The sequence below is a fragment of the Streptomyces canarius genome (genome assembly GCF_014650735.1).
Lineage (GTDB): Bacteria > Actinomycetota > Actinomycetes > Streptomycetales > Streptomycetaceae > Streptomyces > Streptomyces olivaceoviridis.
This window is the reverse complement of the sequence record NZ_BMVN01000051.1, coordinates 1-51,803: the sequence shown is the minus strand read 5'-3', so window position 1 is coordinate 51,803 and position 51,803 is coordinate 1. Positions and strand designations below refer to the sequence as shown.

At 72.2% G+C, this 51,803-nt stretch carries 38 protein-coding genes and 3 pseudogenes; 30 read left to right on the top strand and 11 right to left on the bottom strand.

All coding sequences use genetic code 11. The features are described 5' to 3' along the window. The coding region (locus IE294_RS39505; RefSeq protein ID WP_189894212.1) for an SDR family oxidoreductase at positions 1 to 241 on the top strand (241 nt) is incomplete at its 5' end. A 148-nt stretch (positions 242 to 389) separates the two neighbouring features. Here the strand turns inward: IE294_RS39505 and IE294_RS39500 are convergent. Then, positions 390 to 1,613, bottom strand: coding sequence for a glycoside hydrolase family 3 N-terminal domain-containing protein (locus IE294_RS39500; protein WP_189894211.1), 1,224 nt, complete (start codon positions 1,611 to 1,613; stop codon positions 390 to 392). A gap of 446 nt (positions 1,614 to 2,059) precedes the next feature. Here IE294_RS39500 and IE294_RS39495 point away from each other — a divergent pair, with 446 nt between their 5' ends. From IE294_RS39495 to IE294_RS39485, 3 genes are all read left to right on the top strand, one after another. Continuing rightward, a complete protein-coding gene (locus IE294_RS39495; RefSeq protein WP_189894218.1) occupies positions 2,060 to 3,430 on the top strand; it encodes a sugar transferase in 1,371 nt (456 codons plus the stop codon). Between the two features lie 149 nt (positions 3,431 to 3,579). Next, positions 3,580 to 4,140, top strand: a complete 561-nt coding sequence (locus IE294_RS39490; RefSeq protein ID WP_189894210.1) for an LbetaH domain-containing protein — start codon at positions 3,580 to 3,582, stop codon at positions 4,138 to 4,140. After that, complete coding sequence (locus IE294_RS39485) at positions 4,137 to 5,348, top strand: glycosyltransferase family 4 protein (RefSeq protein WP_189894209.1); 1,212 nt, start codon at positions 4,137 to 4,139, stop codon at positions 5,346 to 5,348. Before IE294_RS39490 ends, IE294_RS39485 begins: the two co-directional genes overlap by 4 nt. A gap of 708 nt (positions 5,349 to 6,056) precedes the next feature. On the opposite strand, the gene IE294_RS39480 is transcribed toward IE294_RS39485, so the two are convergent. Together IE294_RS39480 and IE294_RS39475 are read right to left on the bottom strand one after the other, a co-directional pair. Continuing rightward, a complete protein-coding gene (locus IE294_RS39480; RefSeq protein WP_189894208.1) occupies positions 6,057 to 7,265 on the bottom strand; it encodes a glycosyltransferase family 4 protein in 1,209 nt (402 codons plus the stop codon). Positions 7,266 to 7,294: 29 nt separating this feature from the next. Continuing rightward, entirely contained in the window at positions 7,295 to 8,275 is a 981-nt protein-coding gene (locus IE294_RS39475) for an NAD-dependent epimerase/dehydratase family protein (RefSeq protein ID WP_189894207.1), read from the bottom strand. Between the two features lie 264 nt (positions 8,276 to 8,539). On the opposite strand from IE294_RS39475, the gene IE294_RS39470 reads away from it, so the two are divergent. From IE294_RS39470 to IE294_RS39450, 5 genes and pseudogenes are all read left to right on the top strand, one after another. Continuing rightward, the gene (locus IE294_RS39470) at positions 8,540 to 10,012 is read left to right on the top strand and encodes a hypothetical protein (protein WP_189894206.1); all 1,473 of its coding nucleotides are present in this window, start codon (positions 8,540 to 8,542) and stop codon (positions 10,010 to 10,012) included. Beyond that, positions 10,009 to 11,595 (top strand): hypothetical protein, encoded by a 1,587-nt coding sequence (locus IE294_RS39465; RefSeq protein WP_189894205.1) that lies wholly within the window; start codon positions 10,009 to 10,011, stop codon positions 11,593 to 11,595. The genes IE294_RS39470 and IE294_RS39465 overlap by 4 nt, the downstream gene beginning before the upstream one ends. Beyond that, a complete protein-coding gene (locus IE294_RS39460) occupies positions 11,592 to 13,124 on the top strand; it encodes an oligosaccharide flippase family protein (RefSeq protein WP_189894204.1) in 1,533 nt (510 codons plus the stop codon). Before IE294_RS39465 ends, IE294_RS39460 begins: the two co-directional genes overlap by 4 nt. 87 nt (positions 13,125 to 13,211) lie before the next feature. Continuing rightward, positions 13,212 to 14,753: a fibronectin type III domain-containing protein gene (locus IE294_RS39455; protein ID WP_189894203.1), complete on the top strand. Its 1,542-nt coding sequence runs from the start codon at positions 13,212 to 13,214 to the stop codon at positions 14,751 to 14,753. Next, positions 14,750 to 15,187, top strand: a pseudogene (locus tag IE294_RS39450) (FAD synthase family protein); the annotation flags it as partial. The gene IE294_RS39455 and the pseudogene IE294_RS39450, both read left to right, overlap by 4 nt. On the opposite strand, the gene IE294_RS39445 reads toward IE294_RS39450, so the two are convergent. Further along, positions 15,188 to 15,889, bottom strand: a complete 702-nt coding sequence (locus tag IE294_RS39445) for a CDP-alcohol phosphatidyltransferase family protein (protein ID WP_189894201.1) — start codon at positions 15,887 to 15,889, stop codon at positions 15,188 to 15,190. 32 nt (positions 15,890 to 15,921) lie between these two features. On the opposite strand from IE294_RS39445, the gene IE294_RS49175 reads away from it, so the two are divergent. From IE294_RS49175 to IE294_RS39405, 8 genes are all read left to right on the top strand, one after another. Next, on the top strand, positions 15,922 to 17,442 hold the full coding sequence (locus IE294_RS49175; protein ID WP_189894200.1) for a glycosyl hydrolase family 28-related protein: 1,521 nt from the start codon (positions 15,922 to 15,924) through the stop codon (positions 17,440 to 17,442). A 394-nt stretch (positions 17,443 to 17,836) separates the two neighbouring features. After that, positions 17,837 to 18,913: a PQQ-dependent sugar dehydrogenase gene (locus IE294_RS39435; protein WP_189894217.1), complete on the top strand. Its 1,077-nt coding sequence runs from the start codon at positions 17,837 to 17,839 to the stop codon at positions 18,911 to 18,913. Between the two features lie 71 nt (positions 18,914 to 18,984). After that, positions 18,985 to 19,122, top strand: coding sequence for a pyrroloquinoline quinone precursor peptide PqqA (gene pqqA, locus IE294_RS39430; protein WP_014669248.1), 138 nt, complete (start codon positions 18,985 to 18,987; stop codon positions 19,120 to 19,122). 8 nt (positions 19,123 to 19,130) lie between these two features. Further along, positions 19,131 to 20,045: a pyrroloquinoline quinone biosynthesis protein PqqB gene (gene pqqB, locus IE294_RS39425; RefSeq protein ID WP_189894199.1), complete on the top strand. Its 915-nt coding sequence runs from the start codon at positions 19,131 to 19,133 to the stop codon at positions 20,043 to 20,045. Beyond that, entirely contained in the window at positions 20,042 to 20,806 is a 765-nt protein-coding gene (gene pqqC, locus IE294_RS39420) for a pyrroloquinoline-quinone synthase PqqC (protein WP_189894198.1), read from the top strand. The genes pqqB and pqqC overlap by 4 nt, the downstream gene beginning before the upstream one ends. Continuing rightward, the gene (pqqD, locus tag IE294_RS39415) at positions 20,806 to 21,075 is read left to right on the top strand and encodes a pyrroloquinoline quinone biosynthesis peptide chaperone PqqD (RefSeq protein ID WP_229917791.1); all 270 of its coding nucleotides are present in this window, start codon (positions 20,806 to 20,808) and stop codon (positions 21,073 to 21,075) included. The genes pqqC and pqqD overlap by 1 nt, the downstream gene beginning before the upstream one ends. Further along, on the top strand, positions 21,072 to 22,232 hold the full coding sequence (gene pqqE, locus IE294_RS39410) for a pyrroloquinoline quinone biosynthesis protein PqqE (RefSeq protein ID WP_189894196.1): 1,161 nt from the start codon (positions 21,072 to 21,074) through the stop codon (positions 22,230 to 22,232). Before pqqD ends, pqqE begins: the two co-directional genes overlap by 4 nt. A 229-nt stretch (positions 22,233 to 22,461) precedes the next feature. Next, entirely contained in the window at positions 22,462 to 23,712 is a 1,251-nt protein-coding gene (locus IE294_RS39405; RefSeq protein WP_189894216.1) for an MFS transporter, read from the top strand. A gap of 183 nt (positions 23,713 to 23,895) precedes the next feature. Here the strand turns inward: IE294_RS39405 and IE294_RS39400 are convergent, their stop codons facing one another. Continuing rightward, positions 23,896 to 24,732, bottom strand: a complete 837-nt coding sequence (locus IE294_RS39400; protein ID WP_189894195.1) for an alpha/beta fold hydrolase — start codon at positions 24,730 to 24,732, stop codon at positions 23,896 to 23,898. Positions 24,733 to 25,027: 295 nt separating this feature from the next. Between IE294_RS39400 and IE294_RS39395 the strand changes: the two genes are divergently transcribed. The 3 genes from IE294_RS39395 to IE294_RS39380 all read left to right on the top strand — a co-directional run bounded on the left by IE294_RS39395 (position 25,028) and on the right by IE294_RS39380 (position 28,093). Continuing rightward, positions 25,028 to 26,035 (top strand): hypothetical protein, encoded by a 1,008-nt coding sequence (locus IE294_RS39395; protein WP_189894194.1) that lies wholly within the window; start codon positions 25,028 to 25,030, stop codon positions 26,033 to 26,035. Between the two features lie 940 nt (positions 26,036 to 26,975). Continuing rightward, a complete protein-coding gene (locus IE294_RS39385) occupies positions 26,976 to 27,719 on the top strand; it encodes an SDR family NAD(P)-dependent oxidoreductase (RefSeq protein WP_229917789.1) in 744 nt (247 codons plus the stop codon). A gap of 104 nt (positions 27,720 to 27,823) precedes the next feature. Beyond that, entirely contained in the window at positions 27,824 to 28,093 is a 270-nt protein-coding gene (locus IE294_RS39380; RefSeq protein ID WP_189894193.1) for a hypothetical protein, read from the top strand. Between the two features lie 339 nt (positions 28,094 to 28,432). On the opposite strand, the gene IE294_RS39375 is transcribed toward IE294_RS39380, so the two are convergent. The 3 genes and pseudogenes from IE294_RS39375 to IE294_RS39365 form a co-directional block, all read right to left on the bottom strand. Beyond that, on the bottom strand, positions 28,433 to 31,183 hold the full coding sequence (locus IE294_RS39375) for a bifunctional YncE/alkaline phosphatase family protein (protein ID WP_189894192.1): 2,751 nt from the start codon (positions 31,181 to 31,183) through the stop codon (positions 28,433 to 28,435). A 53-nt stretch (positions 31,184 to 31,236) separates the two neighbouring features. After that, positions 31,237 to 32,640 carry an ABC transporter permease gene (locus IE294_RS39370; RefSeq protein ID WP_189894191.1) on the bottom strand — a complete coding sequence of 468 codons (1,404 nt, stop codon included), beginning with the start codon at positions 32,638 to 32,640 and terminating at the stop codon, positions 31,237 to 31,239. A 167-nt stretch (positions 32,641 to 32,807) separates the two neighbouring features. Next, positions 32,808 to 33,740, bottom strand: a pseudogene (locus tag IE294_RS39365) (ABC transporter ATP-binding protein); the annotation flags it as partial. A 294-nt stretch (positions 33,741 to 34,034) separates the two neighbouring features. Between IE294_RS39365 and IE294_RS39360 the strand changes: the two are divergent. The 10 genes and pseudogenes from IE294_RS39360 to IE294_RS39315 all read left to right on the top strand — a co-directional run bounded on the left by IE294_RS39360 (position 34,035) and on the right by IE294_RS39315 (position 48,707). Continuing rightward, positions 34,035 to 34,751 (top strand): S1 family peptidase, encoded by a 717-nt coding sequence (locus tag IE294_RS39360; protein ID WP_229917787.1) that lies wholly within the window; start codon positions 34,035 to 34,037, stop codon positions 34,749 to 34,751. A 1,035-nt stretch (positions 34,752 to 35,786) separates the two neighbouring features. After that, a pseudogene (locus IE294_RS39355) lies at positions 35,787 to 36,080 on the top strand (hypothetical protein); the annotation flags it as partial. A 304-nt stretch (positions 36,081 to 36,384) separates the two neighbouring features. Continuing rightward, on the top strand, positions 36,385 to 37,251 hold the full coding sequence (locus tag IE294_RS39350; protein ID WP_268252839.1) for a FadR/GntR family transcriptional regulator: 867 nt from the start codon (positions 36,385 to 36,387) through the stop codon (positions 37,249 to 37,251). A gap of 114 nt (positions 37,252 to 37,365) precedes the next feature. Further along, the gene (locus tag IE294_RS39345) at positions 37,366 to 40,662 is read left to right on the top strand and encodes a discoidin domain-containing protein (protein ID WP_189894188.1); all 3,297 of its coding nucleotides are present in this window, start codon (positions 37,366 to 37,368) and stop codon (positions 40,660 to 40,662) included. A gap of 38 nt (positions 40,663 to 40,700) precedes the next feature. After that, entirely contained in the window at positions 40,701 to 41,798 is a 1,098-nt protein-coding gene (locus IE294_RS39340) for an enolase C-terminal domain-like protein (protein WP_189894187.1), read from the top strand. A gap of 51 nt (positions 41,799 to 41,849) precedes the next feature. Then, positions 41,850 to 43,241, top strand: coding sequence for an ABC transporter substrate-binding protein (locus IE294_RS39335; protein WP_189894186.1), 1,392 nt, complete (start codon positions 41,850 to 41,852; stop codon positions 43,239 to 43,241). Then, complete coding sequence (locus IE294_RS39330; RefSeq protein ID WP_189894185.1) at positions 43,238 to 44,170, top strand: carbohydrate ABC transporter permease; 933 nt, start codon at positions 43,238 to 43,240, stop codon at positions 44,168 to 44,170. Before IE294_RS39335 ends, IE294_RS39330 begins: the two co-directional genes overlap by 4 nt. Further along, positions 44,167 to 45,075, top strand: coding sequence for a carbohydrate ABC transporter permease (locus IE294_RS39325; RefSeq protein ID WP_189894184.1), 909 nt, complete (start codon positions 44,167 to 44,169; stop codon positions 45,073 to 45,075). Before IE294_RS39330 ends, IE294_RS39325 begins: the two co-directional genes overlap by 4 nt. Before the next feature lie 143 nt (positions 45,076 to 45,218). Then, the gene (locus IE294_RS39320; RefSeq protein WP_189894183.1) at positions 45,219 to 48,401 is read left to right on the top strand and encodes an amidohydrolase family protein; all 3,183 of its coding nucleotides are present in this window, start codon (positions 45,219 to 45,221) and stop codon (positions 48,399 to 48,401) included. A gap of 66 nt (positions 48,402 to 48,467) precedes the next feature. Then, a complete protein-coding gene (locus IE294_RS39315) occupies positions 48,468 to 48,707 on the top strand; it encodes a hypothetical protein (protein WP_229917785.1) in 240 nt (79 codons plus the stop codon). Positions 48,708 to 48,782: 75 nt separating this feature from the next. Here IE294_RS39315 and IE294_RS39310 read toward each other — a convergent pair whose 3' ends face one another. From IE294_RS39310 to IE294_RS39300, 3 genes are all read right to left on the bottom strand, one after another. Continuing rightward, entirely contained in the window at positions 48,783 to 49,787 is a 1,005-nt protein-coding gene (locus IE294_RS39310) for a DMT family transporter (protein WP_373315932.1), read from the bottom strand. After that, positions 49,784 to 50,389, bottom strand: coding sequence for a TetR/AcrR family transcriptional regulator (locus tag IE294_RS39305; RefSeq protein WP_189894182.1), 606 nt, complete (start codon positions 50,387 to 50,389; stop codon positions 49,784 to 49,786). The genes IE294_RS39310 and IE294_RS39305 overlap by 4 nt, the downstream gene beginning before the upstream one ends. A gap of 360 nt (positions 50,390 to 50,749) precedes the next feature. Further along, positions 50,750 to 51,709, bottom strand: coding sequence for an NHL repeat-containing protein (locus IE294_RS39300; RefSeq protein ID WP_189894181.1), 960 nt, complete (start codon positions 51,707 to 51,709; stop codon positions 50,750 to 50,752). Positions 51,710 to 51,803: the final 94 nt, after the last annotated feature.

The window sequence follows — 51,803 nt, the reverse complement described above, 5'->3', positions numbered from 1 at the left end:
GGAGCACGGGGTGACGGTCAACGCGGTCGCCCCGGGCCCGGTGGAGACCGCACTCTTCCGCGCACAGCACCCGGTGGGCGGCGCGGAGGAGGCCAGGGTGCTGCGCTCCGTACCCATGGGCCGCTTCGGCCGCCCGCAGGAGGTCGCCGCGGCCATCTCCTTCCTGCTGGGCGAGGACGCCAGCTTCATCACCGGCCAGGTGCTCGGCGTGGACGGCGGGGGGACGCTCCCCGGCCGGTGAGGACCGGGCGGCAACGCCTCGGCAGGTCCTGGTGGGCCGGGGCGGCCCGCGCCAGGAAGCCATGCCCCGAACGACCGGCTCGGTCCCCTTCCGTAACGAGGGACCGAGCCGGTTGCCGTGCGTGCCGGGCGGCATCCGGTGGGGTGGTTCAGCCGCAACTGAGGAGGCCGGCGGCGGACTTCGCGTCGAGGATACGGTGCACGCTGTCGGCGACGTCGGCGCGGAACGCGGCATCGGTCTTCATGCGGGCGCTGACCGCCTGCGCCATCGCCGGTACGGTGGACGCCTTCACGGTGAGGATCATGTTGCCGCCCGCCGACAGGAAGTTGACGGCCCGCTGGCCCGGGGTGAAGGACCGTACCGCGACGGCCTGCCCGAGGTCGTCCGAGATGACGACGCCCTTGAACCCGAGCTGGGTGCGCAGCAGTTTGCGGATGACCGTCGGCGAGAAGGCCGCGATGTGATGGGAGTCGATCTTCGAGTAGGTGGCCGAGGAGATCATCACGAACGGCGCACCGGACTTGATGCCGGACCGGAAGGGGTCGAGGTAGGAACTGGAGGCGGTCGTCACCGAGTCGACGACGTTCGCCGTGGTGTCGGTGTTGCCGATCACCCGGCCGAGACCGGGGAAGTGCTTGAGCGTCGTCATCACATGGGCCTGCTTGAACCCCGCGGAGAAGGCCCCGCTGTGCGAGGTGACGATCGCGGGGGTGTGGCCGAACTCGCGGTTGTAGCGGCCGATGGGCGCGTTGCGCGTGCCGAGGCTGGCCGGCACGACGTCCGCGACGGGAGCGAGGTCGAGGTTCACCCCGGCGGACTTCAACTGCGCCGCCCAGCCCGCGGCCCGGGTGCGCAGCGTCGACGTCGACCAGGTGCCCTGGGTGAGCGCGGCCGGGATGGTGGAGAACCCGGGGCCGCTCAGCACCTGTACCTGGCCGCCCTCCTGGTCCGTGGAGACCATCAGGCCCACCCGCCGGCCGGAGACCGTGTCCGCCTGGCCCCGGAAGCCGTCCACCACCTTGCGTGTCGCCGTGGTGCCGGCGCTGCTGCGCCCGGTCAGCATGACGGAGCCCACGTGATAGTCACGCAGCGTACGCAGATCGGTCGCGCTGGGGCGCGCGGCGGACACCCCGCCCATGAAGAGCTGGCCTATGCGCTGTGCCTGGGTCATACCGGAGTAGACGCGGTCGGCACAGGTGGTGGCGAGGGGCCCCGAGCCCGGGGTGGTGACGGCGCGGACCGGCTGGACGGTATGCGCCTGGGCGGCCGGTTCGCCGCAGGCGACCGCGGCCAGCAGCATGGTGACGAGCGGGATGCCGGTGCGCAGAGCCGCCGAACGGCCCCTTCCTGGCCGGCGGACACGTGCTGTCATGGATGGCGCTCCTGTCTCGGACGATGGGCGGGCAGGGGGATCGAGGGCCCGCTGTTCCTGCACGGCGGGGGCAGACCGCTCCACCGCGCGCCCCCGCTCCCACACGCTACGCCGCACCGTCCGGAGATGCGCGCCCTGCCTGGCAGGAAGCCGCGAACCGGCCCGTGGAGCCACACATCGGCATTGCCATGAACCCGGCTAATGCAGAACAAAGTAAGCAAATCAGACATAAGCGACCATTGCTTGATATAAAGATCACTTGAAGGCGTGGCCGGTCCCGGAGGGGGCGGAGCGGTCGCGCCGGTCGTCTGAGATGGGAGCTCCTAAGGAGAGGCATGCGGCCCTTCAGAATCGCGGCAACCCGACAGGTCCCGGTTTCCGTGCCGCCTCGGCCGGCCCGTCCGGAAGGCACCCAGGCACACTGGTACGCCCCCCTGTCCGTCTGTGTGGATCTGGCCGGCGCGGCACTGCCGGTCACGGCGGCGATCGTGGAGGTCCACGAGCCCCACCCCCTGCGTCTGGCGGCCGTCGCCGCCCTGGTGTGGCCGCTCATCAGAGTGATCGGCAAGCGGTACACCCCCTCCGCCTGGGGTGACGGCGGTGGCCTGGGAGCCGTGCTGCGGGACTGGCTGCTGCTGGTCGGCGCGCTGGCGACACTGCGTGTGCTGTGCGGCCTGGACAGCGTGCCGGCCGAAGCCTTCACGGCGCTGATCCCCGCGCTGGTCCTCACCGCGGCCTGCTACAAGGTGATCCACCGTCATCTCCTGGCCGCCCGCCGCAACGGCCGCCTGCTGCGCCATGTCGTGGTGGTCGGGGAGGGCCCGACGATCGACGCGGTGGTCGGTCAGCTGGCCCAGCGCACCGACCACGAGTACGTGGTCGTCGGCTGCTGCCCGGTCGGGGAGGACGAGGTGCTCTCCGGTGTCCCCGTGCATGCGCGGCTGTCCCGCGAGACCCCCGAGCCCCTCGAGCCCCCCGAGCAGGACGCCACCACGGTGCTCGGGGCGGCCGACGAACTCTCCGCCGACCTGGTATTCGTGGCGCCGGGCCCGCACCTGTCGGGCGAGCGGCTGCGCCGGCTGTCCTGGTCGATGCACGACCGGGGCTGCCCGATCGTCGTACTGCCCGGCATCGTCGAGGTCGCCCGCCGGCGGGTCCGGCTCACCTCGGCGTCCGGGCTCACCCTGCTGCACATCTCGCCGCCGCTGCGCCGTGGCATGCCGGCCCTGCTGAAGGCGGCCGTGGACCGCGTGGGCGCGCTGCTGCTGATCGTGCTGCTCTCGCCGCTGCTGCTCCTGCTGGCGCTGGCCGTGCGGCTCGGCTCCCCCGGTCCCGCCCTCTACCGCCAGATCCGGGCCGGGCAGTACAACACGCGGTTTCCGATGTGGAAGTTCCGCACGATGGTGGTCGACGCGGACCGCCTCAAGGACGAGCTGGAGGCGGCGAACGAGAACGACGGCCACATGTTCAAGATGCGCCGCGACCCCCGGGTCACGCCCGTGGGACGCGTCCTGCGCCGCTACTCGCTGGACGAGCTGCCCCAGCTGTTCAACGTCCTCTTCGGCCACATGTCCCTGGTCGGCCCGCGTCCGCCGGTGCCGGAGGAGGTCGTCAAGTACAACCCGGTGGAGATGCGCCGGCTGCACGTCAAGCCGGGGCTGACCGGGCTGTGGCAGGTGAGCGGACGGTCGGACCTGTCCTGGCACGAGACGGTCTCGCTCGACCTGCGTTACGTCGACAACTGGTCCCCCTCCATGGACATGAACGTGATGGTCCGCACCGTACGCGCGGTGCTGAACGGCCAGGGCGCCTACTGAAGTTCCGCCATCCGGGCAAGCCTGCCCCCAACACGCGCCGATGGCGGCGGGTCCGCCCCCCGGGGCATGAAGGATCACGCGGAGGACCACCGGGCCGAACGCCTCGGACCTCCGGGAGAAACCGGGAAGGAACCGGAAGGAACACCGTCATGGCGCAGACCGCAGCCGCCCCGCACCCGCCCGTCGTCGAGCGATCCCTGCGCGGCTTCACCGGCGCCGGGTACGACAAGGGGCGCCCCCTGCTCGTACAGGCCGCCTGGTTCGCCGTCCTCCACCTGGTCTTCGTCAAATGGTGGTGCCCGGACCGCTGGCGCCCGGCGCTGCTGCGCGCCTTCGGCGCCCGGGTCGGACAGCGGGTGCTGATCCGGCACGGGGTGCGGGTGCACTGGCCGTGGAAGCTGGAGATCGGCGACGACGTGTGGATCGGCGAGGAAGCCTGGATCCTCAACCTCGAACCCGTCACGATCGGCAGCGACTGCTGCGTCTCGCAGAGCGCGTTGCTGTGCGCGGGCAGCCATCGCGCCCGTTCCGCCACGTTCGAGTTCGACAACGGCCCCATCCGGCTGGAGCCGGGCAGCTGGGTCGCGGCCCGTGCCGTCGTCCTGCGCGGTGTCACGGTCGGCCGGGGCGGCGTGGTGGGCGCCGGCGCCGTCGCCCACCGGGACCTCGCGCCCGGCGAGGTCCTGACGACGAAGGGACGTACGGCATGAGACTGCTCCACGTGGTCACGCTCATCAGCGACGACGGTGCCTTCGGCGGTCCGCCGAGCGTCGCGGTCGCCCAGTCGGAAGAACTGGCCGCACGCGGTCACGATGTCGCGCTGATGTCGCTGTGGCGGGGCGGCGGCCGGGCACCGGAGCGCGTCGGCGCCGTCCGGCTGCGCTCCCGTCCCGCCCGTACGCTGCTGCCGGGGCGGGGTTTCATCGGCCTGCTGCACCCCCTCCTCGTACGCGATCTGTGGCGGGCGATGGGCGGCGCCGAGGTCGTGCACGTCCACGCGGGGCGCGACCTGGTCTCCCTCTCCGCACTCGCCGTAGCCGCCCTGCGCCGGGTGCCGTGTGTGGCGCAGACGCACGGCATGGTCGAGCCGCGCACCGCGCTCCCCGTCCGGCTCTTCGACCTGCTGTACCTGCCGCTGCTGCGCCGGGCGCGCGCCTGCTGTGTCCTGACCGAGCAGGAGCGCGGGCTGGTGGCGCGGGTGCTGGGGCCGGACGGTCCGCCGCTGCGCATCCTGCCCAACGGGATCGAGCCGGGGCCGCCCGAACCGGAGCCGCGGCAACCGCGCGAGCCGCATGTGCTGTTCCTGGCCCGGCTGCATCCCCGTAAGCGTCCCGAGGCCTTCGTGGAGATGGCCGCGCTGGTCCACCGGGAGATGCCCGAGGCCCGCTTCACGCTGTACGGCCCGGACGACGGATCGCTGCCCGCCGTGCGCCGGCTCATCGCGGAGGGGCCCGCGGGCGTGGTCCGCTACGGCGGTGCGCTCGACCCCTCCGAAGCGCGCGAGGCCTACCGTACGGCGGCGGTCCATGTGCTGGCGAGCGTGAACGAGCCGTTCGGCATGACGGTCATCGAGGCGCTGGCCGCGGGCACGCCCGTGGTGTGCACCGACACCTGTGGCATCGCCGACGAGTTGGCCCGCCGTGGCGCCGCCCTCGTCACCGACGGCAGTCCCGGGTCCATGGCGGCAGCGGTCCGCCGGCTGCTCGGCGACCCGGAGCTGTGCGCCCGGATGGCGCGGGCCGGCCGCCGCGTGGTCGAGGACGTGTACTCCATCGGCGCCGTGGTGGACCGCCTGGAGGAGATCTACCTGGGCACCCGTCGGAACGAGCCCGCCGGCCCAGGCGGTACGGACGGCGGGGCACGTCCGGCCGCCGGCCACCCCCGACAGGAACCGACCGCACCGACCCCAGCCGGCTGACCACCCGAGCCCGACCGCCGGACGGGCCGGGCGGGGGGGCCGGCAACCGGCGGGCACCCGGCAGACGCTCGGCCGCGCCCCCTTCCGCGTCCGCGTACGCCGGAGTCACCTGAGCCTGCGGGCCCGGACGGACGACCGGTGCGCATCGGGCGGGCATCCGGACCCACTCCCCCACCGCGCGTACGCCAAGTCGACTGAGTCTGCGGGCCCGGACGGGCATCCGGCGGTCAACCCGCCCCCCGTACGCCAAGTCCACTGAACCTGCGGACCCGGACCGGAAACTGGCGACCGACGGGAGACCACCCGGCGTACGCCGTAGCGCCTGATCCTCCGAACGCCGCTCCCGCACCCGGCCCCACAGGAGCCTGCCGCCCGACGCTCGACCGCTTCCCCCTCCCGCGCCCGGCGTGCGTCAGGGGCACCTGAGCCTCCAGGCCGGCCGCACCATCGGCGGCCAGGACCGAACCGCGTGGCAGCTGTGCCGCGCGGGCCGAACCGGTTCCGCGCGCCTCGGGGCCGTACCGGTCCACGGGGCCATGACGGCGCGCGCTTGCGTACGCCCCACGCCTCCCCTCAGCGCCAGTTCCCGCCCGTCCACGACCCCCCTCCGCGCCAGTCCCCCACCGGCCCACGACGCCGTGACCGCGTGCGCGCGCGGGCGCCCCCCGGCGCCGGCCCACGAGCGCGCCGGCGGCGGGAGGCGTTCGTTCAGGGGCGGCGGCGGGTTCCGCCGGCGCTCACGCTGTGGAGGATGTCCTCGAAACGGGAGGCGCAGCCCTCCAGGGCGAACTCCCGCTCGGCCAGGGCGCGGCTCTCCTTGCCGAGCCGCTCGGCGCGGGCCGGGTCGGACAGGACCTCCCGGACCCAGGTGGCCGCACCCTCCAGGGCCGACTCCTCCGGGGGGAAGACCGCCGACCCCGCCTGCCGGAGCAGCCGCGCGGCGAGGTTGTCGGCGGGCATCAGGCCGAGCACGGGCCGCCCGGCGCACAGATAGGACAGCGTCTTGGACGGGACCGAGAACTGCCCCGCCTCCGGGCCCAGCAGGACGACGAGGACGTCGCCCGTGCCCAGCACCTCGGGCAGCCGCTCGTAGGGCTGGAAGGGCAGCAGGGTCAGGTCGACGCCCCGGGCCGCGGCGGCGTCCCTGAGGACGGGTACGGCGGGGCCGTCGTTGACGACGACGAGACGTACCGGACTCCCCTGCTCGCGCAGTCGCTCGGCCAGCCGCACCAGCAGCGCGGGGTTGTGTTTCAGCCCGAGCGTGCCGGAGTACAGCACGGTCCGCACGTCGTGCAGACCGTGCTCCGCCGACCAGCCGTTGGTCCGTGCCACCGGGACGATCTCGTCCAGCGGCGCCCAGTTGGGGATGACGGTGACCTTGCCGGCGGTGCCCCACCGCTCGTGGACCCGTACGAACGAGTCGGCGATCACCACGATGGCCGCGGCCTGCCGCGCCGACCACTTCTCGCCCGCCCCGAACACCTTGGCCGCCAGGCCCATCGACTTGGCGACATCGGCGGCGGCGAAGCTCTTCAGCGCGACCGCGGTCACGTCCTGGTGCCACAGCACCCAGGGGATGCGCAGCCTCTTCAGGACGGCCGCGGTCACGGCCAGGACCGGGATCGGCAGGTTGGACAGCAGCGCCACGTCGGGTTGCTCGCGGCGGACCTGCCGGGCCAGTTCGAGACCCAGCCGGGTCTCCTGGCCGAGCCGCCGGAAGTAGGCCTCCTTGCGCAGCCTGACGCCGTCCCCGATGGTGGCGAAGCGCAGGCCGGCGGCGGGTGCGGCGAGGTCGCCCTTGCCGGAGACGTAGGCCGTGCACGTCGAGTGGACGACCTGGTGACCGCGGCGCGCCAGCTCCCGGCTCAGCTGGGCCTGGAACGGGTGGCCGCTGTAGTCGTGGACGAGGATCCTCATCGTCCCGTGTCCTCGCGGCGGCTCGGGCGTCACTGGTGGGATCGCTTGACCTGGTCGTAGACCCACGCGTAGGTCTGTTCCAGTCCGTCGGCCAGGGAGACCGACGGCTCCCAGTCGTAGATCTCGCGGATCAGGGTGTTGTCGGAGTTGCGCCCGCGCACGCCCTGGGGGGCGTCCAGCCGGTGGCTGCGCTCGCAGCGGATGCCGGCGATCCGCTCGACGATGTCGACGAGCTGGTTGATGGTCACCAGCTCCGAGGAGCCCAGGTTGACCGGTTCGCCGCTGTCCCCCTTCATGATCATCTGGGTGCCGTGGAGGCAGTCGTCGATGTACATGAAGGAGCGGGTCTGGAGGCCGTCGCCCCAGATCTCGATCCGGTGGTCGCCGGAGAGCACCGCCTCGGCCACCTTCCGGCACACCGCGGCGGGGGCCTTCTCCCGGCCGCCGGCCCATGTGCCGTGCGGGCCGTAGACGTTGTGGTAGCGGGCGACGCGGGTGGTGAACCCGTAGTCCTCCGTGTAGTGGCGGCACATGCGCTCGGAGAAGAGCTTCTCCCAGCCGTAACCGTCCTCGGGCTGCGCCGGGTAGGCGTCCTCCTCGCGCAGCGCGGTGACGTTCGGGTCGGTCTGCTTGGCGGCGGCGTAGACGCAGGCGGAGGAGGAGTAGAAGTAGCGCTCCACCCCGGCCTCGTGGGCGGCCTGGAGCATGTGGGTGCTGGTCAGCACCGACATCATGCAGGCGGCCTTGTTGTTCTCGATGAAGCCCATGCCGCCCATGTCGGCGGCCAGCATGTACACGTGCCGTGCGTCCCGGACGCCCGCGCGCGCGTTCTCCAGGAGCGACAGGTCGGCGATCACGTTCTCCGCGGCGTCGTGGACCTGGTACCACTCGTGCCGGGGCTTGATGTCGATGGAGCGGACGGTCAGCCCCTGGGCCAGGAGGGAGCCCACGAGATGGCCTCCGATGAATCCCCCGCCACCGGCAACGACGACGTCGACCTGCTTGCCCATGGGCAACTCCTTTGTCCGTACCTCGGATGACCTGGTGCGATAAAGCAATGCACATTTGTCACGATTTACGGCAAATGGCACGCCGACCGGCCGCCCCGCGTCACCCGATGACGGTGCTGTGCGGGCGACCGCGCGCGGCCCCCAGGATTCGCGCGCGCCTGTACGGCTTCATGAGGTACGGGCGCTATAACCCTGTTGATGAGCTTTCAGGTGAAATTCCCGGCAGGCGAAGACCTCCCGTGGCGGGGAGCTCCCGTCCGCAGCGTGGCCGCGGTCTCCCTGTGGGCCGTGGCGCTGCTGGTCCTGCTGCCGGGGCTGATCCTCCAGTCGGACGGCGCGCGCCTGTCGGTCCCGCTCGCCGCGCAGGGTGTGGTGCTGGCGCACACCGGTGTGGCCCTCATCCGTGTGCTCACCGCGACGACGGTCCGGCTCACCGCCCTCGGTTTCTGGGTCTTCGCCTACGTCTGGCTCGGCCTCGCGCCCCTGGCGCAGCTCGCCACGGACACCTACCCATGGGCCTACCGGACCGGTCAGGGGACCGCCCTCACGGCCGTGGCCGTCGTCGAACTCGGGCTCCTCGCCCACAGTGCGGGAGCCGCCGTCGCCGCCCGCCGGGAGCGCGCCCGTACGGCGGCCGGGACCGTCGTCCGCTCGCCGGGGCCGGTGGAACGGCTGTTGTCCCGCCGCCTCGCGCCCTGGCGCCTGCTGTCGCTGTGCGGGCTCGCCCTCGCCCTGGCGGCGGTGCTCATCCCCAGTCAACCCGGCGGCCTGAGCGCCTACTTCACGAGCCGTCAGGCGCTGCGCGAGGCGGGCTCCGCCGACGGTTCGGACAACGCGTTCCTGTCGGCGCTGCGCAGCTGGTCCCTGTCCGTGCCCGCGTTCTGGGCGCTGCTGGGACTGCTGCACGTACCGCGCGTGCCCGGCGGCGACCGTCTGCTGCGCGGCATCCGCCGGCTCCTGCTGCCGCTGCTGCTCGCCCTGAACGTCGTCGTCAACAACCCCGTCAGCAAACCGCGGTTCTGGTTCGGCACGGTCCTGCTGACCCTGCTGTTCGCCGTGCCCCGGCTGTCCCGGCCCCGCGCCTTCCGCGTCATCGCGGCCACGCTCATGGCGACCGTGCTGCTGCTCTTCCCGTACAGCGACTACTTCCGCTACAGCGACCGGGAGCAGTTCACCGTCGTGTCGCTGTCCGCGCAGTTCACCGCCAACGGCGACTACGACGCCTTCCAGCAGGTGCAGACCGGCATCGACATGGCCCGGGACCAGGGATTCTCACCGCAGGACGTGCTGGGTCCCGTGCTGTTCGCGGTCCCGCGCTCGGTGTGGCCGGACAAGCCGGGGGACACCGGCATCATCCTGGCCCGGTACGCCGGCTACGACTTCCTCAACCTCTCCGCCCCGCTGTGGATCGAGAGTTACCTGTGGGCCGGCCCGCCCGCCGTGGCCGCCGTGTTCTTCCTGCTCGGCGCGGCCGGACGGCGCATGGACGACGTGCGCCACCGGCTCCGCGACCGGGCGGGCACCCTCGCGACGTTCCTGGTCCCGGCGTTCGCCTTCTACCAGATCGTCTTCCTGCGCGGCAGCCTGCTGGGGATCGTCGGCCCGCTGACGCTGCTGGTGACCGTTCCGCTGCTGGTCACCACCCCCGGCGCCCGCGCCGCCCGGCTTGTCCCGTCGGCGCCGCCGACCGCACCCATCCGCCCCGCACAGCTCCCCGGAACAGGAGGGCACCCGTGACCGGCCCCATCCACCTCTACGACCGGTACGACGAGCCGGACCAGCTACGCGACCAACTCCGCCGGCTCCTGTGCCACCGCGTCGTCATCGCCCTCGGGATCGTCCTGGGACTGCTCGGCGGCGCCGCCCTGGCCCTCTCCCGGGCCCACACCTACACCTCCACCAGCGACGTCCTCGTACGCTCCACCGCCGACCCCTTCGGCACGGTCAGCGTGGCCGCCGACAACCAGGTCAGCATGGGCACCGAGCAGCAGATCGCCGCCAGCACCGCGGTCGCCGTCCGCGCGGCACGCCTCATGGGCCAGGCCGATGGCAAGGCAGCCGCGCTGGAGGACGCCCTGCGGATCACCAATCAGGCCAAGTCCCAGGTGCTGCGCTTCGAGTTCACCGCTCGCACCCCGAAGCGCGCGGCGCGCGGCGCCAACGCCTTCGCCGAGGCCTATCTGGCCGACCGCAAGGCGCGCAACCAGGCCGCCGTCCAGCGGGCCACCCGCGGCGTGGAGCAGCAGATCAAGACGGTGGAGGCGGCGCAGAAGAAGGTGACGGAGGACGACGACGCCACCAAGGCCCTGCGAAGCCAGCTGGACACCCTGCGCAAGCGCGTCGTCGACATCAACTCCCGCGACACCGACGGGGGCGACGTCGTCCGCCGCGGCGAGGCGCCCACCCGGCCCTCGGCGCCCGGCTGGCCGACCCTGCTCGCACTCGGGCTGGCGAGCGGACTGGCCCTCGGCATCCTGCTGGCCTGGCTGCGCTCCGCCCTCGACACCCGGGTCCGGTCGGCCGACGAGGCCCGGGCCGCGCTGCGCACCCCGGTGCTCGGCCTGCTGCCCCCCGGGCACGGCGAGGACGACGACCTGCCGGCGGTCGGCCGCCAGGGCGGTGACCGGGCCGAGACCCTGCGCGCCCTCGCCTACCGGCTGCGCGGGACCGCCCTGCCCGCCGGCACCGGCCGGCTGCTCGTCGTCTCCCCCCGGCGCGGTGCCGCCACCGAGGAGGTCGCCGTGAACCTGGCCGCGGCCCTCGCGGAGTGCGGCGACGAGGTGCTGCTGGTGGACGCCGACCCCGGCACGGCCGCCCTCACGGCCCGGCTGCCGCTGCTGCCGGACGACACCCGCACGCCCGGGGACGCCTCCTTGCTGCCCGACGGGAGCCGCCTCGTCGACGCCGGGACCGCCGGGCGGTTCGCCTGCTGCGCCGGCGGCGGCACCGGTTCGCCCGCCCGGACGGGCGGGTCCGCCGCCGTCCACCGGCTGCCGGCCGGGTCCGACTCCCGCACCACGGTCGTCGTCACCCGGCCGCTCCTGGAGCACGCCGACGCCCTGGCCCTCGCCCAGCGTGTCGACGGCGTCCTGCTGGTCGCCGGCCTCGGCAGCACCCGGCGGGACGACCTCAGGCGGGCGCACGAGCTGATCGACTGCTCCGGCGGGACCCTCCTCGGCATCGTGCTCGACGCCGGCCGGCGCGGACGACTCCGTGCCGTCCTGGGCCGCCGCCCCGCGCGCCGTCCGGAGGCGGAGACCGTCCCGCCGGTCGTGGAACTCCCGGCGCAGGACGACACGCTCTCGGTCTCCCGCGGATGACCGCCCCGGAAGCGACCGCCGCCACCCCCGCCGCCGCCAACAGCGTCGCCGCCGCCGCGCGGGGCGGGTGGTGGGGGGTGGCGGGTTCCGCGACGAACGCCGTCTTCGCCTTCGTCTTCGTCGGCCTGATCACCCGCGCCCTCGGAGCCCAGGGCGCGGGCGCGGTCTTCACGGGCGTGGCCCTGTTCACCATCCTCGGCAACACCTGCAAGCTCGGCGCCGACAGCGGGCTCGTCCGGCTGGTCTCGCGGGACATCGCGGTGGGCGGTGGCCGCTCGGTGGGCGGTCTGCTGCGCGCGGCCGTCGTACCCGCGGCCGTGGCCAGTACGGCCGCCGCCCTGCCCCTGCTGCTGTGCCCGGGGGTGGCCACCACGCTCCTGCCGCACCTGCCGCCGGCCGACGCGGTCGCCCTGGTCCGGCTCTTCGGGCTGTTCCTGCCCGTCGCCACCGTCGGACTGGTCCTGCTCGGCGCCACTCAGGGTCATGGCACCGTGGTGCCGTTCGTCGGCGTGGAGCAGGTCGGCAAGCCGGTGCTGCGCGTGCTGATCGCCGTACCGGTGGCCGCTTGGGTGCCGGGTCTGCTCCCCCTGGCCGCGGCCTGGTTGCTGCCCGTGCTGGCCGGCACCCTGGCCGCCTGGCCGGCCCTGCGCCGCTGCCGCGCCGTCCGCGGCACCGCGCGGCCGGCCGTGCGCGGGGCCGTTCCCTGGCGCGCCTTCTGGACCTTCGCGGCACCCCGCGCGATCTCGTCCGTCTTCGACATCAGCGCGGTCTGGGTCGGCGTCCTCCTGCTGTCCGCGCTGGCCACCGGCGCCGAGGCGGGCGTCTACACCGCCATCGGCCGCGTCGTCACCGCGGGCACCCTGCTGCAACTGGCCGTCCGGCTCGCCGTGGCACCCCAGATCAGCAGACTGCTCGCCGTCGACCAGGTCGCCGAGGCGCGCCACCTGCACCGGGTCTCGACCTGCTGGATCGTGCTCTTCTCCTGGCCGCTGTTCGTCCTCGTCGCCGCCTTCCCCCGGACCGTGCTGTCGGTCTTCGGCCCGGAGTTCGTCCGCGGAGCGCCCGCCCTGGTCGTGCTGTGCCTGGCCTCGATGGTCAACGTCGCGGTCGGCAACGCCCAGACCGTGCTGCTGATGTCCGGCAGGAGCTCCTGGCACCTGGCCGTCACCGCGGCTGCGTTCACGGTGCAGTTGACGGTCGGCCTGCTCGCCGTACCGCGGTGGGGAGTCGTCGGGGCCGCCGTGTCCTGGGGCGCGGCCATCGTGGTGGAGAACCTCTCGGCCGCCCTGCTCATCCGGCTGCGCCTCGGCTTCACGACCGTGGACCGGGGCTACACCACCGCCCTCGGTACCGGACTCGCCGTCTCGGTGGTGCTGGCCGCCGTGCGCTTGCTGGGAGGTGACACCGTGTCAGGACTCGCCGCCGGGATGACTTTGGGATTGTGTGCGTTCGGTACTACTTTGTGGTGGTATCGCAGGCCGCTGGGAGTGAGTGAGCTGGTCGGAGTTCTGCGCCGTCGCGCCGCATGAGCCCAGGCAAGGGTGTGCGGTCGGAGTGCGGCGGACCCCGTGTCATTCCCCGCGTGTCGCCCACACCACTGCCATCCGGGGTGTCCTTTGCGTCTGAGAAACCTCCCGTCGAGGGCGGCCACCAGTGCTGTCGCCGCCACGCTCCTGTGCTCCGCCGCCCTGCTCCATCCCGCTCCCGCCACGGCCGCCGGTGAACCCAGGGCGTCGTTCACCGCCGATCCGCTGACGACATGGCAGACGAACGGCATCGTCTGGTCGCTGGCCGCCGCGCACGGTGTCGTGTATGTCGGGGGGACCTTCGACGCGGTGCGGCCTCCCGGCGCCGAGCCGGGCGACCGGGAGGTCCCGCGCCGCAACTTCGCCGCGTTCGACGCGGTCACCGGCGCCCTGCTGCCGTGCGCGCCGTCGTTCACCGGCGGCGCGGGAACCGTCCGCGCGCTCAAGGCCTCACCGGACGGCCGGGTGCTGTACGTGGGCGGCTCCTTCAGCCATGTCGGGTCGACCGGCGTGGCCAGCGCCGTCGCCCTGAACACGGCCGACTGCTCCCTGCGCGGGGATTTCCGGCCGGCGGTCTCCGCGACCGTCCGGGCGATCGACGTCACGGACCGGACGGTCTATCTCGGCGGTGACTTCGGGCAGGTCGACGGCCGGACGCGGAAGCGCATCGCCGCCTTCACCCCCGAGGGCGACCTGCGGCCGTTCCGGGCCGACGTCGACGCTCCGGTGCGCGCGCTGTCGGTGGTGCCCTCGCACGAGAAGATCTACGCCGGCGGTGACTTCGAGCGGGTCAACGGCCGGCGGGCCCACTCGCTGGTCGCCCTGAACTCCACCAGCGGGGCGACCGAGCGCACCTTCCCCGACTGGCTGCCGCCCCGGTCGTCGGTGAAGTCGATCGCGCAGGACGGCACCCGGTTCTACGTGGGCGCCGAGGGCCACGGCGAGGGCATCTTCGACGGCCGTATCGCGGGCCGCCTCGACAACGACCGCATGGTGTGGAAGGACACCTGCCGCGGCGCCACCCAGGTCGTCCTGCCCTACCAGGGCGTCCTCTACAGCGCCTCGCACGCGCACGACTGCCGTGAGACGCCGGGCGGGTTCCCCGAGCGGCACGACCGGCAGCACCTGCTGGCCCAGTCGCCCCAGGACAGCAGGATCCTGCACTGGTTCCCCGACACGAACGAGGGGACCGGGGAGCAGGTGGGGCCCCGGGCACTGACGGTCGCCCGTGGCATCCTCTGGGTGGGCGGCGAGTTCACCAAGGTCAACGGCGAGCCCCAGCAGGCCCTCACCCGCTTCGGGACCGGCCCCGACACCGTGGCTCCGGCGGTCCCCGCCCTCTCGCTCGCCGCCAAGCGCGCCGGACGGGTCACCCTGCGCTGGAAGGCCTCGTGGGACCGGGACGACGCGTCGCTCACCTACCGGCTCTACCGGGACGGCCGGCTGGTCTCCCGGCAGACGCGGTCGTCCACCTACTGGGACCGCCCGTTGATGAGCTACACCGACTCCGTGGGCGCCGGCACCCGTCACCAGTACCGGATCGAGGTGACGGACGGGACGAACACCTCGCCGAAGTCGCCGCCGTTGCAGGTGACCGTGCCCGAGGCGAAGGCGGGTGACACGGCCAAGTGACCCGCATCGGATTCGCACCCGGCGTCTACGACCTCTTCCACATCGGGCACCTCAACGTCCTGCGCGAGGCGCGCCGGCACTGTGACCGCCTCGTCGCCGGAGTCACCTCGGACGACCTGGTCGTCCGCCTCAAGGGCAGACCGCCGGTCGTCCCGCTCGCCGAGCGCCTGGAGATCGTCAGCAGCCTGCGCTGCGTCGACGTCGCCGTCGTCGAGTCGGAGGAGGACAAACTGGAGATGTGGAAGCAGGTCGGCTTCCACGTCATCTTCAAGGGCGACGACTGGCGGGGAACGCCCAAGTGGAACCGGCTGGAGCGGCGTTTCGCGGAGGTCGGCGTCAACGTCGTCTACTTCCCCTACACCCTGCACACCTCCAGCACCCTCCTGCGCGGCGCCCTGGAGCTGCTCGCCCGGCCCACGTCGCCGGAGATCCCCTCAGCGCAGCTCGCGGAACCACTTGACCAGGAAGGCCGCCATGAACAGGAGGTGGGCCAGCAGCAGGGTGCAGTAGACGGAAAGGAAGACGTGCTGGCTGCCCAAAAATAGGAAGCTGAGGCAGGTGACGCCGTAGTCGACCGGCAGGAGCAGCAAGGACCGCAGCGCCGGCGCGGGCTCCGCCGGCGCCGGGGCCGCCGTCCGCCGCTTGAGCTGCTCGGTCAGGATGCCGGCGAAGAAGATCACCACGGCCGCCAGCTCGAACAGCATCGGAGCCAGCAGGAAGGCCGGGTCGGGCAGGGTGAAGAACCGGTAGAACGACACCAGGACGACCAGGTGCACCGTCACCAGCTTGACGCAGTCCAGCACATGGTCCAGCCACTCTCCGGACGGGCTTCCGGAGCGCTGCGTGCGGGCGAGCTGTCCGTCCGCCGCGTCGAGGGCGAACCCCACGGCCAGGGCCGCGCAGACGCAGACCGACAGCCCCGGACCGGGTCGCACCAGGGCCACGGCGGCCAGGGCGGGAAAGGTGAACAGGGCGCCGAGCACCGTCAGCTGATTGGGGGTCGCGCCGACCCGGTAGGCCAGCGCCGCCAGGACGCGGCCGGCCGGGCGGTTGACGAACAGGGTGTAGACCGACACCCCCCTCGCGGGCTTCTGCGCCGCCGACATGTACCTGAGCACCTCGATGAACCCGGTCATTTAGCTCCTTATTGCCTGGAAAGAAGGGGATTATGACAGAAGGGGATGGATCGACGCCCCATGTCAGCCGTCGGCGGCTTCTGCGTGGCGGCGCCTCGGTACTGGCGGCGACGACCCTGTCCACCGGCGGCGCGTCCGCCGTCCCGCGCCCCTCCACCGACACGGACACCGTGGTCCACGTGGGTGATCTGGGCGCGGTGGGCGACGGGCAGACCGACGACACCGAAGCCTTCGAGATCGCCTACACGTTCGCCGCCGCGCGTGTCTCCGAGGGGGTCGGCCGCGTGGTGATCGAGATCCCCGCCGGCCAGTTCCTGATCACCCGTCCGCACGCGCTGCTGAACGGAGTCGCTCCGCCGCGGCTCGCGAGCGGCCTGCGGTTCTCCGGTGCGGGCAGGCGCATGACCAGTCTCGTCTTCCGCCCCGGCACCGGCCCCGGCTCCTTCCTCTGCCGCAACCAGAACGTGTGGTCGAACCTCTCCTTCGAACGCATGCAGTTCCGCTCGGCCACACCGGGCGCCTCCTTCTTCGACTCGTACTCGACCGGGCAGGCGCAGGACTACCGGTTCTCCGAGTGCGAGTGGATGGGGGAATGGGAGTTCGGGCTCGTCCTGAGCGGCACGGACACCAACTCGGAGATGCGGTGGGAGGCGTGCCGGGTCGGTGGCCGCTACCGCCGGGCGTTCCTGTACTCGGGGCTGACCCGGGACGGGCAGCAGGAGCCGAACGACCAGGACCAGTTCCTCAACTACTGGTTCACCGACATGAAGGTCGAATACGAGTGGGGCAACTTCCTGGAGTTCCCCTACGGCGGCTCCATCGCCTGCCGGGGCGGCTCGTACATCATCACGGACAGGCGTCCGCAGAGCACCCCGGAATACGGCACCACCAGCACGTTCTTCCGCTTCCCCGTGGCCCGGCACCACGACTCGGTGCAGCGGTTCCACGCCCAGGACATCCGTTTCGAGGTGCGCAACCCCGACGTGGTCGTCATCGACTGCGTGTGGAACGGCGGCACGGTCCACTTCAGCGACTGCGACGACACCGGCCTGGCCTACAAGGACTTCTCCGCCGAAGTCCGCCCGCACCGCTACGACGTGGGCCCGCGCGGACCGCTGATCCGCTACGACTCCTGCCAGTTGGTGGGCCGCCACGAGTACCGGCCGGCCTCCGCACCGGACCCCCTCCCGGTCCTCGCCCGCTACGACATGTGTCTGCTCCGCAGCCATACGGCACATGACTTCGCGGTCACCGGCGGCACCGGGCAGGTGCCCTTCGTGCAGTTCGTCAACTGCGTCGACGCCGGCAACACGCACGACTCGCCCGCGTCCACCCCGTCCACCCCGCCCACCCCGCCCGCCCCGCCCCCGTGCCTCGCGCCGAGCCCGAGCCCCGCGGCGGCACCCGAGCCGAGTCCCGCCACGACCCCCTCGCCGCAGCCGGCGACGACCCCCGAGCCCAGCCCCGCGACGACTCCCGGCACCCCGGACACCCCGGCGCCGCGCGACACCGGTCAGGCGGACTGCTCCTCCGCGCGGCAGAAGTCCCCCTGACCCGGTGTACTCCGTCCGCGCCCGTCCGCGCAGCGGCGCATCACCCGTGGGAGGGACTTCCCGGCGCCGATGACCGGCGGCGGAACACGTCGGCGCGCAAGCTCACTGGTATCCGCAGTCCCGACGCCGGGACACGGCCGGTCAGCACGACGGGCCGATCCCGGTGGCCATCGCTTCAGGGGGCGCCTGGAACTCCGGGAAGGAGTCGTTGCCACGCTCCGGCCCACGCCCTTCCCACCGGGTTCGCCACGGTGCGGCGCGGCAGTGAGCACCCCCCTCGTATCGCAGTCGGCCGCGTCGTTCCGTCCCGGAATCCACGCGGTCGCGCCACGACAGGAAAGGCATCAGGATGTCACGCTTGGCGCATTCGGCGCTGCACCGGGTCCGTCCGGGCATGGCCGCGCTCACCGCTGTCGCCGCCGTCACGACACTCGGTGTGTCCGTGCCGCCCGCGACGGCCGCGCACGCCCCGTCCGGCCCCCGTGCGGGTGGCACACCGTCAGGGATCAGCAAGCTCTCGGGCGAGCTGACCACGCCCTGGGGGATCTCGTTCCTCCGGGACCGCAAGGCGGCGCTGGTGACGGAACGCGACACCGCCGTGGTCTGGAAGGTCGCCCTGGACGGCGCCAAGAAGAAGGTCGGCACGGTGCCGAACGCGGTGTGGAGCCAGCAGACGCAGGACAAGGGCGGTCTGCTGGGTGTCGCCACGTCACCGACCTGGAACGGGACCACCGACAAGGACGTGTTCTTCATGGAGACCACGGCCAAGGACAACCGTGTGGTCAGGATGAAGTTCGACGGCACCAGGCTGAGCGACTACACCCCCGTCCTGACCGGTATCGTCCGGGACACCCAGCACAACGGCGGACAGATCGCCTTCGGGCCCGACGGATACCTGTACGTCGCCACCGGCGACGCCCAGAAGAGCCGGCTGGCGCAGGACAAGAAGTCACTCAACGGGAAGATCCTGCGCATCACCAAGAACGGCGCCGCGGCGCCCGGGAACCCGTTCGGAACGCGCGTCTACAGCTACGGTCACCGCAATCCCCAGGGGCTGGCCTGGGACCGCGCCGGACGGTTGTGGTCCACCGAGATCGGCCTGGAAACCTGGGACGAACTCAACCTCGTCAAGCCGGGCCGGAACTACGGCTGGCCCACCTGCGAGGGCTCCTGCCGCGCCGCGGGGATGACCAACCCGAAGATGGTCTGGGACCCGAACAAGGGAGGCGTGCCCGCCCAGATCGCGATCGTCAACAACGTGATCTACGCCTCCACGCTGAGCGGCCGCCGGCTGTGGCGGGTGCCGATCGACTCCACCGGCCAGGACGTCGGACGAGCGACGGCCTACTACAACGGCGCCTACGGCCGGTTGCGGGCACTGGTCAAGGTCCCCGGCGCGGACCAGCTGTGGCTGGGCACCAGCGACCGCGGCAGGGACAAGGACCTGCTCCTCAAGGTGACCATCAAGTAACCACGATCGACCGAAGGCTCCCTCCCGACCGGGGAGGGCAACACCCCCTCGCAGAAAGGAAGGTACGCACCATGACCGAAGCCGTCGAGCAGGTCGAGCAGCCCGCCCGTACGACCGAGGAGATCGACCGGACCGCCTGGCAGACCCCCGGATACGTGGTCGTGGACACCGCGCTGGAGGTCACCGCCTACTCCCTCAGCGTCCGCTAACCGCCGGCATGCTGCTGCAGGTGCTCGGTACCGCGGCCGGCGGCGGCATCCCCCAGTGGAACTGCGCGTGCCCCGGGTGTTCCGGGGCACGCGCCCACCCCGGGCGGCGCCGCCGACACGCCTCGCTGGCCGTCCGTACCGACGAGGGCCGCTGGTACCTCGTCAACGCCACCCCCGACATCGGCGACCAGATCGAGGCCCACCCGGTCCTCCACCCCGGGCCGGGGCCCCGGCAGACACCGATCGCCGGAGTCGTGCTCACCGACGCCGAACTCGACCACACGCTGGGGATCGGGCGGCTGCGCGAGGCGGACGGCGTGGAGATCCTCGCCACCGCCCCGGTCCGCGAGGCGGTCGACGGCCGCCTGCGCCTCGGCGCGGTCCTCTCCCCGTACACCACCCTGACCTGGCGGGAGCTGCGGTGCCGGGGGGCACAGCCGCTGCACGCCGACCCGGGCGTCCCGGCCGGATCCGGCGTGCGGATCAGCGCCGTACCCGTCTCCGGCAAGCGCCCGCGCTACGCCGCCGACGCCCCCGACGACGACTCCTGGGTCGTCGCGCTGCGCCTGTACGACCCGGCCACCGGCGGGACCGCCCTGTACGCCCCGGCCGTGGCCGCCTGGTCCGACGCGCTGCACCGAGCCGCCGCCGAGGCCGACTGCGTCATCGTCGACGGCACCTTCTGGGACGACGAGGAGCCCCGCCGCACCGGCATCTCCCCCCGCACCGCCACGGGCATGGGGCACCTGCCCATCGACGGACCGGGCGGCACCGCCGGCATCCTCGCCGCGCTGTCCGCCCGCTGCCTCTACACCCACCTCAACAACACGAACCCCCTCGTCGACCCCGCCGCGCCGCAGCACAAGCGGCTCGCCCGGCTGGGCATCGAGGTGGCCGAAGACGGAATGGTGATCGAGCTGTGACCACGACACTCACCCCGCCGGTGAAGCCCTGGAGCCGCGCCGAGTTCGAGGACCGCCTGCGTGCGGTGGGCCAGGACCGCTACCACGACCGCCATCCCTTCAACGTCCGCATGCACCAGGGCGACCTCGGCCCGGACGAGGTGCGCTGCTGGATCACCAACCGCTTCCACTACCAGCGCCACATCCCGGTCAAGGACGCGCTGATCACCGCGAAGCTGGACTCGTCGCGGCTGCGGCGCATGTGGCTGCGGCGGATCGAGGACCACGACGGACGCGGCGAGGGCGAGGGCGGCATCGAGCGCTGGCTGCGGCTCGGCGAGGCGGCCGGCGTGGACCGCGAGACCCTGTTGTCGGGCGGGACCGTGCTGCCGGGCGTCCGGCTGGCCGTGGAGGGCTACGTCAACTTCTGCCGCCTGCGCTCCACCCTGGAGGCCGTCGCCGCCTCGCTCACCGAGCTGACCGCGCCCGACCTGATGCGCCTGCGCATCGAGGCGTTCGAGCGCCACTACCCGTGGATCGCGCCGGACGGGCTCGCCTACTTCCGCGCCCGCGTCGACCAGGGCCGGCGCGACAGCGCCGAGGCGCTGGACCTCGTACTGGAGTGGGCCCGCACCCGCGAGGAGCAGGAGAAGGCCGTGGCCGCGCTCTCCTTCAAGTGCGATGTGCTGTGGTCCCTGCTCGACGCCGTACAGCAGTACGCGGCGATGCCCAGGCAGGACGAGCGGGCGCACGGCCGGGACAGCGCGTTGGAGCGGGTGTGATGACGCGGACCGCGGAACAGTGGTGCCCGGCGCTCGCCCCCGCGCTGATGCTGCGGCACGACGCCGTGCGCGGCACGGACCTGCTGGTCCTGCCGGAACGCGTGGTCGTGCTCGAAGGACACGGCGGGATGGTCGTCGGCCTGTGCGACGGCACGCGCACCGTGCCCGGGATCGTCGGCGAGCTGGCCGAGCGCTTCCCCGGGGCGCCGGTGGCCGCCACCGTCCCCGCATTCCTCGACAGCCTGCGGCAGGAGGGCTGGCTGACGTGACCACCCCCGTGAACCCCGCGCCGCCCTGGGCCCTGCTCGCCGAGCTCACCCACGCCTGCCCGCTGCACTGCCCGTACTGCTCGAACCCGCTGGAACTGGCCCGCCGCTCGGCCGAGCTGAGCACCGACGAGTGGACGGACGTACTGCGTCAGGCCGGCGAACTGGGCGTCGTGCACACGCACCTGTCCGGCGGCGAGCCGCTGCTGCGCCCGGACCTGGAGCGGATCGTCGCCGCCGCCGAGGCCGCCGGGATCTACACCCAGCTGGTCACGAGCGGGACCGGCCTGGACGAGGCCCGGCTGGCCGCCCTCACCGGGGCCGGGCTGCGCAGTGTCCAGCTGTCCGTCCAGCACGCCGACCCGGGGGCCAACGACCGCATCGCCGGACGTCCCGCCTCCTTCGCCGCGAAGGAACGGGCCGCGGCGCTCGTCCGCCGGGCCGGAATCCCGCTCGGCCTGAACGTCGTGCTGCACCGCGACAACCTCGACGCCGTCGACGCCGTCATCGAACTCGGCCTGGCCTGGGGCGCCGACCGCATCGAGCTGGCCAACGCGCAGTTCTACGGCTGGGGCCTGCTCAACCGGACCGCGCTGCTGCCCACCCGCGACCAGCTGGCCCGCGCCCGGGAGACCGTGGAGCGCCGCCGGGAGGAACTCGCCGGGCGGATCGACCTGGTGTGGGTCGTCCCCGACTACTTCGACGGCGTGGCCAAGCCCTGCATGGGCGGCTGGGGAGCGGTCTCGCTCACCGTCGCGCCGGACGGGACCGTGCTGCCCTGCCCGGCGGCCGCCTCCCTGCCGGACCTGAACCCGCCCAACGTCCGCGACCACCGGCTCGCCTGGATCTGGCAGCGGTCCCCGGCCTTCAACCGCTTCCGCGGCACCGACTGGATGACGGGCCCCTGCCGGGGCTGTCCCCGCCAGGAGGAGGACTTCGGCGGCTGCCGCTGCCAGGCGTTCGCCCTCACCGGCGACGCCGCCCGCACCGATCCGGCGTGCGCGCTCTCCCCCGACCACCACCTCGTCCGCGAGCCGGCCGACGGCGACCGGCCCGAGGCACCGCCGTACGTCTACCGCCGGCCCGGAGCGGTACCGGCACCGGCACCGGCACCGGCACCCACCGTCCTCACCACCGACGGCCTGAAGGGCAGGAACTGACCGGCTGGACCATGTGTTCCCACCGTCTTTCGCGCCCTGCCGAGCAGCAGCTGGTGTCGGGCAGCGAGTGACTCACGAGGAGCGAAGACATGGTCGGTCGTCCGAGCACGCGTTGACGTTCTGAGGCCGTGAGCGGCCTGTCATCGCGTGCTGCCCTTCCCGCGCGGCACAGCACACTTCCATCCGGGGGATCCCTGTGCCCGATTCCGACCGGTCTGTTCCGTCCAGCGTGTGGCGGGACCATGACTTCCGCCGGCTCTGGGCGGGCCAGACGGCCTCCCAACTGGGCGAACACGCGAGTCTGGTGGTGCTGCCGCTCTTCGCCGTCCTGACGCTGCGCGCCGGTGCCGGCCAGTTGGGCGCCCTGCGCGCGGTGGGGCAGGCGCCGATCCTGCTGCTGTCGCTCTTCGCCGGCGCGTGGGTGGACAGGTGGCGGACCCGTACGGTGATGGTGCTGGCGGACGCCGGCCGGGCCCTGGCACTGGGCGCCGCCGCCGTGGCCGGCCTCCTCGGCGGGCTCGGCCTGCCGGCGCTGCTCGTGGTGGCCTTCGCCGTCGGGGCGCTGTCCGTGTTCTTCGACGTCGCCTACCAGGCGTCCCTGGTACGACTGGTGGAGCGCGATCAGTTGGTGCCCGGCAACAGCGCACTTGAGGGCAGTCGGTCCGCCGCGCAGACCGGCGGTCCCGCACTCGGCGGTGCGTTGGTGTCCGTGCTGTCGGCGCCGATCGCCGCCGCCTCCGGCGCGCTGTTCTTCGCGCTGTCGTTCCTGTCGATCCGACGGATCGGTCGCCGCGAATCCCTCCCGGACCGCCCGGAACGCCCTGCTCGGGTCTGGCGGCGCATCCATGAGGGCCTCCGCTTCGTCGACGGTGACACGTTGCTGCGGACCGTGTGCCTGGCATCAGCCGCGTTCCAGTTCTTCTTCGCGGCTGCGATGACCCTCTACCTGCTGTTCCTCCCGAGGGACCTGCACCTGTCCGGCACCGCCGTCGGACTGGCACTCGCGGCGACGGGGCCGGGCGCGCTCCTGGGCTCGCTGCTGGCCGCCCGCCTGCCGGGCCGCTTCGGGCACGGCGCTGTGCTCGTGTCCGCGGCGGCACTCGGCGACGGCGTGTTCCTGTGCGTACCCGCACTGCACGGCACCCCGGCGGTGACGGTTCCCGCGCTCCTCGCGGTCGGCTTCGTCTTCGGGGCCGCCGGCCAGTTGGTGAACGTCACGGTCATGGCCGTCCGGCAGACCGTCGCCCCGGACGGGATGCAAGGCCGCGTGGCCGCGACGATCAACTTCGTCGGCATGGGGGTGACTCCGCTCGGCTCGCTGCTCGGCGGATTCCTCGCGGAAGTGTGGGGGACGCGCACCAGCCTCCTGGTGACGGCGGCAGGCATGCTGCTGTCACCGGCGCTGATGGCCCTGTCCCCCCTCGCCCGCCTGGGGCGAACGCTCCCGGGCCCGCGGGAGGCTGTGGTGACGTCCGCGTGACGCGTCGGCCGCGAGGTCACCGAGCAGCTTCCGCGCCGCGGTGACACGGTCGCCGCCGTGGCCCGTCGCACCGGGCGCCAACGGTGTGCTCGACCGGCAGGTACACCCGTGACCACCACACCCCGGAGGGTGCCGGCCGCGGCGTGTTCGTCGGCCGGCACCTCAACGGGCGGTCCTTCGCCCTCACTTCCCCAGGAAGGCGAGCAGCGCGGTGTTGACCTCCTCGGCGTGCGTCCACAGCAGGCCGTGCGGGGCGCCCTCGATCTCCACGTAGTCGGCGGACGGCAGCGCCTTGTGGAAGTGCCGCGCGGTGCCCTCGACGGGCAGGATCCGGTCGCCGGTACCGTGCAGGATCAGGGCCGGCACGTCGATGGCCGGGATGTCGGCGCGGAAGTCGGTGTACCAGGTGGACGGCGCGGCGGCGGCGGCGAAGAACCCGCCGCCCGCCGCGACGTTCCAGCTGTTGCGCACGGCTTCCTCGCTGATCCGGGTGCCGAGGTTCTCGTCCAGGTTGTAGAAGTCCTTGTAGAAGTCCGTGTAGTAGGCGTAGCGGTCCGCCTTGACGGCCGCGACGACGCCGTCGAAGAACTCCTTCGGGGCGACCCCGTCGGGGTTGTCGTCGCTCTTGAGCAGGCAGGGCTCCAGCGAGGCCAGGAAGGCGACCTTGGAGACCCGGGCGGAGCCGTAGGCGGACACGTACCGGGCGACCTCTCCGGTGCCCATGGAGAAGCCGACCAGAACGGCGTCCCGCAGGTCGAGCGTCTCCATCACGGTGTTCAGGTCGGCCGCGAAGGTGTCGTAGTCGTACCCGGTCGTGGGCTGGCTGGACTGCCCGAAGCCCCGGCGGTCGTACGTGATCACGCGGTAGCCGGCCTCCAGCAGTACGGCGCTCTGCCGCTCCCAGGAGTGGCCGTCGAGCGGGAAGCCGTGGATGAGGACGACGGGCTGCCCGGTGCCGTGGTCCTCGTAATACAGGTCGATGCTGGTGGAGTTCTCCTGGCCCACGGTGATGTACGGCACGCTCTCGTATCCTTCGCTGGAAGTGACTGGCGCGCTCATGCTAGGGCGGTGGGTGCCACCGCCTGTTGTCGGCGAGCGCACTGGTTTTTGCCTGTCGGTGCCAGGACGGTCCGCGGTCGCCGTGGCCGGACGGAACCGCACCAGCCGTACAACCCTGTGTGCGGGTTGTGAGTCTTCTGAGTGATCACCCTGTGATCGGAGCAACGAGGAGACCATCATCAACGCCATACGCAAGACCCTGACCGCCACCGCCGTCGTCGGTGCCGTCCTCGCGGGCTCCGCCGCCTGCGGAACGGTGGAGCAGCTGTCCGCCGGCAAGAAGCTCGACCGGGCCTTCGAGGAGCTGGGCAAGAAGAACAGGCTCTCCTTCGAGCTCGACGTGGACACCGACGCCGCGACCCTGAAGGCGCTGGACGCCAAGTCCGACCCCGCGCCCGGTGAGGAGATCCCGGACGAGGCCGCCGACCTGATCAGCGGCGCGAAGATCACGGTGACCGTGGAGTCGAAGAAGCCGCTCGCCGAGTCCGGCGAGAAGGACCTCGTCGGCACGGCCGTGAAGGTCAGCACCCCCGACGGCGACCTCGCCGAGTACCGGGTGATCGGCGACTACGTCTACGCCCGCGTCGACATGGACGCCATGGGCAGGATGTCGGGCAGCCCGGTGCCGTCCGCCGACGACCTGCCGCCGGAGGCCGGGGCGTTCAAGGCCGTCCTTGAGGGCAAGTGGGTGAAGTTCAGCACCAAGGAGATGGACAAGGCCGGCGGTGGGGACCACGAGGCCGGGGGCGGTCCCGCGCCCGTGCCGTCCCTCGACGCCAAGACGCAGCAGAAGCTGATGAAGGCGCTGCGCGAGGTCGTCGCCCGCGAGGTGCGCTTCAAGACGGCCGGCGGCGGCGACGGCACCGAGCACGTCACCGCGACGGCGCCCTTCCGCACGCTGGTCACCGAGCTGTTCGGCGAGCTGAGGCCGCTGACGAAGGACCTGCCGCCGGGCATGGAGCTGCCGACGGACAAGGACCTGAAGGACGCGCCCAACGCCAAGGTGACGGCGGACTTCACCCTCAAGAACGGCGAGCTGTCCCAGGTGGACGTGGACCTCGCCAAGCTGGCCGAGACCGCCAAGGTCAAGAAGCTGGGCCTGACGCTGCGGATGAGCGAGGGCACCAGGCCCACCGCTCCGGCCGGCGCCACGAAGCTCGACCTGGCCGACCTCGTGAACGGCTTCCTCGGCGGGCCGCCGGTGGACGGCTCCGACATCGACACGAGCGGCCTCGACCAGGACTTCCCGGAGGACGAGTTCTGAGGGAGGGCTCCCCAGCCCGGGCCCCATGTGGTGAGGCGGACGGACCTTGTCGGCACGGAGGCGACGAGGAGGGGCCCAGGCCTGTGTGTCCGCCGCCCTTTCACCGGCCCCCGGCCCTCGACCAGAGCGTGTCTCTTTGAGCGGTTGGCCAGTTGATGGGATGCGTCTGTCCGGTTAGGGATCACTGATGCGGTGTGGGACCGGATCGGGCCGCTGATGCCGGCCGATCCGGTCCGTGGACGGCGGCGGGCCGACCACCGCCGCACCCTTCTCTTCCCGTGCGATCTTCGTCCGACCACGCGTCCAGGTTCCGGCCGATCAGCTCGCCGTCCGTCATCGCAGCAGACCGACCAGCCACACCACGAGTCACCCGATGGCCGAAGAGACTGGCTCTAGTCGCAGATCCAGAGGTGCCAGTTCGTAGTCGTCGTCGACTGCTTGCACACGTGATGGGGGAAGCCCTGGCCGGCCGCCTCGCATTGGGCACGAGTGGCAGCCCCAGCGCCGGCCAGGAGGCTGACGCTCAACGCCATGCTGCTGAGCGTGAGTCGACCACGCATGGTTACCTCCCTATGGTCGAATCGGACCTGTAACCACCTCGAAGCACGTCACAGGTGCGTATACGGCTTGGATGCCCCATTGAGGATCCGTTGATGACTGTCGAGCAGGGGAAATCGGCCATACCGATGGGCCGTGCATGGGGGAACCGTGAACACCCTGAGGTAGGCGGGGACGCGTGCGCAGCAGGGCGCCCGGAGCCCGGTCGCCGGCCTGCGCGGGTGTCGGCCATCAGGGAATCCCTCCGAGTATGAGAGATACGTATGAGCCTGGACATGTTCTGAGGTGTGTCTTTGGCGGCCGGGCGATCGAAACACAGCGGTCGTCGACGTACATGTACCCGCCAACTGAGACACACCTCGTCGAGAGCACGGGAGAAGTCGTGGATCCGCATCTCGCCGGCCGGCGCGCGGTGGTCACCGGCGCAAGCCGGGGCATCGGTCTCGCGGTCGCCCGGGTCCTGGCCGCGGAAGGCGCCTCGGTCGCCCTCATCGCCCGGTCCGCAGGCCATGCCGAGGAACAGGCCGCCCTCCTGCGCGAGGAGACCGGCGCCGAGGTCATCGCGGTCCCGGCCGACACCGGGGACGACACTTCGGTGGCGGAGATGGCCCGGGAGGTGCGGGAGCGGCTCGGTGGCGTGGACATCCTGGTGAACAACGCGGCCACCACCAACCCCGGGGCGCTCCCGGATGACGCCCTGGAAGCCGAGATCAACGTCAAGGTCCGTGGCTACCTGCGCTGCGTACGTGCCTTCGCGCCCGCCATGACCGAGCGGGGCTGGGGCAGGATCATCAACGTCAGCGGGCTGGCGGCGCGGCGGAGCGGGTCGGTGACCGGCTCGGTGCGCAACGCCGCCGTCGTCGCCACGACGAAGAACCTGGCGGACGAACTCGGGCCGCACGACGTCAACGTGGTCTCCGTGCGGCCCGGCGCCACGCGGACCCGTACCTGGCTGGACAACCTGGCCAAGCAGGCGACCCGCCACCGGGCGGAGTCCAGCGGAGCTGGAGGAACGGGTCGCCGCGACCGTCTCCACCGGCCGGATCGTCGAACCGCACGAGGTGGCATCCGTGATCGCCTTCCTGGGCCAGCCCGCTCAGCGTGGCGGTCAACGGCGACACGGTGATCACGAGCGGTGGTGTCAAGGGGCCGATCTGCTACTGAGTCGACGCCGCGACGCGGTTCGCTTGCGGAACATGGCACTCGCGAAGGGACGGCGCGCGTACCGAAGTGCCGCGCGCCGCCGGGCTGGTGAGCGAGCAGGAGACCGGGTTCACGCTCCACGCCGTTCTGGCGCACGCGGAAGGAGCCACCGCGCTGAGCGCGGCCGAGGCGCGGCTGCGCTCGCTGCACCAGGGGCGGGCCTCCGCGATGACCGGAAGGGCCCTGGCCGGGAAGGTGGTTCCGGCGCTGCCCGGCCACGCCGACGCGCTGGACGCCGGGAGCGGGCCCGTACGTGCCATCGGCGCGCTCAAGCGCGTGAGCATGGCCCGCCCCTGACGCGAGCGGATCAGGCCGGCAGCCGGCTCGGGACACACGGCGCCGCACCCGAGGGTGGTCGATGGCCCAACGGATGACGACGGTGTCGTGCCGGGTGGTGGCCCTGACGTGGAGAGACGTCCGCCCGCTCCGGCACCGCACCCGGGCCCCGCATCGCCTGCCCGGCGCCGGGCCGACGTCCTCTTCGCCACGCTCCCCGACGGCACCCCACGAGTCCGGGCCGGCCACGGCCCCAAGGGAAGGACCCCTGCCGGGCGGTCGGCCTGGCAGGGGTCCTTGCCGGTTCAGCGTGTCCCAGCCGCCGGACGGTCAGCCGTCAGACGGGCAGCCGTCGGACGGTCAGCCGTCGGACTCCGCCGACGGGATGTAGGCGCCGGGCACGTCGTTCGGGGCGTAGATCTTCTTCTCGCCGGGGTACGGGCGCGCCCAGTTGTGGGTCTGGTACCAGGTGAGGTGGTTCATCTGGGCCGGGTTGGCGTAGTCGGGGATGGCGTGGGTGCCGGTCAGGTGCTGCTTGGACTTCCAGGCGTCCCACGCGGCGGCGAGGGACTTCTTGTCGGCCGGCACCTTCGCCGACGGCACGGCCGCGGCCTTGGGGTCCTGCGGGGCCGGGGTGTCCACGCCGCAGGCCGGCGGGGTCTTCACACCGTCGGTCAGGGAGGTGCGGTTGGGCAGGGCGGTGAACGGCGTGTAGTCGGGGTGCCGGGTGAACGCGCCCCGCATGGGGGTGGCCGCGCTGTCCTTCTGGTTCATCGGGTGGATCCCGAGGATCTGCTCGATGGTGCGGATCATCGTGATCTGCGAGTAGTAGCGGCTGTCGACCGTGCCGTGCTGGGCCCAGGGGCTGATGATCTGGACCGGGGCGCGGTGGCCGTCGACGTGGTCCAGGCCGGCCTGGGAGTCGTCCTCGACGACGAAGATCGCCGAGTCCTTCCAGTACTTGCTGTGCGAGATCTTGTCGATGATCTTGCCGGTGGCGAGGTCGTTGTCGGCGACCTGGGCGGCCGGGCTCGCCGGACCACCGGTGTGGTCGCTGGAGAGCCAGAACATGTTGAGGTTCGCCGGGCCGTTCTTCTCGAAGTCCTGCTTCCAGATCTCGTACCGGTACATGTCCGGCACGCTGGTGTCGAACTTCGGGAAGCCGGGCACCGAGACGCTGTTGAGCGACGGGATCGGCGAGGACGAGTTCAGCGGGTACGCGGTGGCCTGGCCGGTCGCGTCCATGTTCTTGGCGTCGCAGTACAGGTTCTGCCAGCTCGCGCCGGACGGCTTCGTCAGGAACTGCTGGAACTCGCCGAAGTTCCGCACGGACTTGCCGGCCGCCTGCGCGCCCGACCACAGGAAGCCGGTCTTCTGGTGGCCGAGGGCGTCGTCCTCGGTGTCGTAGCTGCGCTTGTACTCGCCGGCCGAGGACTCGGTGTACTCGGGGTTGTCGGCCTGCATGAGCCAGTTGTGGCCCTCGGCGGAGTTGGTGCCGATGTCGTAGGTGTTGTCGTACAGCCCGAACTGCTCGGCCAGCGCGTGCTGGTTCGGCGTCACGTTCTCGCCGAACTGCGTCAGCGACGGGTCGCCGTTGCCCTCGGGGACGTCACCGAGGACCTGGTCGTAGGTGCGGTTCTCCTTGACGATCAGGAAGACGTGCTTGATCGTCGAGGGGTCGCCGATCCGCGTCGGGACCGGCTGCGCCTTGCCGTTGCCGTTGCCCTTGGCCAGCCGGACGGAGTCGGCACTCCAGCCGTTCTGCTGGAAGACCTTGGCGGTCTGGGAGCGGATGACCCGGTCGCTGGGCAGGGTGAACTGCGTCAGGCTGGAGGTCGTGTCGTGGGTGCCGTGGCCGGCGCTTGCGGGCCGGCGCGCGTCGATGCCGCGGGTGTTGGAGACGACGACCTTCTTGCCCACGGTGGTGATCTCGGCGGGGAAGTAGTCCGTCGGGAGCAGGCCGATGTAGCTGACCGGCTCCTGCGCGGAGGTGTAGCGGTAGACGGCGACGGCGTTGGCGCGGCCGAGCGTCACCAGCAGGTGGCCGTCGTCGGTGAGGGTCACCGCGTCGGGCTCGTAGCCGACCGAGGCCTCCGGCCACGGCTGGGTGGAGATGGTCTGGACGACCTTGTCCTTGGCGGTGTTGATGACCGACACGTTGTTGTCGGCGGTGTTGGTGACGAACACCGCGCCGCGCTGGGCGTACACGGCGGTCGGGTGCAGGCCGACGTCGATGGTGCCGACGGCGGCGGACGGGTCGGCCAGGTCGATGACGCTGACCGTGCCGGTGGTGGTGGCGCCGGTCTTCGGGTCGGCCGGCACCTGGGTGCCGTAGGAGTTGAGCGTGGACTCGCCGGCCTTCGCGGGCCGGCCGCCCTCGTTGCTGACGTAGAGCTTGTCGCCGACGCGGGCCATGCCGCGCGGGGCGTTGCCCACCGTCCAGCTCTGCTTGACGGTTCCGGTCGCCGCGTCGATCGCGACCACCCGGTTCTGGCCGTTGACCGCCGCGTACACGGTGGAGCCGTCGGCCGAGAACACGGCCGCGGCGGCCAGGGCCTGCTTGCTGCCGTCGGCCGGGATCTTGACGGCCACCGGGTTGGCGAGGGTGCCGTCCGCGTTCACGGTGAACTTGGTGTAGCCGTCGAGCTGGCCAAGCCACAGCTGCTTGCCGTCGGGCGAGTACGTCGGGCCTTCCTGGCCCACGGCGTTGCTGCTGATGCGCAGGTCGTCGGCGGCGTTGGTGCCGACGCGCTGCTTGATCTGCCCCGTCGCGAGGTCGACGACGACCAGCGAGGCGTCGCCGTCGGTGACCGAGGCGACGAGGTGGCTGCCGTCCGGGCTGACCGTCGACGACATGATCTTGCCGTCGTTGATGACGAGGCGGTCACCGTACGGGGCGATGTACTGGTCGGCGGAGACGACCTGGCCCTTGTCGGTGACCTGGCCGACCTGCTCGGTGCCGAACTGGCGGGTTTCGGCGACGGCGGTGCCGGTGGCCAGGGCGGCCGTGGTGATGCATGCCGTGACCAGGGCGGCCCGGCGGCTGACACGTCTGCCCAGCAGGTCGTAGTACTTCTTCTCGGCCTGCCGACGGCGGCGTGTTATCTGCATGTGTCATTCCTTGGGGAATCGGAGGAGTTGGGGGGTGGCCGGAGAGGAAGAGTTCAGGGGGTCCGGGAGTCCGGGGAAGCGGAGAGCAGGTCGACGTTGCCGTCGAACTGCCACAGCGGGTTCGGTGCGTCTCCGGCGGAGGTCCGCACCACGAAGTAGCCGTTCACTTCCTTCGGTCCGTCGCCGTCGGCGACGAACCGCCCGTCCGCGGTGATGTCGAGCTGGTAGACGGCCGACCCGGTGGCCGCGACGCCCGGCAGGTGCCAGGAGACGACGCACCGCCAGTCGTTGCCCGGCCCCTGGGCGCCGTCCTGGACACCGGCCTTGGTGCACGCCGCCGAGGTCCTCAACTGCGCCTCGGTGACGGCGGGCCGGTGGAGCTGCTCGGTCTGAAGGCGGTACAGGTGGGCGAACTCCGTGGCGAGCGAGCGCTGCACCTTGGCCTGCTCGATGCCGGAGCCCGTGGCCGTGGTCGTCGCCGCCACGACCGCGACCGTCACGCCGAGCAGCCCGACGAGCGGCAGGGCGGCCGTGGTGACCGCGCGGCGCGCCGAGCCGTCGTCGGTGGGGTTGGTGAAGTCGCGGCGCAGGAAGAGGACATAGGCCAGCACCGTCGCCGTAGCGGCCCACAGGAGACTGACAACGATGCCGATCAGGAGCGGGGTGAGCTGCGCCGGGCTGGTGAACAGGCCGTTCCAGGTGAGGAAGGCGTCGCCGGGCAGGGCGAGTCGTACGGCGACGGGGAGCGGCAGCATCTGGGCGAGCTGCATCGCCAGCGCGACGAGGGCGGGCAGCAGCAGCCCCATCGGGGAGCGCCCCAGTACCACCGACCCGAGCAGGCCGATCCCGGCGAGGGCCAGGGTGGGGGCGAGTACACCGGCCCAGGCGGACAGGACCGTGCCGGCGGCGTCCCCCGGCGTGAGCAGGTGGCCGTCGAGGCCGACGAGCGGCTGGTTGCCGACGGCCGCCAGCCCGCCGACCGTGCTGGAGACGGCCAGCCCGGCCACGAGCAGCAGGATGACGGTGAGGCCGGCCAGTGCCTTCGCGGCGAAGATCCGCCGGGGCGAGCGGACGGCGACGAGGAGGTGGCGCCAGGTGCCGAGCCGGTCCTCGGAGGCGAACACATCGCCGGCGACGACGGAGGTGAGCAGCGGGAGCGCCCAGGTGCCGGCGAAGCCGAGCGTCACCAGGGGGCCGGCCCATCCGGTGGCGTGCATCCAGCGGCCGAAGAGGGTGTCCGTGGGCAGCGTGCTCTGCGCGCTCACCCCGGCCACGAAGAGCGCCGGCGCGATCCAGCAGGCGAGGAGCAGCAGGCGGATCCGCCACTGGGAGAGGAGCTTGACGACTTCGAAGCGGTAGCTCCGGGCAACCGTGACACGGCCTGGCGCGGTGGTGTGCGCAGGGGGTGCGTCGGGGGCCGGGGACGTGGTCCCGGTCGGGCTTGCGGTGGCGGTCATCGACCGGTCTCCTGCTGGGCGTCGGACATCTGCGGGGCGTCGGCGTCGTCCTGCTGCGGGGCGTCGGACATCTGCGAGGCGTCGACGTCGACCTGCTGCCGAACTTCGGACATCTGCCGGGCGTCGACGTCGACCTGCTGCGGAACGTCGGACATCTGCGGGGCGTCGGACTTCTGCTGCTCGGTCAGGGCCAGGAACGCCGCCTCCAACGGGGAGACGACCGGGGCGAGTTCGCGCAGGGCGATGCCCTCGTGGACGAGCCGCACCACCAGGTCGTCGAGGGCGGGCACCAGCGCGCGCAGCACGAGCGCTTCTCCGCCCCGGCGTCCCGCGGTGTCGTCGGCCAGGCGGATTCCCGGCGCACCGGCGGCCAGCCGGCGTGCGCGCTCCGGGTCGGACGTGACCAGCCGGTAGTCGAGTTCACGGTGTTCGGCGGCCAGTTTGCCCAGCGGCCCGGAAAAGACGATCCGTCCGGTGGCGAGGATGGTGACCTCGGAGCACAGGGCCTCCAGGTCGTCCATCCGGTGGCTGGAGAGCACGACGCTCGTGCCCTCCCGGGCGAGCCGGGTGAGGACACCGTGGACGTGCTTCTTCCCGGCCGGGTCGAGGCCGTTGGAGGGCTCGTCCAGGATGAGCAGCCGCGGCCGGGTGAGCAGGGCCGCGGCGAGGCCGAGCCGTTGCCGCATGCCCAGGGAGAAGCCGCGGGTGCGCTCGTCGGCGACGTCCGTGAGCCCGACCTGGTCGAGGGCGTCGTCGATCCCCGCCGCCCGCGTGTCGTCGCCGCGCAGAGCGGCGAGCGCGGCGAGGTTCTGCCGGGCGGTGAGCGAGGGGTACAGCCCCGGGCCGTCCACGAAGCCGGAGACGCCGCCGGGGGCCTCGAAGGCGCGGCCCACCGGCGTGCCGAGGATCTCCAGGCTGCCGCTGTCGGCCACGGCGAGGCCGAGAAGGAGGCCGAGCAGCGTCGTCTTGCCGGCCCCGTTGGGTCCGACCAGGCCGTGGATCCGTCCCCGCGCCACCTCCAGATCGACGCCGTCGAGCGCGACGACATCACCGAAGCACTTGGTGATGCCGCGCGCCCGGATCGCGAACTGTGAGTCCATGAGCCCCTTCTTTCGGAAAAGCCTCATGGACCCTAGGAAGCCCACACGACACCGACAGCGTTCCCCGGTTGAACGCTCAGGGAACGGAAAGCCAAACACGAGTCAACTGGCGTCCGGAGCGCCTGCGGTCGTCCCCTTTGGGCGGTCTGACCGGACGTCAGCACGGCAGGCCGCGTTCTGTTCCCTGAGTGCACGGATCGTGCGGTCGCGGAACCGCCCGGACGGGCCTCCGCTCTTGCCGGACACATGCAACTGGCAGCTACCGAACCCGAGGAAGACCCCATGTTGAGCAAGATGCGTGTATACGGTGTGATATGCGCGTTCGCCGCCTCCTTCCTGGCGATGGCGGAACCCGCTTCCGCCATCCAGGGAGGCACGGTCAGCAAGCACGGCCCGTGGGCGGTGCGTGTGTACATCGACGGCGAGCCGTCCTGCACGGGCACCGTCGTGGCCCCCGAGTGGGTGATCACCGCCGGTCACTGCGTCCGCTACGACAACTGGGACATCACGTTCCGCGTCGGCAGTCTCGACCAGCGGCACGGGAAGGTCGTGCGTCGCGTCGAGAACGGCACGGTGTTCGCGTCCGGGGCCGACGTGGCCCTCGTGCGGGTGCCCCGCCTGGACGTCCAGCCCATCGAGCTGGGGACCGGCGCCAGTGTGAAGGTGGGGCGCAGCGTGCGGTCCTACGGCTGGGGTGCCACCTGCGCGCCGCCGCGGAGCGAGGGCTCGTGCCAGTCGAACGTGCTCAAGCAGGCGCAGGTCACGATCGTGAAGCACGCGGACCGGCGGTGCGATCTGCTCGTGGGGACCGGGGACTTCTGCGTGCAGCGCGGCACCGGCCTGCCGGCGGGCGGTGACTCGGGGGGCCCGGCGACGGCGTTCGACAAGGCGGGCCGCGAGGTGCTCGTGGGCGTCCTGTCCGCGTCGGACCGGGCGGAGGTCGCCTCGTTCGGAGACGTCACGCGCCTGCGCTCGTGGATCAAGTGGGTCATCCGCACCGGGGGCAAGTGAGCCCTCGGTGCGGGCCGTTGTCCTGACGGACCTCGGTGCGGCGTGTTGCCGGTCCGGGCCGGTACCGCGTCCGCGTCCTGGGCCCGCGTGCCCGGACGACCACGACACCGGCTGATCGCCCGGCGGCAGTCGCGTCACGTCCGCGTCGTGGCGGGGGCGGCAGGCCGCGCGCGTCAGCTCCGCCGGGACCGCGTCGCGGCGAGGCCCGGGCCTGGTCGAACGCCGCTGCCGGGTGCCGGTGCCCCGTCGCACCACGGGCCGATGCGCTGGGACTGTTCCAGCGCGGTGTCGTGGTGTCGCGCGGGACCTGGTCGAGTGACCCGGCGGCGCTCTCCAAATCACGTCCTTGGCCGCGGGGGGACGGGAGCGTCGCATGGCGGGACCGTTGGCCGAGCCCCTCCAGGGCGAGCAGGCCCAGACCGGCGAGAGGACTGCCGGCCGGCGCCCGGGGGCGGCGCGTTCGGCGAAGTCCGTCATCAGCTTGTTCCGGTGCTCATCACGAACCACGGCCAAGGGTCGTCGGGGGGAGCGGGGCCGCCTTCTCGGCCGCGTCCATCGCCTCCCCGAGCAAGACCGTGAAGCGGGCCATGCGGTCGGCCTGGACGGTGCGTGTATCCGTCGCCCCGCACCGTCCAGGCGCGCCGGAGGAGCACGTCGGCGTGAACAGTGACGGCGGAACAGTCCTCCGGCCGGGCGGAACGCCAGTCGTACAGCCAGGCGTCGTCCCGCTCGGCCCAGCCGCCGCACCGGTTCCAGCCGGGCCAGCGCTCGCCCAGTCGCCCTGCCGGCTCCTCCGCGCAGGCGGCCACGGGCCCGGAGCGTGCTCGCCGCCCGGCGGAGGACTGTCGATCACTTGCGACAAGCGAGTCGCGCAGACGTCGGGTCGGAACGGGCTCTTCGACCGCTGGGCTGAACGGAATCGGTCGTGGCGCCGCATCGAAAGCCACGGGATGTCACGGCTCAGTGGCCCACACCACGACGGATGCCATGAATGACATGCCGACCATGATCGGTCGTTGTCGCGCCGCCGATCTCCACGGCGGCCGGCGCGTGGTCCTCGTGAACCCGGCCTGGTGGAACCAGGCTTCGCCGACGGCTACCAGGTGGACCTGGTGAGCGTGTGGCACGACGGCACCGAGCGCCGGGCACCGGGCACCGGGCACCGGGCTTCCGGCTGGTGGCCTACCCGGCGGCGAGCGGTTCGGCGGCGGCCTTCTATCCGGAGACCAACGTGCTGGTACCGCTGGACAGCGTGGCCGACATCAGCGACACACCGACCTCGAAGGGCTGCTGATCCCCCTGGAGCCGGCGGGAGGGGAGCCGGCCTGAGGGGAACCGGCCTGAGGGGAACCGGCCTGAGGGGAACCGGCCGGACGACCACCTCGCCGACCGGAGACAGCGCGGAGGCGGTCGACGGTCCCGATGGCCGAAAGGCGCCGTGAACAATCTGATTCATTTGCTGTGGCTTCCGGCGGCCGGATCGCACGGACCGGAGGACCCCGCACCCTCTGGACGCGATGACCGGGACGTGAAAACAACAGAGTCGGTCAGGACCCTTGCCGAGCCTCCCCTCCGATGCCATAGTTGCCCCGCCAATGAGTCAGATTCATTTCGGACGTTGGGAAGTGTTCTCGTGTCAGCGGAGCGCAAGGTGTCGGCCAAGGGCGACGGGACGACGACCAGGCCGTACCGGCCGGGCTACGAGCTGGTCGCCGAGCAGCTCCTCGGATACATCGCCGAACAGGGCCTGCGGCCCGGCGCGCGGCTGCCGACCGAGGCGGGACTCGCCGAGATCCTCGGCACCTCGCGCAATGTCACCCGCGAGGCGGTGAAGGTGCTGGCGGCCCTCGGCCGGCTCAGTGTCCGGCGGGGCGCCGGCATCTTCGTGGCCGACTCGCCCGGCGGGCTCGCCGACGACGAGACGGGGCACTTCCAGCCGACCAGCATGGAACACGTGCTGATGCTGCTGGACTACCGCAGCCTGATCGAGGCCGAGACCGCCCGCCGCGCGGCGGGCCAGGCGGCGCCGATCGAGGTACGGAACATCCAGAAGGGCGCCGAGCGCTCCCTGGACGCCGGCCGGGAGGGCGACGCCGACACCTTCGCCGTGGCCGACCAGCTGTTCCACAACGCGGTGGGCATCGCCGCCCACAACATCTTCCTGCGCTCCAGCGTCACCAACGTACGGCGTCTGGCCGCGCAGTCCGACGTGCTGCTCTTCCACGGAGACACGCCCGGCTCCCTTGAGGTGGCGGGTCGCCAGCACGTGGCGATCGCCGACGCCATCGCCGCGGGGGACGCCGACCGGGCCGCCGCGCTGATGACCGAGCACATCGCCACGACGCGGCAGCAGTTCGAGCGTCGTATCCGCGACCGCCTGTTCAGTGTCGGCGCGCGCGCCGCCGACCCGGCCGCGTCCGCCGCACCGGACACCACCACCGGCACGGACGCCGTCGGCGCCACCCCTGAGCCCACCCTGCCGGTGACCTCCGCCTCCTGACACGAGGGCGCCGCAGGGGTGTTCCACCCAAAACGCCCCCGAGGCCCCCCACACGCACGCCCCCGGAACGAGCCGCCCCTCTCCCCTCCCCACCCCGCAGGCGATTGGATTGCCATGTCCATACCCTCAGCCCCACCCCGCCGCCCCCGGCGAAGAACCGCACTGACCGTCCTCGCCCTGGCCGCCGCGGCCCTCCCCCTCACCGCCCCGCACGCCCAGGCCGCCCCGCGGGCCGCCGATCCGCCCCCGCTGAAGATCTACGTCTCACCCGAGCACGGCCGCGACACCGGCTCGGGCACTTCCAAGCACCCGTTCCGGACGCTCGGCCACGCCCGGGACTTCGTGCGCGGGATCAACCGCGACATGCGGCGTGACATCGATGTCGAGCTGCTCTCCGGGACGTACCGGCTCACCGACACCTTCACCCTGACGCCCCGCGACTCGGGCACCAACGGCCACCGCGTCGTCTATGAGGCGGCGCCGGGCGCGCACCCGGTGATCAGCGGCGGCAGCCAGGTCACCGGCTGGGCTCCGGTCGACGCCGGCCACACGGTGTACAAGGCGCACGTGGGCGACCTCGACACCCGGCAGCTCTACGTCGACGGCGAGCTTAAGACACGGGCCCGCGGTCCGGAGAACCCGCCCGGCTTCTCCAAGACGGCGACCGGCTACAAGATCACCGACACGCGTCTGGACTCGTACGAGAACCAGTCCGACATGGAGGTGGTCAGCAAGTGGGGCTGGATGATGATGCGCTGCCCGGTGCAGTCCATCTCCGGCACCACGATGACCATGCGGCAGCCCTGCTTCCACAACGCCAACCTCCACGAGGGCCAGGAGATCCAGAACCCCACCTGGCTGGAGAACGCGCGCGAGCTGATGGACACCCCCGGTGAGTGGTACCTCGACAAGAGCGAGGGCGACCTCTACTACATGCCCGAGAAGGGGCAGGATCTGGCGAAGGCGACCGTGACCGTCCCGCGCGTCCAGGATCTCGTGGACCTGGACGGCACCAAGGACCACCCGGTCGGCGACGTCTCGTTCCGGGGCATCACCTTCTCCTACTCGACCTGGCTGGCCCCGAGTTCGGACGACGGGCTGATCGAGGGCCAGGCCGGTTTCCGTATCGTCGGCGACGACAATCCGGACTTCGACTCCACCCGCCTGAAGTGGGTCAAGACGCCCGGCGCCGTCAACGTCAGCCACGGCCACGGCATCGCCTTCGAGGGGAACACCTTCACCCACCTCGGTGCCGTCGGCCTGAACCTCAACACCGGGACGCGGGGCACCCATGTCACCGGCAATGTGTTCCGGCAGATCGCGGCCACCGGTGTCCAGGTCGGCGGGGTCGAGGTCGTGGACGCGCACCCGGACGATTCCCGGGACATCACCAAGGACAACACCGTCGACAACAACGTCGTCACCCATGTCGCCGATCAGTACAACGGCTCCCTGGGCATCTTCGCCGGCTACACCGACCACACCGTCATCGCGCACAACAAGGTGTACGACCTGCCGTACAGCGGTATCTCCGTCGGCTGGGGCTGGGGCCTGACCGATCCGGGCGGTGACACCAACTACCCGGGCAACTCCGGCGTGCCGGTGTGGGACACCCCCACCACCTCCCGTGACAACGTCATCAGTGACAACGAGATCAGTGACATCATGAAGTCACAGGCCGACGGCGGCGCGATCTACACTTTGAGCGCCAACCCCGGTGGCATCGTCTCCGGCAACTACATCAGGAAGGTACCGGAACTGGCCTACGGGGCCATCTATCAGGACGAGGGCAGCCGTTACTGGCACACGACCGGCAACGCCTTCTGCGATGTCGCCTACCAGTGGCTGCTGCTCAACCACGGCATGGACATCACCGCCGACTACAACTTCACCACCACACCGAGATTCAGCGCGCAGTTCAACAGCACCGACGACACGATCGTGAACAACACGACGGTCGACGGCTGCGAGCAGCTACCCGCCTCGATCGTCGACAACGCCGGCCTCCAGCCGCCGTACCGGCACCTCGACCCGGACCCGGAGACCGGCGACCACACGGCGCCGACGGCCCCCGGCAAGCCCACCGCGGTCGCCGGCCTGCCCACCGTCGTGGATCTGAGCTGGCCGGCCGCGACCGATGACAACGGTGTCACCGGCTACGCGATCCACAGCGCCGGCAAGGTGGTCAGCGCCTCCAAGGGCACCTCGGTACGCCTCCCGAACCTCACCGCTGGAGCGTCGTACACCTTCACGGTGACTGCCCGCGACACGGCGGGCAACGAGTCGCCGCCCAGCGCGCCCGTGACGGTCACCCTGCCCGACGGCGCGGACCTGGCGCTGCACAAGCCGGTCACCATCTCCTCCTACTCCGAGCCGAACACCCCGGAACTGGCCGTCGACGGTGACCCGTCCACCCGCTGGGCCCAGGGCCTCGGCCTGCCCGACCCGTCCTGGATCCAGGTCGACCTGGGCGCGCAGTACGACGTCACCGGCGCCATCACCACCTTCGAGAAGGCGAGCGGCTACAAGTACCGCCTGGAGGTCTCCCCGGACGAGGCGCACTGGACCACCCTGGACGACCACACGGGCGCCGACACCACCGCGCAGGCCACCTACTCCCTCGCGGACAAGGAGATCCACGGCCGGTACGTGCGGCTGACCGTCACCGGCTCCAGCCACAACGGCGGCAGCATCTACGAACTCCAGGTCTACGGCACCCCGTTGGCCCCCGGCGACGACCACACCGCGCCGGACGCGCCGGCCAGGCCCACCGTCACCCCGCTGCTGCCCAGCCTCGCGCAGGTGAACTGGCCGGCCTCCCCGGAGAGCCAGGGTGTCACCAGTTACGCCGTCTACCAGGACGGCGAGCGGATCGCCGTCACCGACGCGACGCGGCTGCGGGTCAGCGGCCTGACGCCCGGGAAGGAGTACGGCTTCACCGTCGTGGCCAGGGACGCGGCGCTCAACTCCTCCGGGCCGAGCCCGGCGGCGACGGTCACCATGCCGGCCGACCACGACCTCGCCCTGAAGGCACCCGTCACCGTCTCCTCCTACTCCGAGCCGAACACCCCGGAACTGGCCGTCGACGGCGACCTGTCCACCCGCTGGGCCCAGGGCCTCGGCCTGCCCGACCCGTCCTGGATCCAGGTCGACCTGGGCAAGGTCACCAGCGTCTCCGGTGTGGTCACGACGTTCGAGAAGCCCAGCGGCTACAAGTACCTCCTGGAGTACTCGGCCGACGGCCTGAACTGGTCGGCGCTGGACGACCACACCGCCGCCTCCACCTCGGCGCAGACCGCCTACTCACTCCCCGACGCACCGGTCGACGCCCGCTATCTGCGCCTTACCGTCACCGCCTCGAGCTGGAACGGCGGCAGCGTCTACGAGTTGCGGGCCTACGGCGGCTTCTAGGTCCCCCGAGTCTCCCCACCCTTGAGCAGAGAGCGACCATGAAGATCACACATGTCGAGGTCCACCGGATCGACGTCCCCGCCGCCGACCCGCCCTTCTCCTGGCGGCAGGGGCTCAGCGGCAGCGCCCCGGTGGGCGACGGAGCGGTCCTGCACATCGGCACCGACGAGGGCGCCGAAGGGGTGGCGGTGTTCGCGCGGCCGGGGGCGGCGGTCACCCTGCGGGAGCTGGTCGACCGGGTGTTCCGGGACGAACTGCTGGGAGCGGACCCCTTCCGGCGCGAATGGCTCTGGCACCGCGTCTGGGAACTCGACCGCATCCACGAGCTGCCCCTGCCGGTGCTCGGCCTGGTCGACGTGGCGCTGTGGGACCTGGCGGGGCGGGTGCACGACCGGCCGGTGTGGCAACTGCTCGGCGGCTTCCGCGAGGCCATCCCCGCCTACGCCTCCACCTCCACCTTCGCCACCACCGAGGAGTTCCTCTCCGTGGCCGACCAGTGCCTGGCGCTGGGCTACCACGGCGTCAAGCTGCACGCCTGGGGCGACGCCCGCCGCGACGCCGCCCTGTGCCAGGCGCTGCGCGACCACGTCGGCCCGGACGTGCCGCTGATGTACGACGGCTCGGCGGGTTTCGACCTGCCCGACGCCCTCTACCTGGGGCACGCCCTGGCCGAGGCGGACTACCTCTGGTACGAGGAGCCGATGCGCGAGTTCAGCATCAGCGCCTACCGGCGGCTGGCCGAGTCCGTCGCCGTACCGCTGCTGGTCGCCGAGACCTCCGACGGCGCCCACATGAACTCCGCCGACTTCATCAGGAGCGGCGCCGCCACCTTCGGCGTCCGTGCCAGTACAACGCTGCGCGGCGGTGTCACCGGCGCCATGCGCACCGCGCACCTGGCGGACGCCTTCCGGCTGCGTGCCGAGGTGCACGGCTCGGACATCCCGAACCAGCACCTGTGCATGGCCATCTCCAACACCACCTACTACGAGTCCCTGGTCACCTCGACCACGGTCGTCCGCGAGCGTCACGTCGACGACCGGGGACTGGTGCACGCCCCGGCCGGGCCGGGCATCGCCCTGCCCCTCGACTTCGGCTACGGCAGCGCGCTCCAGCGGTTCGTGGAAGAGCCCCGCTGACCCGCCGCCGTCACCGCCCCCGCACGATCCCGAACCACGAAAGGCAAGACGATGACGTCTTCGCGCGTTCCGACCACCGGCCGGCGCGGCAGAGCCGTGCGCGCCCTCGCCGCCTCAGCCGCCCTCGCCGCCGTCGCCGCGCTGGCCGGCTGCGCCAGCGCCGACCCGTCCACCGCGGCGGACCACCAGGGCGACACGTCCCGGTTCAAGCCCGCCACCCAGAAGGACGGCTCCGAGATCACCGTCTGGACCGACTCCACGCGGCTGCCGTCGGTGCAGGCGTACCAGAAGTCACACCGCGACGTGAAGATGAAGGTCGTCACCTACGACGGCGGCGCCGACGGCTCGACCTACCTCCAGACGAAGGTGCAGTTGTTCGACCGCACCGGCGAGGGCTGGCCCGACGTCGTCTTCGGCTCCCCCACGGACGTGACCTGGGCCTCCTCCCCCACCAAGCCGGGCGCCGCCGCCTTCGCGGCCCCGCTGGACGACGAGTTGGTCCCGCGGAGCACGCTGGACGGCTTCGCCAAGGGCTCCCTGGCGCCCTGTCAGTTCCACGGGCACACCTACTGCCTGCGCAACGACATCGCCCAGGTCGTCCTCTGGTACGACAAGTCCCTCATGGACAAGTGGGGTTACCAGGTCCCCACCACCTGGGCCGCGTACGAGGCCCTCGGCCTGAAGGTCGCCAAGGAGCATCCCGGCCATCTCGTCGGCTCGGTCGGCGACACCAACTCGCACGAGTCGTACTTCTGGTCCAGCCGGTGCCCGGCCTTCCACCTGACCACGCCGAACACCCTGCGCGTCGACCTGAAGGACCCCACGTGCACGCGCATGGCGACCCTGCTCGACAAGCTGATCTCCGCCAAGGCCGTGACCACCGAGGGCTTCTTCAGCCAGGGGTTCGCCAAGAGCAGCGGCTCCAAGGTCCTGATGGCCTACGGCCCCTCCTGGTACGGCCAGTACCTGTTCAAGGCCGCCTTCCACACCCCGGCCAAGCGGATCGCCGCCGCGCCCCCGCTGAAGTGGCCGGGTGAGACCACCGCCAGCACGGGCAATGTGGGCGGCGGCGTCTGGATGGTCTCTTCGCACAGCGCCAACCTCAAGGCGTCCACCGACCTCGTGACCTGGCTGACCACGTCGGACGCGAACCAGGCCACGGCCCCGACCTACCCGGCCTACGCACCCGCCGCCAAGGCATGGCTCGCCGAACCGGCGCACCGAAGCTACTTCGCGGACGACGTCAGCGGCCCGTTCCGGCAGGCGGCCGACGAGGTGTGGACGGGCTGGTCGAACACCAGGTTCTCCGACGCCACGTCCTGGTCGAGCGTCGTCCTGCCGGCCCTGACCGCCGGGAAGTCCCTCACGGCGACCCTGCCGGAGTGGCAGAAGGCCATCAGCGACCAGGCCAGGGCCAACGGGTACCAGGTGACCAACCGATGACGCTGCTGGACGCCCAACCCGTCGCCGTATCCGCCCCCACCCGCCGCGGCGACGCGCCGCGGCGGCGGGGCGGCACGACGGGGTACCTCTTCGTCGCCGGGTACGCGCTGCTGCTGCTCGCCTTCGGCGTCTTCCCCACCTGCTACGCGTTCTACCTGGCCTTCACCAACGACCGGGGCCGGTTCACCGGCCTCAACCAGTTCCTCCGGGTCGCCCGGGACTACCGCTTCCTGCCCGCCTTCGGCCACATCCTGCTGTACCTCGCCCTCTGGCTGGTGGTCCTCGTCGTGCTGACGGTGCTGACGGCCGTCGTCCTGCGCAGCCGGGTGCGGGCGGGAGTCTCCGCACTGCTGCGGTTCCTGTACTACATACCGGGCGCGCTGGCCGGGGTGGCGAGCGTCCTGGTCTGGCTGTTCATGCTGGACCCCGACGTCAGCCCGGTGTCCTGGCTGCTGCACCGGATGGGCCTGGACAGCTTCGCCGCTGTGCTGGCCCCCGGCAACCTCCCGGTGATCCTCGTGCTGATCGCCTTCTGGACGGGAGCCGGCGGCTGGATGGTGGTGATGTACGGGGCGCTGAACAACATCCCCGACGAGGTGATCGAGGCCGCCCGCATCGACGGGGCGGGGCCCTGGCGCACCGCCTGGTCCGTCCAGATCCCGATGATCCGGCAGTGGATCACCTACATGGCCATCCTCGCCTTCGCGGGCGGCACCCAGCTCTTCGTCGAGCCGCAGCTGCTCCAGACCGCCAGCCTGGGCCGGGTCAGCCCGACCTGGTCGCCCAACCAGCTCGCCTACGTGTACGCCTTCCAGCAGGGCGACTTCAACGGCGCCGCCGCGATCTCCGTCTTCCTGCTGGTCCTCGGCCTGCTCTGCGCGGGGCTGCTGGTCCGGCGTTCCGGCATGTTCACCCTGGAGGAGAGATGACGACCCGGCTCCTCGCGCTCACGCGCTCCCGGACCACGCCCTCGCGGGCGGTCTCCGCGCTGGTGGTGGGCCTGCTGCTCGCCGTCCTGCTGGTCTTCTTCGTGCTGCCCGTGCTGTGGCTGCTGCTGGCGCCCAGCAAGACCGCCGGGCAGATCGTCCACGACAACCCGTTGTCCTTCGGCTCGTTCGGCAGGATCGGGGACGCCTGGCGGCACCTGTTCTCCTTCGAGGACGGCGCGGTCCTGGTGTGGCTGCGCAACTCGGCCGTCTACGCCGGCGGTTCGCTGCTGCTGACCCTGCTGACCAGTGTCCCGGCGGGCTACGCCCTGGCCCTGACCCGCTTCCGGGGCCGCAAGATGCTGCTGGCGATCACCCTGGTCACCATGATCATGCCCTCGGCGACGCTCGTGCTGCCGGTCTTCCTGGAACTGAACGCGTTCCATCTGATCGGCACGGCCTGGTCGGTGATCCTGCCGTTCTCGTTCTACCCGTTCGGGGTGTACCTGGTCTACATCTACTTCGCCACCAGCCTGCCGCGTGACCTGCTCGCCGCCGCGCGCATCGACGGCTGCTCCGAATGGCAGTTGTTCACCCGCATCGCCCTGCCCCTGGCGAAGCCCGTGATCGGCCTCGTGGCCTTCTTCAGCTTCGTCGGCAACTGGAACAACTTCTTCCTGCCGTACCTGGTGCTGCCGAACAGCGACCAGTTCCCCATCCAGGTCGGCCTGAACCAACTGCTGTCGTCCACTCCCTCGTTCAACCCGGTGGCCGGGGCAGGTCTGAACATCACGATCCCGGAACTCGCCCTCGCCGTCATCATCGCCATCCTCCCCGTCCTGGTCCTCTTCCTGTTCTCCCAGCGCACTCTGGTGTCCGGAATGCTGGCGGGCGCGACCAAGGAGTGAGGGGGACCCTCTTCCCGGCCCGCTGTACGGGAGGGAAAGGGCGTTGCCCGCCCGACACTCCGGAGCGTTTACGGCAGCGCCGGCACGCACGACGTTGCCATGATGCGGATGTCCGTAGCCGTTACTCCTCCTCTGGGAGACACATGGATCAGCACAGCGCACAGGACTCGGGAGTGTCCCGTCGGGGCGTTCTCAAGGCGGGCCTGGGGGCCGCCGCCGTGGCGTTACCGGCCCAGGCCGGCGCAGCGTCCGCCGCCGACCGCACGGCCGCGGGGGCCGCGCCCGGCCGGACCCTCCGGTTCACCGCCGGCACCAACGCGTCCGTGGCCGTCTCGCCGGACGGTGGGCGTCTGATCGTCGAGGTGCAGGGCGTGTTGTGGTCGCTGCCCCGGACGGGCGGCCCGGCGACGGCGCTGACCGGGGCCGAACTGGAGCCGGCCCGGGTGGCCTGGTCGCCGGACGGTTCCCGGATCGCCGTCTGTGCCTATCAGGGCGGCGGGTTCCACGTGTGGACGATGGCGCCGGACGGTTCCGGTCCGCGCCGGCTGACGTCCGGGCCGTGGGACGACCGGGGTGTCAGCTGGTCGCCCGACGGCACCCGGATCGCGTTCGCGTCCGAGCGGGGCGGGGACGCCGTACGCGGCAGCTCGTACTCCATCTGGACGGTGGACGTGCGCACCGGTGAGCTGACGCGGCTGACCCGGGACACCGGGGTGGAGGACTACGACCCGGCCTGGCACCCCGACGGCGGCACGGTGGTCTTCGTCCGGGCCGGCGCCGACGGGGGACGCACGCTGGCCTCCGTCCCGGCCGGGGGCGGGAGCGTCACGGTGGTGCGTACGGTCGGCGCGGGGACGCTCGTGGGACCCGCGGTCGGTGCGGACGGCCGGGTGGCCTGTGTGCGGGTGGACGACGCCGCGCAGGGCACGAACGCGGCGCACTGCACGCTGCTGGTGGACGGCGAACCGGTCACGGACGGCGAGGACGTCTCCCCGCTGCCGCCCTCCTGGACGGCGGACGGTGAGCTGTTCTACGTCGCGGACGGGCAGGTGAGGGTACGGCGGCCGGGCACGGCTCGGAGCGGAGCGGAGACGGTCCCCTTCGCGGCGGAACTGCCGGTGCCGCGGCCGGCCGGGTCCCGCAAGCGGTACGACTTCGACTCGGTGGCCCGGCGTCCGGTCCGGGGTGTGCACCTGCCGGTCCTCTCCCCCGACGGCGGGTCCGTGGCGTTCGTCGCGCTCGACGCGCTGTGGGTGATGCCGGTGCGCGGTGGCCGCCCGCGCAGGCTGGTGCAGGCGCCGCCGTCCGCCTACGCGCAGATGCCGTCCTGGGCGCCGGACGGGCGAAGCGTCCTGTACTGCCGGGAGAGCGGGCCGGGCGGTGACGGACTGATCGGTGTGCGCCGGGTCCGGCTCGACAGCGGCCGGGAGGAGGTGCTGGCGACGGGGGGACGCCTCAACCCGGTGCTCTCGCCCGACGGCGCCCGGCTCGCCTGCCAGGACTCCACCGGCAATCTGCTCGTCCGTGACCTCGCCACCGGCGCGGAGCGGACCCTCGCCGCTCCGCTGGGCGCCAACGGGCTCCCGGGGAAGCCGAGTTGGTCGCCCGACGGCCGGTACCTCGCGTTCAGTGACCGCAACCGGCTCAACCGCCGGTTCCGCGAGGGCTACAACGTCATCCGTGTCGTGGACACCGGGACCGGGCAGTGGGCCACGTATCTGCCGGCCGAGCACGCCTCGCTGTCCGACCGTGGCAACAGCGGTCCCGTGTGGTCGCCGGACGGCACGGCCATGGCGTTCGTCATGGAGTCCGCGCTGTGGGTGATGCCGGTGCACCCGGACGGCTCCCCCGCCGGTGATCCCCGGCGCCTGACCGACGAGGCCGCCGACCATCCTTCCTGGTCGGGGGATTCCCGCACCCTGCTGTACGAGGCGAGCGGGCGGCTCAGGCTCGTGGCCCGGGACGGTTCCGGCCGGCGTGACGTCCCGGTGCCGCTCACCTGGCGGCGGCGGCTGCCGTCCCGGTCCGACACCGTCCGGGTGCACGCCGGGCGGCTGTGGGACGGCACGGGCGAGTCGCCCCGGGACGACGTGGACCTGGTCATCCGCGGCCACCGCATCGCCGCCGTCGAACCCCACCGGGCTCGGGCCCGCAGGGGCGAACGGGTCGTCGACGCCTCCGCCTGCACCGTCATCCCGGGTCTGTGGGACTCCCACACCCACCCGTGGCAGTACACCTACGGCAGCCGGCAGGGCAGCCTGATGCTCGCGTACGGCATCACCACCAACGTCTCCCTCGGCGGCTTCGCCCACGAGGCCGTCCGCATCCGGGAGGCGGTGGCGGCCGGCCGTATGACCGCACCGCGCCTGTTCGCCACCGGCGAGCTGATCGACGGCAGCCGGGTCGCCTACAGCATGGCCCGCGCGCACCGGACGCGGGAGGGGCTGGAGCGGACCCTGAGCCGGGCGGTCGCGCTCGACGTCGACTTCGTCAAGACCTACGTCCGCGCACCCGCCTCGGTCATGCGGGAGGCCGCCCGCACCGCCCACCGGGACCTCGGTGTGCTCACCGGCAGCCACTTCCTGTCCCCCGGAGCCGCCGTCGGCCAGGACCTCACCACCCATCTCCACGCCACCCAGCGCACCGAGTACGGGCGCGCGCTCAGCCCCACCGGCCACTCCTACCAGGACGTCCACGAGACGTACCGGGGCGGCGACTTCGCGCTCATCGCGACCCCGTTCACCGCGCTCCCCCAGCTCGGCGCCGATCCCTCGCTCGCCGACGACACCCGCGTCACCCGGCTCGCCGCGCCGTGGGACGCCGCGCTCGTACGGAGGCTGGCGCAGACCCCGCCCGACGACGCGGCCACGCGCGCCGTCGAGCGGGAGACGGCCGTCTACCGGCGGATCCTCGACGACGGCGGGGTACTCGCCCTGGGCACGGACGCGCCCCTGACCCCCCTCGGCCTCCACCTCCACCTCGCCCTGCGGGCCCTGCACCGCTTCGGCGGCCTGTCCGTCGCCCAGGCGCTGCGCACGGCGACGGCCGTCCCGGCCCGGCTCTTCGGGGTCGCGGACGATCTGGGCACCCTGGAGCCGGGGAAGCTCGCCGACCTCACGGTGATCGACGGCGACCCGTTCCACGACATCGACGACCTCGTCCGTACCGCCTGGGTCATGCGGGACGGCAGGGTGCACCGCCGCGAGGACCTGGTGAACGCGTTCCCGGCCGGCCCGTCGGCACCGTCCGGCCCGGCACACGCCGACTGGCTCGCCGTCAGCCGGGCACTGCGCCGCGAACCGTGCTGTTCGGACCACACCGTCTAGCGGTCCGCTCGTCGGTCTTCCGAGTCCTGACAGGCGTCCCGGTGATGGTCTGCATAGCATCCTTGTGTGACAGACATTCCCGACGAATTGGTCAACCTGGAACGTTCCTGTGAAGCGGAGCGTGCGAGGCTGGCCGGCCTGTGCGGTGAGGAGTACGACGCCCAGTGGCGGGCGTGGCGAGGGGCGGCCGAGGCGTTCCAGACCGCGCTGTCCGCGTACGCGGCGCGCGAGGGCGTGTCGCGGTACGAGCTGGAGCAGTCCGTGAAGGAGGCGGTCCGGCACACACAGGAGGACCCGGCGCCGTAGCGCACGGGACCGCCGCCGCGCGCCGCGAGGGCGATGTCCCCGCAGGCGTGCGGCTGACGCCTGCCCCTCGCACCCCTACGACGGCGAGGCGTCCGTGAGGCCGGCCGGGACCGGCGGTGCTCCCCCGGAGGCCGCTCCGGCCGGGTTCCGGGAGTGCTTCCGCCGGCGGGGGGCGGCGGTGAGGACCGTGAGGCAGGCGATGACCAGTGCTATGCCCGCCCAGCCCGCGGCGGGCAGGCGTTCGCCGACGACCAGGACGGCGAGTACGGCCGCGACGGCCGGCTCCAGCAGGGAGAGCGTGGTGGCGGTGCTGGCGGGCACGTGCGCGAGGCCCCAGCCGAACAGGACGTAGCCGGTGAACATGGGGATGAGGGCCATGTACGCGCCGACCGCCGCGTTGGACCAGGAGCCGATGAGCGGGGCGCCGGTGGCCAGGAGGACGGGCAGGAGGAGCAGTCCGCCGAGTCCGAAGACGGCGCCCATCGCCGCGCGGGAGGGGATCCGGCGGGTGATGAGCCGGTGCGCGGCCCAGGAGTAGAGGGCGTAGGTTCCGGCGGCGACCAGGCCGAGGCCCACGCCGAGCAGCGTCGCGGCCACGGACGCCCGGCCCGTGCCGTCGCCCGCGTGCGCGGCCTCGGCGACGCACAGCAAGGCGGTGCCGAGCAGGCCCAGGGCGGCGGCGATCGTCCAGCGGCGGGTGAGCCGGTGGCCGTCCCTCACGCGTTCGATCAGGGCCGAGGCGAGCGGGGCGGTGCCGAGGGACACCACGGTGCCCACGGCGACTCCGGCCAGGTGCATGGAGGTGTAGAACGCCAGGGGGTACACCGCGACGGAGACGGCGCCGAGCAGCACCGTGCCGCGCTGCTCGCGCAGACGGGGCGCGTGGCGGGCGATCGGCCGGGCGGCGATGAGGGCCTGGAGGAGTCCGCCCAGGCCCATGGCGACGGCGCCGATGGCGAGCGGGCCGACCTCCGGGGCGAACGTGGCGGCCGTACCCGTCGTACCCCACAGGACGGAGGCCGCCAGCACGCACAGCGCCCCTGTCCCGGCGGACCGGCCGGGTCCGGTGGGCCGGCTCACAGCCGGTCCAGCAGGGTGGCCGCCATCGCGCGGGCGTGGCGGAGGCGGTCGCCGTCGCCCTCCAGACCGGCGCGGGCCATCGCGCCCTCCAGGAGGAAGGCGAGGTGCTCGGCCGTCGCCCGGGCCTCGTCGGGCCGCTCCGGCAGCAGTTCCTCCAGGTGCCCGGCGATCAGCCGCTCGACCTCCTCCTTGTGGGCGCGCACCACGGCACGGCCCGCGTCGCCGGCCGGCAGCTCGGCGGCGGCGTTGAGCAGTCCACAGCCGCGGAAGCCGTGCTCGTAGGCGAAGGCCGCGTGGTCGGCGTAGGCGTCGAACACCGCGAGCACGCCGTCCCGGGGGCCGCGGGCGTGCTCCAGCCGGGCCCGGTACAGGCCGAGCCACTCCTCGTGCCGGGCGTCCAGGTAGGCCCGGACCAGGTCGGCCTTGGAGGAGAAGTTGTTGTAGAGGCTCATCTTCGCCACGCCGGCCTCGGCGGTGATCGTGTCGATGCCGGTCGCCGCCACGCCGTCGGCGTAGAAGCGGCGGGCCGCCGCCGCGAGGAGGCGTTCGCGGGCCGGGCGCCGTCGCCCGCTGTCCGTCGTGCTCACGTCTGTCTCACCCATCCTTGCATTGGGTAGGTCGGTCTACCTAGTCTACGCGACCGGAGAGGACCTGATACGCCTCGGGGGCAGGGCGCGACAGCGATACCCGTCCCGGCGGCCGGACGTCCTCGGTACCGCCACGGCCACGGCCGCTGGCGTGACGCCTGGCTTCCACCAGGACCGGGTGCGCGGCCGGACGGTGCCGTGCGACGCCGGACCGGCCCCTGGGCGCGCACAGGACCGGCAGTCGCCGAACGCCGCGGGCACGTGCAGGCGGGTGTGGCGACGACCGCCTCACCCGCCTCCTCCGCGCGTGCCGGGGGCGCCGTCCTGGCGGACGGCTCCGTCGGGCCGGGAGCACCGCCGGTCCTGGCCGGCGGTTCAGCGCCCTTCGTTCAGTCGCGCGCCGAGGATGTTGGGGTCGGCGGCGGTGAAGTAGGCGGCGTCCGCGACGTACACGCGGTCGCCGCGCAGGGCGACGGCCGTGGGGTTCTGCAGTCCGTCGGCGGCGGTGAGGACGGTGCGGTGGGAGCCGTCGCCGCGGACCAGCTCGACCTCGTTGCCGGGGTTGGTGGCGACGAGCACATCGTCACCGTGTCCGGTGAAGTCGAAGTCGTCGACCGGTCCCAGCCCGTCGGCCGTGACCCGGACACGGCCGGCCGTGCCGTCGTGGCCGACGGGTATGCGCAGCAGCGTGCCCCGGTCGAAGTTGCCGACCCATACGGCGCCGTGGCGCACCTTGAGCCCATTGGCGCCGAACTTCCCAGGCGCTCCGGCCAGTTCGGGACTCTGCGACCAGATCGTGGCGGTACCACCGCCCAGGGGGACGCGCCAGACCGCGCCCAGGGCGGAGTCGCTCACGTACAGCTGACCGCGGTGCAGGGCGAGGCCGTTGGGCACTGCGGCGGCCGGCAGGGCGGCCACCCGGCGCGGCGCGCCGTGCCGGGGCAGCCGCCACACGCCCGTCAGGGCGTCGGTACCGGCGGCGTAGGTGACGTACCGCGTGCCGTCCGGCGCCTGCACGATGCCGCCCACGAACGCCCGGCCGATGAGCGGGACGTCCGTTCCGCTCGGCGGAGCGGGCAGGGTGGCCAGCGTCGTCAGGTGTCCGTCGGGGGTCAGCCGCTCGACGCGGCGGGCGAAGGACATCGTCAGGTCGAGGGAGCCGTCGCGTTCCACGGTCAGGTTCTCCGGCTGCTCACCGGCCGCCAGGTCCAGGTGGCTGACAACGTGCACGCCGGTCAGCGCGTTGTCCACGGCCAGCGCCTGTCCACCCGGAGCCGCGAGTGAGGCGACCAGCGCGGTGGCGGCGAGCACCGCGGTTCTGCATACGTGTCTCATGCTTGTCTTTCGTCGGAGTGAGCCGGTGTGACCGGGTGGTTCAGTGGTGGTGGCGGGTGGGGACGCGGGCGCCGCCGAACATGAGGTCGCGGAC

Excerpts from the sequence above, each read along its gene's own strand:
- IE294_RS39435 (WP_189894217.1), top strand. The coding sequence starts at position 17,837 with ATGGCCGCGCTCACCGCTGTCGCCGCCGTCACGACACTCGGTGTGTCC.
- IE294_RS39500 (WP_189894211.1), bottom strand. The coding sequence starts at position 1,613 with ATGACAGCACGTGTCCGCCGGCCAGGAAGGGGCCGTTCGGCGGCTCTG.
- IE294_RS39445 (WP_189894201.1), bottom strand. The coding sequence starts at position 15,889 with ATGACCGGGTTCATCGAGGTGCTCAGGTACATGTCGGCGGCGCAGAAG.
- IE294_RS39370 (WP_189894191.1), bottom strand. The coding sequence starts at position 32,640 with ATGACCGCCACCGCAAGCCCGACCGGGACCACGTCCCCGGCCCCCGAC.
- IE294_RS49175 (WP_189894200.1), top strand. The coding sequence starts at position 15,922 with ATGACAGAAGGGGATGGATCGACGCCCCATGTCAGCCGTCGGCGGCTT.
- IE294_RS39360 (WP_229917787.1), top strand. The coding sequence starts at position 34,035 with ATGCGTGTATACGGTGTGATATGCGCGTTCGCCGCCTCCTTCCTGGCG.
- IE294_RS39345 (WP_189894188.1), top strand. The coding sequence starts at position 37,366 with ATGTCCATACCCTCAGCCCCACCCCGCCGCCCCCGGCGAAGAACCGCA.
- IE294_RS39340 (WP_189894187.1), top strand. The coding sequence starts at position 40,701 with ATGAAGATCACACATGTCGAGGTCCACCGGATCGACGTCCCCGCCGCC.
- IE294_RS39480 (WP_189894208.1), bottom strand. The coding sequence starts at position 7,265 with ATGAGGATCCTCGTCCACGACTACAGCGGCCACCCGTTCCAGGCCCAG.
- IE294_RS39460 (WP_189894204.1), top strand. The coding sequence starts at position 11,592 with ATGACCGCCCCGGAAGCGACCGCCGCCACCCCCGCCGCCGCCAACAGC.
- IE294_RS39475 (WP_189894207.1), bottom strand. The coding sequence starts at position 8,275 with ATGGGCAAGCAGGTCGACGTCGTCGTTGCCGGTGGCGGGGGATTCATC.
- IE294_RS39325 (WP_189894184.1), top strand. The coding sequence starts at position 44,167 with ATGACGACCCGGCTCCTCGCGCTCACGCGCTCCCGGACCACGCCCTCG.
- pqqB (WP_189894199.1), top strand. The coding sequence starts at position 19,131 with ATGCTGCTGCAGGTGCTCGGTACCGCGGCCGGCGGCGGCATCCCCCAG.
- IE294_RS39485 (WP_189894209.1), top strand. The coding sequence starts at position 4,137 with ATGAGACTGCTCCACGTGGTCACGCTCATCAGCGACGACGGTGCCTTC.
- IE294_RS39300 (WP_189894181.1), bottom strand. The coding sequence starts at position 51,709 with ATGAGACACGTATGCAGAACCGCGGTGCTCGCCGCCACCGCGCTGGTC.
- IE294_RS39335 (WP_189894186.1), top strand. The coding sequence starts at position 41,850 with ATGACGTCTTCGCGCGTTCCGACCACCGGCCGGCGCGGCAGAGCCGTG.
- pqqA (WP_014669248.1), top strand. The coding sequence starts at position 18,985 with ATGACCGAAGCCGTCGAGCAGGTCGAGCAGCCCGCCCGTACGACCGAG.
- IE294_RS39330 (WP_189894185.1), top strand. The coding sequence starts at position 43,238 with ATGACGCTGCTGGACGCCCAACCCGTCGCCGTATCCGCCCCCACCCGC.
- IE294_RS39305 (WP_189894182.1), bottom strand. The coding sequence starts at position 50,389 with ATGGGTGAGACAGACGTGAGCACGACGGACAGCGGGCGACGGCGCCCG.
- IE294_RS39320 (WP_189894183.1), top strand. The coding sequence starts at position 45,219 with ATGGATCAGCACAGCGCACAGGACTCGGGAGTGTCCCGTCGGGGCGTT.
- IE294_RS39490 (WP_189894210.1), top strand. The coding sequence starts at position 3,580 with ATGGCGCAGACCGCAGCCGCCCCGCACCCGCCCGTCGTCGAGCGATCC.
- pqqD (WP_229917791.1), top strand. The coding sequence starts at position 20,806 with ATGACGCGGACCGCGGAACAGTGGTGCCCGGCGCTCGCCCCCGCGCTG.
- IE294_RS39375 (WP_189894192.1), bottom strand. The coding sequence starts at position 31,183 with ATGCAGATAACACGCCGCCGTCGGCAGGCCGAGAAGAAGTACTACGAC.